58 protein-coding genes, 5 tRNA genes and 1 pseudogene (2 of these 64 cut by a window edge) are annotated in these 57,415 nt (G+C 33.3%); 41 read left to right on the top strand and 23 right to left on the bottom strand.

The window, feature by feature from the left end; genetic code table 11:
* The 4 genes from folK to fmt all read left to right on the top strand — a co-directional run.
* Positions 1–214, top strand: partial view of a 2-amino-4-hydroxy-6-hydroxymethyldihydropteridine diphosphokinase gene (gene folK / locus KKQ79_RS09050; protein ID WP_213189836.1) — the 3' portion only. 212 nt of this gene lie to the left of the window's left edge; only the last 214 of its 426 coding nucleotides appear in the window; its start codon lies beyond the left edge, outside the window; it ends in the stop codon at positions 212–214.
* A 152-nt stretch (positions 215–366) separates the two neighbouring features.
* Positions 367–1,440, top strand: a complete 1,074-nt coding sequence (locus KKQ79_RS09045) for an OmpA family protein (protein ID WP_347813935.1) — start codon at positions 367–369, stop codon at positions 1,438–1,440.
* Between the two features lie 81 nt (positions 1,441–1,521).
* A complete protein-coding gene (locus KKQ79_RS09040; RefSeq protein WP_213189835.1) occupies positions 1,522–3,423 on the top strand; it encodes a RecQ family ATP-dependent DNA helicase in 1,902 nt (633 codons plus the stop codon).
* 80 nt (positions 3,424–3,503) lie between these two features.
* Positions 3,504–4,451: a methionyl-tRNA formyltransferase gene (gene fmt / locus KKQ79_RS09035; protein WP_213189834.1), complete on the top strand. Its 948-nt coding sequence runs from the start codon at positions 3,504–3,506 to the stop codon at positions 4,449–4,451.
* Positions 4,452–4,489: 38 nt separating this feature from the next.
* Here fmt and ribB read toward each other — a convergent pair whose 3' ends face one another.
* From ribB to KKQ79_RS09015, 4 genes are all read right to left on the bottom strand, one after another.
* Positions 4,490–5,611 carry a 3,4-dihydroxy-2-butanone-4-phosphate synthase gene (gene ribB / locus KKQ79_RS09030; RefSeq protein WP_213189833.1) on the bottom strand — a complete coding sequence of 374 codons (1,122 nt, stop codon included), beginning with the start codon at positions 5,609–5,611 and terminating at the stop codon, positions 4,490–4,492.
* Between the two features lie 92 nt (positions 5,612–5,703).
* Complete coding sequence (gene murB, locus KKQ79_RS09025; protein ID WP_213189832.1) at positions 5,704–6,723, bottom strand: UDP-N-acetylmuramate dehydrogenase; 1,020 nt, start codon at positions 6,721–6,723, stop codon at positions 5,704–5,706.
* A 111-nt stretch (positions 6,724–6,834) separates the two neighbouring features.
* Entirely contained in the window at positions 6,835–7,353 is a 519-nt protein-coding gene (locus KKQ79_RS09020; protein WP_213189831.1) for a DUF2199 domain-containing protein, read from the bottom strand.
* Positions 7,354–7,412: 59 nt separating this feature from the next.
* Positions 7,413–8,606, bottom strand: a complete 1,194-nt coding sequence (locus KKQ79_RS09015; RefSeq protein ID WP_213189830.1) for a pyridoxal phosphate-dependent aminotransferase — start codon at positions 8,604–8,606, stop codon at positions 7,413–7,415.
* Between the two features lie 104 nt (positions 8,607–8,710).
* Here KKQ79_RS09015 and KKQ79_RS09010 point away from each other — a divergent pair, with 104 nt between their 5' ends.
* Positions 8,711–9,169: a DUF1801 domain-containing protein gene (locus tag KKQ79_RS09010; RefSeq protein WP_213189829.1), complete on the top strand. Its 459-nt coding sequence runs from the start codon at positions 8,711–8,713 to the stop codon at positions 9,167–9,169.
* Positions 9,170–9,200: 31 nt separating this feature from the next.
* Here KKQ79_RS09010 and murA read toward each other — a convergent pair whose 3' ends face one another.
* Genes murA through KKQ79_RS08990 form a run of 4 tightly spaced genes read right to left on the bottom strand, consistent with a single transcriptional unit; the run spans position 9,201 to position 12,084 of the window.
* Positions 9,201–10,514, bottom strand: coding sequence for a UDP-N-acetylglucosamine 1-carboxyvinyltransferase (murA, locus tag KKQ79_RS09005; protein WP_069797228.1), 1,314 nt, complete (start codon positions 10,512–10,514; stop codon positions 9,201–9,203).
* Positions 10,514–11,140 (bottom strand): DUF4290 domain-containing protein, encoded by a 627-nt coding sequence (locus KKQ79_RS09000; protein ID WP_104794412.1) that lies wholly within the window; start codon positions 11,138–11,140, stop codon positions 10,514–10,516. The genes murA and KKQ79_RS09000 overlap by 1 nt, the downstream gene beginning before the upstream one ends.
* A gap of 46 nt (positions 11,141–11,186) precedes the next feature.
* A complete protein-coding gene (locus KKQ79_RS08995; RefSeq protein WP_213189828.1) occupies positions 11,187–11,591 on the bottom strand; it encodes a thiol-disulfide oxidoreductase DCC family protein in 405 nt (134 codons plus the stop codon).
* 1 nt (position 11,592) lies between these two features.
* On the bottom strand, positions 11,593–12,084 hold the full coding sequence (locus KKQ79_RS08990; protein ID WP_213189827.1) for a heme-binding domain-containing protein: 492 nt from the start codon (positions 12,082–12,084) through the stop codon (positions 11,593–11,595).
* Positions 12,085–12,336: 252 nt separating this feature from the next.
* Here KKQ79_RS08990 and der point away from each other — a divergent pair, with 252 nt between their 5' ends.
* A complete protein-coding gene (der, locus tag KKQ79_RS08985) occupies positions 12,337–13,644 on the top strand; it encodes a ribosome biogenesis GTPase Der (RefSeq protein ID WP_069799639.1) in 1,308 nt (435 codons plus the stop codon).
* A gap of 135 nt (positions 13,645–13,779) precedes the next feature.
* Positions 13,780–14,430: a uracil phosphoribosyltransferase gene (gene upp / locus KKQ79_RS08980; RefSeq protein WP_213189826.1), complete on the top strand. Its 651-nt coding sequence runs from the start codon at positions 13,780–13,782 to the stop codon at positions 14,428–14,430.
* Positions 14,431–14,433: 3 nt separating this feature from the next.
* Here the strand turns inward: upp and KKQ79_RS08975 are convergent, their stop codons facing one another.
* From KKQ79_RS08975 to KKQ79_RS08965, 3 genes and pseudogenes are all read right to left on the bottom strand, one after another.
* Positions 14,434–15,084, bottom strand: a complete 651-nt coding sequence (locus tag KKQ79_RS08975; RefSeq protein ID WP_213189825.1) for a ComF family protein — start codon at positions 15,082–15,084, stop codon at positions 14,434–14,436.
* Between the two features lie 150 nt (positions 15,085–15,234).
* Positions 15,235–15,684 (bottom strand): DUF4442 domain-containing protein, encoded by a 450-nt coding sequence (locus KKQ79_RS08970; protein WP_213189824.1) that lies wholly within the window; start codon positions 15,682–15,684, stop codon positions 15,235–15,237.
* A 129-nt stretch (positions 15,685–15,813) separates the two neighbouring features.
* Positions 15,814–17,932: pseudogene (locus KKQ79_RS08965) on the bottom strand (M3 family metallopeptidase).
* A gap of 126 nt (positions 17,933–18,058) precedes the next feature.
* Here KKQ79_RS08965 and KKQ79_RS08960 point away from each other — a divergent pair.
* Positions 18,059–18,862 carry a head GIN domain-containing protein gene (locus KKQ79_RS08960; RefSeq protein WP_213189823.1) on the top strand — a complete coding sequence of 268 codons (804 nt, stop codon included), beginning with the start codon at positions 18,059–18,061 and terminating at the stop codon, positions 18,860–18,862.
* A gap of 456 nt (positions 18,863–19,318) precedes the next feature.
* Here the strand turns inward: KKQ79_RS08960 and KKQ79_RS08955 are convergent, their stop codons facing one another.
* Genes KKQ79_RS08955 through KKQ79_RS08945 form a run of 3 tightly spaced genes read right to left on the bottom strand, consistent with a single transcriptional unit; the run spans position 19,319 to position 21,130 of the window.
* Positions 19,319–20,113 carry a TPM domain-containing protein gene (locus KKQ79_RS08955; RefSeq protein WP_213190718.1) on the bottom strand — a complete coding sequence of 265 codons (795 nt, stop codon included), beginning with the start codon at positions 20,111–20,113 and terminating at the stop codon, positions 19,319–19,321.
* Positions 20,094–20,522, bottom strand: coding sequence for a TPM domain-containing protein (locus KKQ79_RS08950; RefSeq protein WP_430982095.1), 429 nt, complete (start codon positions 20,520–20,522; stop codon positions 20,094–20,096). The genes KKQ79_RS08955 and KKQ79_RS08950 overlap by 20 nt, the downstream gene beginning before the upstream one ends.
* A complete protein-coding gene (locus KKQ79_RS08945; RefSeq protein ID WP_213189822.1) occupies positions 20,522–21,130 on the bottom strand; it encodes a LemA family protein in 609 nt (202 codons plus the stop codon). The genes KKQ79_RS08950 and KKQ79_RS08945 overlap by 1 nt, the downstream gene beginning before the upstream one ends.
* Before the next feature lie 85 nt (positions 21,131–21,215).
* On the opposite strand from KKQ79_RS08945, the gene KKQ79_RS08940 reads away from it, so the two are divergent.
* Together KKQ79_RS08940 and KKQ79_RS08935 are read left to right on the top strand one after the other, a co-directional pair.
* A complete protein-coding gene (locus tag KKQ79_RS08940; RefSeq protein WP_213189821.1) occupies positions 21,216–21,710 on the top strand; it encodes a dihydrofolate reductase in 495 nt (164 codons plus the stop codon).
* 51 nt (positions 21,711–21,761) lie between these two features.
* A complete protein-coding gene (locus KKQ79_RS08935; RefSeq protein ID WP_213189820.1) occupies positions 21,762–22,328 on the top strand; it encodes a DUF2892 domain-containing protein in 567 nt (188 codons plus the stop codon).
* Between the two features lie 94 nt (positions 22,329–22,422).
* Here KKQ79_RS08935 and KKQ79_RS08930 read toward each other — a convergent pair.
* The 4 genes from KKQ79_RS08930 to KKQ79_RS08915 all read right to left on the bottom strand — a co-directional run bounded on the left by KKQ79_RS08930 (position 22,423) and on the right by KKQ79_RS08915 (position 26,109).
* Positions 22,423–23,777, bottom strand: a protein-coding gene (locus tag KKQ79_RS08930; protein WP_213190656.1) for an IS3 family transposase whose coding sequence is annotated in 2 segments (ribosomal slippage) — positions 22,423–23,303 and positions 23,303–23,777 — 1,356 coding nt in all. Because the reading frame shifts where the segments join, the coding sequence is not laid out codon by codon here.
* Between the two features lie 135 nt (positions 23,778–23,912).
* Positions 23,913–24,545 (bottom strand): trimeric intracellular cation channel family protein, encoded by a 633-nt coding sequence (locus tag KKQ79_RS08925; protein WP_213189819.1) that lies wholly within the window; start codon positions 24,543–24,545, stop codon positions 23,913–23,915.
* Positions 24,546–24,588: 43 nt separating this feature from the next.
* Positions 24,589–25,047: a pantetheine-phosphate adenylyltransferase gene (gene coaD, locus KKQ79_RS08920; protein ID WP_213189818.1), complete on the bottom strand. Its 459-nt coding sequence runs from the start codon at positions 25,045–25,047 to the stop codon at positions 24,589–24,591.
* A 78-nt stretch (positions 25,048–25,125) separates the two neighbouring features.
* Positions 25,126–26,109, bottom strand: a complete 984-nt coding sequence (locus KKQ79_RS08915; RefSeq protein ID WP_213189817.1) for a D-alanine--D-alanine ligase — start codon at positions 26,107–26,109, stop codon at positions 25,126–25,128.
* Between the two features lie 105 nt (positions 26,110–26,214).
* On the opposite strand from KKQ79_RS08915, the gene KKQ79_RS08910 reads away from it, so the two are divergent.
* From KKQ79_RS08910 to murI, 5 genes are all read left to right on the top strand, one after another.
* A complete protein-coding gene (locus KKQ79_RS08910; RefSeq protein ID WP_213189816.1) occupies positions 26,215–27,198 on the top strand; it encodes a PASTA domain-containing protein in 984 nt (327 codons plus the stop codon).
* Positions 27,199–27,266: 68 nt separating this feature from the next.
* A complete protein-coding gene (locus tag KKQ79_RS08905) occupies positions 27,267–28,331 on the top strand; it encodes an RluA family pseudouridine synthase (protein ID WP_213189815.1) in 1,065 nt (354 codons plus the stop codon).
* 56 nt (positions 28,332–28,387) lie between these two features.
* A complete protein-coding gene (locus tag KKQ79_RS08900) occupies positions 28,388–29,338 on the top strand; it encodes a PorP/SprF family type IX secretion system membrane protein (RefSeq protein WP_213189814.1) in 951 nt (316 codons plus the stop codon).
* Positions 29,339–29,412: 74 nt separating this feature from the next.
* On the top strand, positions 29,413–30,537 hold the full coding sequence (gene hemW, locus KKQ79_RS08895) for a radical SAM family heme chaperone HemW (RefSeq protein ID WP_213189813.1): 1,125 nt from the start codon (positions 29,413–29,415) through the stop codon (positions 30,535–30,537).
* A gap of 63 nt (positions 30,538–30,600) precedes the next feature.
* Entirely contained in the window at positions 30,601–31,422 is an 822-nt protein-coding gene (gene murI / locus KKQ79_RS08890; protein ID WP_213189812.1) for a glutamate racemase, read from the top strand.
* 9 nt (positions 31,423–31,431) lie between these two features.
* Here murI and rsmD read toward each other — a convergent pair whose 3' ends face one another.
* From rsmD to KKQ79_RS08875, 3 genes are read right to left on the bottom strand one after another with little or no spacing between them, the layout of a single operon-like run.
* Positions 31,432–32,007: a 16S rRNA (guanine(966)-N(2))-methyltransferase RsmD gene (rsmD, locus tag KKQ79_RS08885; RefSeq protein ID WP_213189811.1), complete on the bottom strand. Its 576-nt coding sequence runs from the start codon at positions 32,005–32,007 to the stop codon at positions 31,432–31,434.
* A 33-nt stretch (positions 32,008–32,040) separates the two neighbouring features.
* Entirely contained in the window at positions 32,041–32,394 is a 354-nt protein-coding gene (locus KKQ79_RS08880; RefSeq protein WP_213189810.1) for a four helix bundle protein, read from the bottom strand.
* An 11-nt stretch (positions 32,395–32,405) separates the two neighbouring features.
* Positions 32,406–33,116, bottom strand: coding sequence for a DUF3822 family protein (locus tag KKQ79_RS08875; RefSeq protein ID WP_213189809.1), 711 nt, complete (start codon positions 33,114–33,116; stop codon positions 32,406–32,408).
* A 66-nt stretch (positions 33,117–33,182) separates the two neighbouring features.
* Here KKQ79_RS08875 and KKQ79_RS08870 point away from each other — a divergent pair, with 66 nt between their 5' ends.
* Positions 33,183–33,500, top strand: coding sequence for a DUF6370 family protein (locus tag KKQ79_RS08870; protein WP_213189808.1), 318 nt, complete (start codon positions 33,183–33,185; stop codon positions 33,498–33,500).
* On the opposite strand, the gene KKQ79_RS08865 is transcribed toward KKQ79_RS08870, so the two are convergent.
* Both KKQ79_RS08865 and KKQ79_RS08860 read right to left on the bottom strand, forming a co-directional pair.
* Positions 33,487–33,990, bottom strand: coding sequence for a Smr/MutS family protein (locus KKQ79_RS08865; protein ID WP_213189807.1), 504 nt, complete (start codon positions 33,988–33,990; stop codon positions 33,487–33,489). The genes KKQ79_RS08870 and KKQ79_RS08865 overlap by 14 nt on opposite strands.
* A gap of 108 nt (positions 33,991–34,098) precedes the next feature.
* Positions 34,099–34,590 (bottom strand): metallophosphoesterase family protein, encoded by a 492-nt coding sequence (locus KKQ79_RS08860; RefSeq protein WP_213189806.1) that lies wholly within the window; start codon positions 34,588–34,590, stop codon positions 34,099–34,101.
* Positions 34,591–35,055: 465 nt separating this feature from the next.
* On the opposite strand from KKQ79_RS08860, the gene truA reads away from it, so the two are divergent.
* From truA to KKQ79_RS08735, 25 genes are all read left to right on the top strand, one after another.
* Positions 35,056–35,787: a tRNA pseudouridine(38-40) synthase TruA gene (gene truA, locus KKQ79_RS08855; RefSeq protein ID WP_213189805.1), complete on the top strand. Its 732-nt coding sequence runs from the start codon at positions 35,056–35,058 to the stop codon at positions 35,785–35,787.
* A 6-nt stretch (positions 35,788–35,793) separates the two neighbouring features.
* Positions 35,794–37,545, top strand: a complete 1,752-nt coding sequence (locus KKQ79_RS08850) for an ABC transporter ATP-binding protein (RefSeq protein ID WP_213189804.1) — start codon at positions 35,794–35,796, stop codon at positions 37,543–37,545.
* 70 nt (positions 37,546–37,615) lie between these two features.
* Complete coding sequence (gene rpsU / locus KKQ79_RS08845; protein WP_069799585.1) at positions 37,616–37,813, top strand: 30S ribosomal protein S21; 198 nt, start codon at positions 37,616–37,618, stop codon at positions 37,811–37,813.
* An 85-nt stretch (positions 37,814–37,898) separates the two neighbouring features.
* Positions 37,899–38,783 (top strand): phage lytic cycle repressor MrpR family protein, encoded by an 885-nt coding sequence (locus KKQ79_RS08840; protein ID WP_213189803.1) that lies wholly within the window; start codon positions 37,899–37,901, stop codon positions 38,781–38,783.
* Between the two features lie 34 nt (positions 38,784–38,817).
* Positions 38,818–39,108, top strand: coding sequence for an HPF/RaiA family ribosome-associated protein (locus tag KKQ79_RS08835; protein WP_069799581.1), 291 nt, complete (start codon positions 38,818–38,820; stop codon positions 39,106–39,108).
* 107 nt (positions 39,109–39,215) lie between these two features.
* Positions 39,216–39,289 (top strand) — tRNA-Thr (locus KKQ79_RS08830).
* Between the two features lie 21 nt (positions 39,290–39,310).
* A tRNA-Tyr gene (locus tag KKQ79_RS08825) sits at positions 39,311–39,393 on the top strand.
* Between the two features lie 85 nt (positions 39,394–39,478).
* Positions 39,479–39,551: transfer RNA gene (locus KKQ79_RS08820), tRNA-Gly, on the top strand.
* A gap of 49 nt (positions 39,552–39,600) precedes the next feature.
* A tRNA-Thr gene (locus tag KKQ79_RS08815) sits at positions 39,601–39,672 on the top strand.
* 212 nt (positions 39,673–39,884) lie between these two features.
* The gene (gene tuf, locus KKQ79_RS08810) at positions 39,885–41,072 is read left to right on the top strand and encodes an elongation factor Tu (protein ID WP_069799579.1); all 1,188 of its coding nucleotides are present in this window, start codon (positions 39,885–39,887) and stop codon (positions 41,070–41,072) included.
* A gap of 53 nt (positions 41,073–41,125) precedes the next feature.
* Positions 41,126–41,196, top strand: a tRNA-Trp gene (locus KKQ79_RS08805).
* 12 nt (positions 41,197–41,208) lie between these two features.
* Entirely contained in the window at positions 41,209–41,415 is a 207-nt protein-coding gene (gene secE / locus KKQ79_RS08800) for a preprotein translocase subunit SecE (RefSeq protein ID WP_069799577.1), read from the top strand.
* Positions 41,416–41,425: 10 nt separating this feature from the next.
* Entirely contained in the window at positions 41,426–41,968 is a 543-nt protein-coding gene (gene nusG / locus KKQ79_RS08795; RefSeq protein ID WP_213189802.1) for a transcription termination/antitermination protein NusG, read from the top strand.
* A 147-nt stretch (positions 41,969–42,115) separates the two neighbouring features.
* Positions 42,116–43,387: a Y-family DNA polymerase gene (locus KKQ79_RS08790; protein ID WP_213189801.1), complete on the top strand. Its 1,272-nt coding sequence runs from the start codon at positions 42,116–42,118 to the stop codon at positions 43,385–43,387.
* 430 nt (positions 43,388–43,817) lie between these two features.
* Complete coding sequence (locus tag KKQ79_RS08785) at positions 43,818–44,495, top strand: hypothetical protein (RefSeq protein WP_213189800.1); 678 nt, start codon at positions 43,818–43,820, stop codon at positions 44,493–44,495.
* A gap of 21 nt (positions 44,496–44,516) precedes the next feature.
* Positions 44,517–45,101 (top strand): hypothetical protein, encoded by a 585-nt coding sequence (locus KKQ79_RS08780; protein WP_213189799.1) that lies wholly within the window; start codon positions 44,517–44,519, stop codon positions 45,099–45,101.
* The gene (locus KKQ79_RS08775) at positions 45,082–45,726 is read left to right on the top strand and encodes a YiiX/YebB-like N1pC/P60 family cysteine hydrolase (RefSeq protein ID WP_213189798.1); all 645 of its coding nucleotides are present in this window, start codon (positions 45,082–45,084) and stop codon (positions 45,724–45,726) included. Before KKQ79_RS08780 ends, KKQ79_RS08775 begins: the two co-directional genes overlap by 20 nt.
* Before the next feature lie 351 nt (positions 45,727–46,077).
* Entirely contained in the window at positions 46,078–46,521 is a 444-nt protein-coding gene (rplK, locus tag KKQ79_RS08770; protein WP_069799571.1) for a 50S ribosomal protein L11, read from the top strand.
* 11 nt (positions 46,522–46,532) lie between these two features.
* Positions 46,533–47,225 carry a 50S ribosomal protein L1 gene (gene rplA, locus KKQ79_RS08765; protein ID WP_069799569.1) on the top strand — a complete coding sequence of 231 codons (693 nt, stop codon included), beginning with the start codon at positions 46,533–46,535 and terminating at the stop codon, positions 47,223–47,225.
* A gap of 13 nt (positions 47,226–47,238) precedes the next feature.
* Positions 47,239–47,799 (top strand): 50S ribosomal protein L10, encoded by a 561-nt coding sequence (gene rplJ / locus KKQ79_RS08760; protein ID WP_213189797.1) that lies wholly within the window; start codon positions 47,239–47,241, stop codon positions 47,797–47,799.
* 66 nt (positions 47,800–47,865) lie between these two features.
* Entirely contained in the window at positions 47,866–48,234 is a 369-nt protein-coding gene (gene rplL, locus KKQ79_RS08755; protein WP_104794381.1) for a 50S ribosomal protein L7/L12, read from the top strand.
* A gap of 267 nt (positions 48,235–48,501) precedes the next feature.
* Positions 48,502–52,329 (top strand): DNA-directed RNA polymerase subunit beta, encoded by a 3,828-nt coding sequence (rpoB, locus tag KKQ79_RS08750; protein WP_213189796.1) that lies wholly within the window; start codon positions 48,502–48,504, stop codon positions 52,327–52,329.
* Between the two features lie 30 nt (positions 52,330–52,359).
* Positions 52,360–56,628 carry a DNA-directed RNA polymerase subunit beta' gene (gene rpoC, locus KKQ79_RS08745; protein WP_104794379.1) on the top strand — a complete coding sequence of 1,423 codons (4,269 nt, stop codon included), beginning with the start codon at positions 52,360–52,362 and terminating at the stop codon, positions 56,626–56,628.
* Positions 56,629–56,716: 88 nt separating this feature from the next.
* Positions 56,717–57,019: a DUF3467 domain-containing protein gene (locus KKQ79_RS08740; RefSeq protein ID WP_069799559.1), complete on the top strand. Its 303-nt coding sequence runs from the start codon at positions 56,717–56,719 to the stop codon at positions 57,017–57,019.
* A gap of 96 nt (positions 57,020–57,115) precedes the next feature.
* Positions 57,116–57,415, top strand: the start of a protein-coding gene (locus KKQ79_RS08735; protein ID WP_213189795.1) for an alkaline phosphatase family protein. 978 nt of this gene lie beyond the right edge of the window; the window shows 300 of its 1,278 coding nt (coding positions 1–300); the start codon lies at positions 57,116–57,118; its stop codon lies off the right edge, out of view.

The following is a 57,415-nucleotide window of genomic DNA, read 5'->3' as shown; positions in this document are numbered from 1 at the left end:
GTTAAAGAAGATAAAAATAATTGAAAAAGATATGGGACGCAATTATGATTCTATGGTTTTAGGGAAATACAAAGATAGAATTATAGATATAGATATTGTAACTTTTAATGGTATAATTTATGATTCTAAGAAGTTGAAAATTCCTCATACAAAGCATTTATTAGAAAGAGAGTTTTCTAGAAAAATATTAGAAAGCTTAAATGTGGAGAAATAAAATAAAAAAAAGCAAAAAAAATATTATTTACATCAAAAAAAATAATAATTTTGATATATTATTCTCAAAAAGAGAAAATGAAAAGCTCAAGTTATTTTTAATAGTTTTCTATGGGTTGAAATCTTTACTTTAAATTTTCTAAAAAAACATTTATGAAATTAAAATTAGTCTTTATAGCTCTAATTGGAGTTCTTCCCATTGCTTTTTTTGGACAGCAGAAGGAAGAGAGTTCTAAGCAGCCTATAGAAAATAAAGAAAAGAAATTTAATGAGTGGGGAATATCCGCAGGATTTGGAGTTCCAGTAATGCATTCAGCAGATTTAAATTCTTTTAATAAAGGAAAAAATTTATTTGGTTATTCTGCATATTTAAGCATAGATAAAGCGATTACACACGCATTTGGTCTTAATTTGCAATATGATTTGGGAGAAACTAACCAAGGTCTATCAAAGATTAATGAAGGCTCAACTGCTAATTCTGTTGGAGCAAAAACAAAATATCAAACCATCAGTTTAATTGGAGATATTAATTTATCAAATTTGTTAAGAAAAATTGACAGTGATTTACCATTTAGATGGGCATTACACGGTTATGCAGGATTTGGAACTATTGCTTATAAAACATACAGACAGGACGAAGGTTCTACTTCTGCACCATTAATCACTGATAAGGATTTTTCAATGAAATCATTATTTGGACAAGCTGGAGCAGGTCTTAAATTTAAAGTTAATAGAAGAATAGATATTGAAGGAAGAGTAATGTATATAATTACTGGAGATGATTCTTTTGATGGAGGAGGTAATTATTTGGGGAATGCAGATTTAGGATACAACGGTTATGATAGTCCTATAAATTCTAGAGATAACCAGACGTCTGATAATTATTTCAATGCTACATTAGGAATTTCTTTAAAGTTAGGAAAGCATCAATCTCATTTGATGTGGCATGATCCACTACAAGAAATGTATTATAAATTAGATGTTCTAGATAACAAGAATGTGGACGTAGAGGTTTGTAAAAAAGGAGATGCAGATAATGATGGAATTTGTGATGATTGGGATAGACAACTAGACACTCCTGTTGGTGCAAGAGTAGATGGAGCGGGTGTAGCTTTAGATACAGATTTAGATGGAGTCATTGATTTACATGATAAGTGTGTAACTGTTCCAGGTCCAGTAGAAAATCAAGGTTGTCCAGTTAGTCCAATAACACCACCAGTTAAATAATTTTTAAAATCAATACTAAAAGCTGCGTTTATCGCAGCTTTTTTTATACAAAATTTTAAACTAAATTCTTAAATTTACCAAATGCAATCTTCTCATCATTTAGCTGAACTCACACAGAAAACCCTTTCTCATTTTTGGGGATATCAAGATTTCAGGGATTCACAACAAGACATCATTCATGCGGTTATTGCAGGTAAAGATACCATTGCACTTTTACCAACTGGTGGTGGTAAATCTCTTTGTTATCAACTTCCAGCTTTGGTTTTAGAAGGCACTTGTTTGGTGATTTCTCCACTTTTGGCTTTAATGAAAGACCAAGTTCAGCAGTTGAAATTAAGAGGGATAGAAGCAGAGTATTTAAGTTCGGAATTAGATGAATTACAACAAGAAGAAATTTATGGGAGGTGTATTGAAGGAATTACCAAATTGCTTTATATTTCTCCAGAAAGGCTTCAGAATCGTCAGTTTTTAGAAAGAATAGAAGAAATTCAGATTTCTTTTATTGCAGTAGACGAAGCACACTGTATTTCTGAATGGGGACAAGATTTCAGACCGAGTTATCAAAATATTAAAAATTTTAGAACACTTTTTAAAAACGTTCCTTGCCTTGCGCTAACAGCTACTGCGACTCCAAAAGTTTTAGAAGACATTAAACTAAAATTAGGATTTACTCAATATCAAATTTTTAGAAAAAGTTTTAAAAGAGAAAATATCAGCATTTTTAATGATGAAGTAGCAGATAAATACCAGAGAGTTTTAGATTTGCTAAAACACAACCAAAATTCAGGGATTATTTACACCAGAACCAGAAAAGAAGCAGAAAATTTAACAGAATTTTTGCAAAAAAATAAACTCAAAAATGTAGATTTTTTTCACGCAGGACTCTCTGTGAAAGAAAAACATCAGAAGCAAGAAAAATGGCTCAAAAGCAACCAGAATGTATTGATTTCTACCAACGCTTTTGGGATGGGAATTGATAAAGAAAACGTGAGATTTGTTATTCATCTTTCACCAGCACCATCCTTAGAAAACTACTATCAGGAAATCGGAAGAGCTGGTAGAGATGGCGAGAAAAGTTATGCTTTTTTACTTTGGAATGAGCAGGAATTACTGAATTTAGATGATGTTTTTTATAATCAAACTCCTTCTAAATCAGAGTTTTTGAAAGTAATTTCTTATCTGTATTCTACTTTCATGATTGCCGAAAATGAATTGCCTGAAAATATTTTTGAACTGAACATTTCTAAAATTCAAAACTTTACTAAAATCTCTCAAGCCAAGATTAGAAATGTACTTAATTTTCTGCATAATCAAGAGTTAATTTATCTCAATACCTCTAAAAATTTATCTACTTTAGAATTGAAATTTGAGGTAAGTGATTTAGAAAATTTGCAGAGAAAAGATAGCTATTTTATAGAATTATTGCTCAGATGTGTTGATGGTTTGTCTACGCACAGAGTTCAGTTTAGCGAATCAAATACATGTAAAAAATTAGGAGTTGGCGCGCAAGAACTCAAAGAAAGGCTGAAAGAAATTCACCAAAAAGGATACCTAGATTATCTAGACGGAAGTTTAGATTCTATCAAATTTTTGAAACCTAGAGAAGACAGAACTTTTTCTGGGAAATGGTGGAATCTTTTTGAACAAATTCAGAAAAATAAATTACAGAAATGGGAAGAAATGAAATTTTACACCAGAAATCATGATTGCTGTAAAATGAAACTTATTCTTACTTATTTCGGGGAAAAAGAGGCGAAAAACTGCGGAAATTGCTATGTTTGCACCGCCAAAAATCCTAAAACCAATGCCATTAGTGCAGAAAGACAAATTCTAGATATTCTACAGCAAAAACCAGCTACTTTAGATGATTTGAATGCAATTTTGTTAGAATATTCCAGAGAAAAAATTCAAGAAGTGCTTATCTTTTTGCTTGATTTAGGAAAAATTAGAATGTTAGATTTTAGAACGTATACTATACGATAATAAGTTTCGCTCCATAGGAGCGAAAGGTTTGTAGAAATTTTTTAAAAAAAGAGAAAAGCTCCGTAGTAGCGATACAAAATATGAAAAATTTAAAAGTTGTTTTTTTCGGGACGCCAGATTTTGCGGCTAAATCTTTAGAAGCGATTCATCAGTCTCATCACGAAATTGTAGGAGTGGTTACCGTTGCAGATAAACCTTCAGGTCGTGGACAAAAACTTACTGAATCTCCTGTTAAAAAATATGCCTTAGAAAATGATTTGCCAGTTTTTCAACCAGAAAAATTGAGAAATCCAGAATTTTTGGAAGAAATGAGAAAATTAGAGGCAGATGTTTTCGTAGTGGTTGCCTTTAGAATGATGCCAAAAGTATTATTTGAAATGCCTAAATTGGGAACTTTCAATCTTCACGCAAGTTTATTACCAGATTATAGAGGTGCAGCTCCAATCAATTTTGCGATTATTAACGGCGAAGAAAAAACGGGCGCTACTACTTTCTTTATCAATGAAAAAATAGATGAAGGAAACATTCTTTTGCAAGAAGAATTGCCTATTTCACCAGATGAAAATGCAGGAAGTTTACATGATAGATTGATGGGAATGGGCGCAAAACTGGTAGTGAAAACATTAGATGGTTTAGCCGAAAATTCAATCATAGAACAACCGCAACCACAAGTTGCAGAGCCAAAAAATGCTTTCAAAATTTTCAAAGAAGATACGAGAATTCATTGGAATCAAGAAACGGTTAAGGTTCACAATTTCATTAGAGGAATGTCGCCTTATCCTTGTGCTTTCACCACTTTAAACATCGGTGAAGAAACTAAAGGTTTGAAGATTTATGCAGGAACTTTTGAAGTTTCAGAGCATCAGAAAACGGTTGGAACTTTAGAAATTTCTAAAAATATTTTTAGAATTTATACCAAAGATGGCTTTTATCAGCCAACAGAAGTTCAGTTAGAAGGAAAAAAACGAATGAATGTGAAAGATTTCTTAAACGGATTTCACAGTTTTGATGATATAAAAATAGCGTAGAAATTTCTACGCTATTTTCGATTAATATTTTTAAGATTTTACATCTGTACCATTTCGGTAATTTCTACACCATAACCAGCAACAAGAGGTTTCTGATTAGGATTTTGAGTAATTACTCTGAATTTAGTAATACCTAATTTTTTAAGAATTTGAGTTCCAATTCCGTATTCTATGAAATTAGCAGTAAGCGTAGGTCTTGCAACTTGTCCGTCTTGATAATTCAGGAATTGTTGTAATTTTCTCATCGTGAGTTCTGCATTAGATACATTATTGATGAAAATAAGCGCTCCTTTTCCTTCCGCATTAATCATATTGGTTACTTTTTCCAGTTGAGGATTTTCACCGTTAATCAATCTGCTTAAAACATCAAAATAAGCGCTAGAAGACTGAACTCTTACCAAAACAGGCTCATCTATTTCCCAATTTCCTTTGGTTAATGCAAAGTGAATTTGGTCTGTATGTTTTTCTTGGAAAGCATGAAAATCAAACTCACCGAAAGCCGTTTTTACTCTTCTAGACTCTATTTCGTTTACCAAATCACCTTTTTTCAATTGGTAATTGATTAAATCTTCAATTGAAATGATTTTAAGGTCTAATTTTTTAGCCAAAACCACCAATTCTGGTAATCTCGCCATGGTTCCATCTTCGTTCATAATTTCGCAGATGACACCACCTTCTTTCAATCCAGCTAATTTGGTTAAATCAATTGCAGCTTCTGTATGACCGGCTCTTTTTAGAACGCCACCCGTTTTTGCACGAAGCGGAAAAATGTGACCAGGTCTCATAAAATCTGTCGGCTTGGTTTTTTCATCCATCAAAGCAAGGATAGTTTTTGCTCTATCACTAGCCGAAATACCTGTAGAAACACCGTCACCTAGTAAATCGATAGAAACCGTAAAAGCAGTTTCTTTCGGGTCTGTACTTCTAGAAACCATGGCTTCAAGACCTAGTTCGTCACATCTTTTTTCAGGAAGTGGAGTACAAATAAGACCACGACCATGAATGGTCATGAAATTGATGATTTCTGGAGTAGTAAGTTCGGCAGCAGAAAGAAAATCGCCTTCATTTTCACGGTTTTCATCATCTACTACGATGATCACTTTACCATTTTTAAGGTCTTCTATTGCTTCAGGAATTGTATTGAGTTTAATTTCAGACATTTTTACTTTTAATTTTGCGCAAATATAAGCATTAGTGATTAGTTTTCTGAGATTCAATGTGACGAATTAATCAATTGATTTTATTGATAATTCTATAAAATATTCACTTCTCTTTCGAGTTCTATTACGTATTTTTCTTTTACAGAGTCAATAATTTGGGTAGAGAAATCATAAATTTCTTTTCCTGATGCGTTTCCAGTGGCGTTAATAATAACTAAGGCTTGTAATTTATGAGAAGCTACATTTCCTAATTGTTTGCCTTTCCAGCCTGCATTTTCTATGAGCCAACCCGCAGGAACTTTTACCCAATCACCATTTGCATATCCTTGAATTTCAGGAAATTTTTCCTTTAAATTTTCAAATTGAGCTAAAGGGATGCTTGGATTTTTGAAGAAACTTCCAGCGTTTCCAATTTCGGCAGGATTTGGCAATTTACTTTGTCTGATATTGATAACCGCTTTAGAAACCTCTTGAATAGTAGGATTTTCAATTCCTAAATTTTTTAATTCTGTAGAAATTGCTCCATATTCTGTTTTGATGTGATGGTTTTGGGTAGTTAGTTTAAACGTGACTTCTACAATTACATATTTTCCTTTGGCAGAAGTTTTAAAGATAGAATCTCTGTAACCGAATTTGCAATCTCCCAATGATAATTCCTCAATTTCTGAAGTTTCTAAATTTAGAGCTTTGCAAGAAACGAAATGGTCTTTGATTTCAGTTCCATAAGCGCCAATATTCTGAATAGGACAAGTTCCCACATTTCCCGGAATGAGCGAAAGATTTTCTAATCCGCCATAATTTTTAGAAAGCGTGTAGAGTACAAATTCATGCCAGTTTTCTCCCGCTTTTGCAGAAACGAGCACGTGATTTTCGTCTAAAATTTCTTCGGAAATGCCTTTTAAATTTAGTTTAATGACTAAGCCATCAAAATCTTGGGTGAAGAGCAAATTGCTGCCGCCACCTAAAAAAAGGATTTTAAAATGATTGATTTTGGCAAATTCTGTGGCATATTTTAGCTCGTGTAAATCATGTACTTCGGCAAAATAATGCGCTTTTGCTTCTACACCAAAAGTATTGTAATTCTTTAAAGAGATATTTTCTTGAATTTTCATTTTTTTTCAAAAGTCTTTTTGACCGCAAAGTATTTGCGAAGCCTTCAATTTCTAATTTTTACAAATTTACTGAAAATAAGTTAGGAGAAATATTTACTATAGCAATAAAACTTACTCTGTCAATTTTGAAAGCATTTCATGTATTCTTTTTTCGGCTTCATCTTTTGTAATTCCATTATAGTAATCACTTACAAACGGATGTTCAAAATCTGAGTGTGGGAAAATTTCAGGACGCTCATTTCCTAATTTTGTAACTACAGTTGTAGGAATACTTTCTTGAAAGTTATAATCAGGTATGTTATTATTTAGCCAGCCAAAGTATTGTGTTTGATGATTTTCATTATTATAGTTCAAAAAATAATCATTATAGCTACTTTCACTCAAAGAAACCCAAAGTCCATATTCTAAAGTAATCTGAGAATTGATGATTTTTTGTTTTAAAACTACTCTAATAAACCTATCTGTTTGGTTTGGGTATTCAATTTTACAAAAATCAGAATCCAAATATGCGTTGTATTTTATCTTTTCATCGTCAGAAAGCCAATAATAAGAGTCTGGACTTGGATATGCTAAAGCAGGATAATCATTGTGAATTTCACCACAAATTCCACATTTATATTCTTGATTCATGTTAAGTTTTTTTCAAATTTAAAAATAAAAAAACGAACCGAAGTTCGTTTTTTAAAATTTTATTTTTTGTAATGCTCTAAAGCGATTTTGATTAATTCTACGCTTCTTCGCAAGTCTTCTTCTTTTAGAACGTAAGCAATTCTTACTTGCTTTTTCCCAAGTTCTGGAACCGAATAAAAACCTGAAGCTGGTGCTATCATTACGGTTTCGCCATTGTCAGAAAAATGTTCGAGCAACCATTGTGCAAAATCATCTGCATCTTCTACTGGTAATTCTGCTACACAGTAAAAAGCACCTTTTGGAGTTGGGCATTTCACACCCGGAATTTCGTTTAATAATTCTACCAAAAGATTTCTACGTTTGGTATATTCTTCGCGAACCGATTGAATGTACTCTGCATCATTATCATGAGCTGCAGTTGCTAAAATCTGACCAATAAGCACTGGAGAAAGTCTTGCTTGTGCAAATTTCATGGCAGCATCATGAAGCGTTTTAGAACGAGTAACTAAACAACCAATTCTTACGCCACACATAGAATAACGCTTAGATTCTGAATCGATGATGATAGAATGTTCAGCAATTTCTGGAAATTCTAGCATAGAAACTTGCTTCTCACCATCATAAACATATTCTCTGTATACTTCGTCTGAAATGATAACGATATCATGTTTCAAAGCAATTTCTGCTAATTTTTGTAATTCTTCTCTGGTATAAAGATAACCAGTAGGATTTCCCGGGTTACAAACGATAATTGCTCTGGTTTTATCTGTAATTTTCTTCTCAAATTCTTCAATAGAAGGTAGAGCAAAACCAGTATCAATAGTAGAAGGAACGGCTACCACTTTTACGCCAATAGCATTGGTAAATCCGTTATAATTTGCATAATAAGGTTCTGGAATAATGATTTCGTCTCCGTCATCACACAATACAGAAAGTGCAAAATTTAGTGCTTCAGAACCACCATTGGTTACAATGAAATTATCCGTAGTTAAATCGGTAAAACCAAGAGAGTGGTAGTATTTTTCTAATTGTTTTCTATACTCTAAATTTCCTTCAGAAAGAGCATATTCTAGAACTTTTAAATCGATATTTTTCAGTGCATCAAGAGCGGTTTTTGGTGTTTCGATGTCTGGTTGACCAATGTTCAGGTGATACACTTTTGTGCCTTTTGCTTTAGCAGCAATTGCATAAGGAACTAACTTTCTAATTGGTGAAGCAGGCATTCTTCCTGCTCTTACTGATGTTTTTGGCATATCTGAAATTTTGTAGCACAAAAGTAATGAAATTTTTTGATGAAGTAGTGGTATCTTGAAGAGGTAATGTATTGATTTATTTTTAAATTTGATAAAAATTGAAAATGAAAATAGAAGCCCAATCTGTTCAAGAATATTTAGAAAATCTTCCCGAAGAGCGAAAAGAACCCATAGAAAAATTAAGAAAAATTATTTCTGAAAATTTACCCAATGGTTTCGAAGAACAGTTGAGCTATGGAATGATTGGTTACGTAGTTCCGAAAAGTATTTATCCTAAAGGTTATCATTGTACTCCAGAATTGCCTTTGCCATTTCTTAGTATAGCTTCGCAGAAAAATTCTATTAATCTTTATCACATGGGAATTTATGCAGACGAAAAACTTCTGCATTGGTTTCAAGAAGAGTTTCCGAAATATTCTAAAAAGAAACTAGACATGGGGAAATCTTGTATGCGTTTTAAAAAACCTGAAGATATTCCTTATGAATTGATTGGTGAATTGGCTCGGAAAATGACTCCACAAGATTGGATTGAAAAGTATGAAAAAACTTTTGTGAAGAAATAAAAAACGCAACTTGAAAAAGTTGCGGTTTGTTTTATAATTGAATTCTTTCGATATCTGCTCCTAGAGCTTTTAGTCTTCCATCGATGTTTTCATAACCTCTGTCAATTTGTTCAATGTTATGAATAATTGATTTTCCTTCTGCAGAAAGTGCCGCGATAAGAAGTGCGTTCCCTGCTCTAATATCAGGCGAAGTCATATTGGTTCCACGCAATGGGAATTCATGATTAAGACCTACTACAGTTGCTCTGTGAGGATCACACAGAATAATCTGAGCGCCCATATCAATTAATTTATCTACAAAGAATAATCTCGATTCAAACATTTTTTGGTGAATCAAAACAGTTCCTTTGGCTTGAGTAGCCACTACCAAAACGATAGATAATAAATCTGGTGTAAATCCTGGCCAGGGTGCGTCTGAAACCGTCAAAATAGAACCGTCTATAAATTTTTGAATTTTATAGTGTTCTTGTTCTGGAATATAGATGTCATCACCGCTTTGTTCCAATTGAATTCCTAATTTTCTGAAAACATTCGGAATAATTCCTAATTGGTTCCAATGTACATTTTTGATGGTCATTTCAGAACGTGTCATTGCTGCAAGACCAATCCAAGAACCAATTTCTACCATATCTGGTAGCATGGTATGCTCTGTTCCATGAAGATGAGAAACGCCTTCGATGGTTAATAAGTTAGAGCCAATTCCTTCAATTTTTGCGCCCATTCTATTGAGCATTCTGCATAATTGTTGAAGGTAAGGTTCGCACGCTGCATTGTAGATTCTGGTTTTTCCTTTGGCTAAAACTGCAGCCATAATAATATTAGCAGTTCCTGTTACAGAAGCTTCTTCTAATAAAATAAATTTGCCACGAAGTTCTTTAGCCTTTAAAGTATAGAAATATTCCGTTTCGTCATAATGAAATTCTGCGCCGAGTTCTACAAATCCTTGAAAGTGAGTATCTAATCTTCTTCTTCCAATTTTGTCACCACCCGGAGTTGGCATATATGCTTCGCCAAATCTAGCAAGCATAGGTCCAAGAATCATAATAGAACCACGTAATTTGGCTCCATCTTTTTTAAATTCTTTAGATTTTATGTAATCAAAGTTAACTTGGTCTGCTTTGAAAGTATAATCACCGTGCGCATTTTTAGTAATCTTCACCCCGAAATCTCCCAGAATTTCGATAAGACGGTTTACGTCATGAATATCTGGAATATTTTTAATTCTCACTTCTTCGTCAGTTAAAAGCACTGCACAAAGAATTTGCAACGCTTCATTTTTTGCACCTTGTGGTGTGATTTCGCCGTGTAATTTTTTTCCTCCTCTTATTTGAAATGCTTCACTCATTATCTTTTTCGGTTTTTATTATGGTTGTTGAAACGTTTTTTAGGGTTGTTTTTTTGGTTTTTATTCTTGTTGGTAGAGTAATAAATTCTGCTTTTTTCGAGAGAATCTATACTGGTAAGGTCTAATCTGTTTTCTGATAGTTCCTTTAAGTGACGGAAGATTACCTCATCTTGTACATGTTCTTTGTTGTACACATTATAAGATTTCTTCATGTTATTGGCAATCACCTCTATCAAAGCTTCTTTTTCTTCTCCATCTTCTAGTTCTATGGCTTTGTCTATCAATTGAAGGATGCTTTTGCCGTAGAATTTATAATCTCCCTGAAGTTTTGGGTACTCCATTTTATTGGGTTTCTGTGCTAATTCTTCTCTGGTAGGGAAAGGATAGGGAGCATCTACATCTAAGTCATACTCTGCTAATATAAAAAGATGATCCCAAAGTTTATGTTTATAATTTTCCTCGTCACGAAGGTGCGGATTTCTCTGCCCCATGAAATCTACAATTGCGGCAGCCATTTCGTTGCGTTCTTCTTTGGTAGGAAGTTCCTTGCAACGTTCTACGAGCTGCTGAATATTTCGACCATATTCTGGTAAATGGAGACGAGTTCTTTGTGTATTGTATTCCATAATTGCAAAGATAGTGATTAGAATGATAAAGCACTAATTTCGGTAATTAGTCTATGAATTTTTTCTGTTGTTCAGGAGTGAGTATTGCGCAAGAATTCTTTATCAATCGATGGCGATTTCTTGCAATAAAATCATAAACCCCATCTCTCAAAAATCTAGGAATGATTCTAAAAATTGATGCTAATGAATATATTCCGCCTAATTTTTCGGCAATGGTGATGGCTGCATTAGATTTGTTGAGATAATATTTTTCTGGCTTCCAGAGATAAATAGTGTTGAGATTTTCTTGTTCTAAACCTCTTTGTTTTAGAAATTCATGTCCAAATTTTCCTTGTAATGAAGCAAATTGGAATTGGTCTTTGGAGTCGTTTTTTAAAATCCAATGTACCCAAAAATTGCAGAAACCACAGTCTCCGTCGTAAAAGAGGTAAAATTTATTTTGGTCTATCAAATTATTCTTCCTTAATTTTTAGTTGTTCATCTGTTAGATTGTTCATCATGGCAGTTACTTCTTTGATAGAAATGAAATACGCCTGTAGTTTTTGTTTCTGTTCAGGAGTAAGTTTTGCATCTTGATGAATGAGAAGGTAAGATTCTAATGGCATTTTGCCTTCCTCTATTTCGTGGGCAGATTTTTTGAGTTTTTTGGCTTGTCTTAATGGTTCGTAAGTGGCAAATGTAGAGAAATTAAGTTCTTTTCTTCCTTCTTCTATGTGGTCTTTTACCAACCAACCGAATGGCTGAATATTGGTGTACCAAGGATATACAGATTCGTTTGAGTGGCAATCATAGCAGCTTGTTTTGATGAGTTGAGCTACGTCTTCAGGTGTTTTTTTAATGGTTAAAAAATCCATGTTTTTGTCTACTGGTGGATTGGTTTTATCAATTTGAAAAAATTGTAATAACGCAAAAGCCAGAACTAAAAGAAAAAATAGTTTTTTCATGATAGGTTTTTATTTGATGTGTGAAGTTACAAAATATATTCATATTTTTCTAAGTTGTCATCCTTTTAGTCAAATTTTATGAATTTCATATCATAAAAATATTTCTTCATAAGAATTGAAAATCATGACCTTATTCAATAAATAAATTTAAAATCTTATCTTTGCAAAAATTTTAAGGCTCCCAAAGTGGGAGATACCTATTAATAACTTAATCCTATTTTATAATTTTTAGGGATTATTAATACAATTTTTATGAGTAATATCGTTGCAATCGTTGGTCGTCCCAACGTAGGAAAATCCACATTATTTAATCGTTTATTAGAAAGAAGAGAAGCCATCGTAGATTCTACGGCTGGTGTAACAAGAGACCGTCATTACGGTAAATCTGACTGGAATGGAGTAGACTTTACGGTAATAGATACTGGTGGTTATGATGTAGGTAGTGATGATATCTTCGAAGAAGAAATCCGTAAACAAGTTCAGTTGGCAGTAGATGAAGCCACTTCTATCATTTTTATGGTAAACGTAGAAGAAGGACTCCAAGATATAGACCACGAAATCTATAATCTTTTAAGAAAAGCCAATAAACCTCTATATTTAGTGGTAAACAAAGTAGATTCTGCTAAAGAAATGCTTGCTGCTACAGAATTTTATCAGTTAGGAGTAGAAAAATATTATACGCTTTCTTCTGCTACAGGTTCTGGAACGGGTGAATTATTAGATGACTTGGTTGCAGATTTCCCAACTACAGAATACAAAGATCCTTTCGAAGGTTTACCTAAAATTACCATTGCAGGAAGACCAAACGTGGGAAAATCTACGCTTACCAATGCACTTTTGGATGATAACAGAAACATTGTTACAGATATCGCAGGTACAACTAGAGATTCCATCGAAACGTTATATAATAAATTCGGACACGAATTTGTGTTGGTAGATACTGCCGGAATGCGTAGAAAATCTAAAGTTTCTGAAGACTTAGAATTCTATTCAGTAATGCGCTCTATTAGAGCCATTGAGCATTCTGATGTGGTGATTATCATGGTAGATGCTACTTTAGGTTGGGAATCTCAGGATATGAATATCTTTTCTTTGGCTCAAAAAAATAGAAAAGGAATCGTAATTGTAGTGAATAAGTGGGATTTGGTAGAAAAAGAAACCAATACCATGAGAGATTTTGAAAATAAAATCAAAGAAAAAATCGCTCAGTTTAATGACGTTCCTATTCTTTTTGTTTCTGCATTAACGAAACAAAGAATCTTAAAAGCGGTAGAAACTGCCATGATGGTTTATGAAAATCGTAAGAAAAGAATCAAAACTTCTAAGCTTAACGAAATTTTATTGCCTATTATTGAGCAAACTCCACCTCCTGCAATCAAAGGAAAATATGTGAAAATTAAATATATTACCCAATTGCCAACTCCAGTTCCGCAATTTGCGTTTTTCTGTAATCTACCACAATATGTGAAAGAACCATACAGAAGATTCATCGAAAACCAATTGCGTAAGCAATTTGATTTTACAGGAGTTCCTATTGATGTTTATTTCAGACAAAAATAAATGATTAAGCCCTTTTAGAATGCTCTATTCTGAAAGGGTTTTTAATTAAAATCGAATTGATGTTCAAAATCATTTTAAACAGACAAAAAATATCAATAAATTTGTAAAATATTCAATTAAACAAATCTGCACAACATGGTTACCGTATTATCAGAAAATTTCTCATTAGTCAATTCTTGGATCAACGAACTAAGAAACGTAGAAACCCAAACCAATAGAGCCAATTTCCGTAAAAGTATGGAAAGAATCGGCGAAATTGCAGCTTTTGAAATTTCTAAAGGTTTAGAATTCAAAGAAATAGAAATTTCTACTCCATTAGACAAAATTATGGTGAAAGAAATTGCAGTTCAACCTGTAATTACGACTATTTTGAGAGCAGGAGTTCCTCTTTTTGAAGGAATTCTTAATTATTTTGACAAAGCAGACTGTGGTTTCGTAGCTGCTTACAGAAAACACGATGCCAATGATTATTTCTCCATAAAACAAGATTATCTTACTTGTCCTAGTGTTGACGGAAGACCATTAATCGTTGCAGATCCCATGTTAGCAACAGGCGCAAGTTTAATAGAAGCGCTGAAAGATTTATTAAACCACGGAACACCTTCTCAATTGCACATTGTAGCCGTTATTGCAAGTAAACAAGGTGTAGAAACACTTTCCAATGCATTTCCAGATGCGCATATTTGGGTAGGAGCCATCGATGAAAATCTTACGTCAAAAGGTTATATTTCTCCGGGATTAGGAGATGCTGGAGATTTGTCTTACGGACAAAAATTACAGAGATAATCACTACGAATCAAAAGCCATCACCAAAACACTCACTTCATTTCTTGGATTTTTTAAAATTTCCCAAGCGATGGCGCTTATCGTATTTCCCGTGGTGAAAACATCGTCTATTAACAAAACATGTTTTCCAGAAATTTCTTCAGTGAGCGAGAAATCATATTTAGTTTCGGCGCGGTGAGATTTGTCTTTTTGGGCTTGTGCTTTTTGGTAAGAATTTCTTTTGAGCGCTTCTTTATGATGAGGAATTTCCCAATTTTTAGATAGAATATCGGCAAAAAGATGCAACTGATTATAACCTCGTTTTTTTAATTTTTTAGGATGAAGTGGAACCGTAATTAAAAAATCTGGTTTTTCTGAAAGGTAAATTCTTTCCAAAGTCCATTCAGCCATGATTTTTCCAACTTTTTCCTGAGAACGATATTTGAGTTGGTGAATAATTTTCTGGCTCAATGCTTCTTCTTGAAATTCCATCACAGCATAAGCATTTTTCACGGGAAATAAAAGCTTACATCTCTGTTTCAGAGGATTTTCTTCGTAGAAATTAAAATGAGAAAACTTAATTTGAGGGAAACATACATGGCAAACCAGTTCGTCTTTTGAAATGATGGTATTACAATGTAGACATCTGTTCGGGAACAGTAAATCCAGCAGCATAGAAAATGGTTTTTAGTTTTAGAAGACTAAAATAGTGAAAAATAATAAACCAACCCGCTTTTTATGAGTGATTTTGATGATGTTTTCTCGCAGATTTGGCTGATTATGCTGATTTTATTTGCTAAATCTGCTTTATCAGCGAGGGTTTCTCTAGTTTTTCACTTTAAAACTCCAGGTAAAAGCAAATTTAGAAACCAAATCGCCTTTTTGGTCTTTACCTTCAGAAAATAGGGTTAATGTTTGACCTTCTCCAGTTTCGATGGCTTTTTGTAAAACGGCATCCAGTTCTTTTCCTTGATGACAAGAAAAAGTAACTCTACCCACTGCTTTTTTGGTAAATTCGGCTTGGTTATGAACCACCAACATGGAGATTTTTTTGCCAGATTTTCTAATTTTTTCAGCACAAAGGAAACCCGTAGAAAATTCTGCAGCCATTCCTTGAACTGCCCAAAACATAGAATTGAAAGGGTTTTGGTTTAGCCAACCGAATTTTACTTTGGTGATGCAGATTTCATCATTCATTTCTTTTAGACGCACTCCTGCAATCCAAGAAATTGGGATTTTTAAAAACAGAAACAGGTGTAGTTGGAATTTGTTCATGTCACAAATCTAAAAATTTTAATCTTTGAAAAAAGAAAATTTACTATTCTTAAAATACAAAAAACCGCAGAAACGACTTCTGCGGTTTTTTATTCACTATTGACTTGCGAAGTAAAATTCACATTTTATCTATTTCACAAATCCTTTGTTTTGTAAAAGTGGTTTAATATCTGGAGTTCTTCCTGTAAAATCTTTGAATGCTTGATTCAAGTCTACAGAATTTCCTACAGATAGAATATATTTTCTGAAACGATCGCCGTTTTCTCTGGTCATTCCACCATTGTCCGTAATCCATTTCCAAGCATCTGCATTTAAAACGTCGCTCCACATATAAGCGTAATAACCTGCAGAATAACCGCCTCCCCAAATGTGAGCAAAGTAAGGAGAATGATATCTTGGCGGAACTTGTGGCAAAGTAAATCCGTATTTAGTTAAGACTTCTTTTTCAAAATCTAAAGTAGGTTTTATTTCGGCATCAGATTTTACAGAATGCCAAGCCATATCTAATGTTGCCGCAGAAACCAATTCTGTAGTGGCATAACCTTGGTTAAAAGTAGCCGCTTTTTTAATTTTATCTACCAAAGTTTGAGGCATTGGTTGTTTGGTTTCATAGTGTAGTGCATAATTTTTAAGAACTGAAGGCTCTAGCGCAAAAAATTCATTGATTTGAGAAGGAAATTCTACAAAATCTCTAGGAACATTGGTTCCAGAAATGGTAATGTATTTTTGGTTGGCAAAAAGTCCGTGTAAAGTATGCCCAAATTCGTGGAACATGGTAGACACATCATCATAAGAAATTAATGATGGTTTTCCTGGAGCGGGTTTTTGGTAGTTGAACACATTTACGATTACAGGCTTAGTTCCTGTCATGAATGATTGTTCTACGAAGTTGCTCATCCAAGCGCCACCATTTTTATTATCTCTGGTATAAAAATCTAAGTAATAAATCGCTAAAGATTTTCCGTCTCTATCAAAAACTTCATAAGCTACTACATCTGGATGATAAACTGGTAAATCTTTTCTTTCTTTGAAGGTAATTCCGTAGAATTTTTCAGCAGCATAGAAAACGCCTTTTTCTAAAACGGTAGACACTTCAAAATAAGGTTTGATTTGGTTTTCGTCTAAATCAAATTTTGCTTTACGCACTTGTTCTGCATAGAAATTCCAATCCCAAGGTGCGAGTTCGAAGCCGCCTTTTTGAGCATCAATTAGCGCTTGAATATCTACAATTTCTCTTTTCGCTTGCTCTACTGCAGGTTTTCCTAATTGGTAAAGTAGGTTCATTGCGTTTTCTGGTTTTTTTGCCATTTGGTCTACCAAATTCAGTTCAGCGTAAGAAGATTTTCCCATAAGATGCGCTTTCTGCATTCTCAGTTTCGCTTGTCTTTCGAGGATCGCTCTTGTATCGTTTTCGTCTCCTTTTTCTGCTCTGTACCAAGAAGCTTTGAATAATTTTTCTCTGGTCGCTCTGTTTTTAAGATTTTGAAGAAGCGGTTGTTGAGTGGTGTTGAGCAAAGTCAAAAGATATTTGCCTTCATAACCAGCATTTTTAGCATCTGTAGCTGCAGCAGCAATTTCATCAGCAGATAATCCGTCTAATTCCTTAACGTCTGAAATTAAAACAGCTCCTTTTTTTCTCGCTTCTAATAATTTACTAGAAAATTGAGTAGAAAGTGTTGCCAATTCTGCGTTTATTTTTTTCATTTGCTCTTTATCAGCATCAGAAAGATTAGCACCAGCCAATTCAAAACGTTGCTTATAAACTTCTAATAATCTTTGATCTTCTGCATCTAAACCATCTGTTTTAATGGCTTTAATTCTATTATAAAGAGCAGAATTTAAATAAATTTTATCTGCATGAGATGCAAAAATAGGAGCGAATTGCTCTTCTATTTTCTGTAGAGTAGGATTGGTATTAGAACCAGTAAGGTTGTAGAAAACAATTTGCGCACGTTTCAATACTTCACCGCTTTTTTCAAGTGCCAAAATGGTATTTTCAAATGTTGCGGCTTCCTTGTTGCTAACGATTACAGCAATTTCTGCTTCGTTTACTTTTAAACCATAATCAAAAGCGGGAGCAAAATGTTCGTCTTTAATTTTGTCAAATTCTGGACAATGTACTTTTCTTATAAAAAGGATTGTTTAAAACAGCAGTATCATCAATTTTTGTGGTATTTTCTTTCATGGTAGAACAAGAAATGCTGAAACCTAATGCAGACATCAGCAAAATTGATGTAATATTTTTCATTTTTAAATTGTTGAGTATTTTATAGGGTTAAAGATACAAAATTTGTAGAAAGCGATTCAGTATTCTGCCAAAAGCAATTTTGTAACAAAAAATAAATCTAAACGTCTAATTATTAAAATATTAATCATGAAAAAAACGATTCCTGTCTTTCTTTTAAGCTTATCATTAGCTTCTTGTATCAATGTAAAATCTGATGATGGAAGCATTGGTGATATCTTTACAGGCAAAAAAGGAAATGGACCTATGACTGAGAAAACATTTTCTGGAGATTTCAATAGCATAGAAGTTTCTACTTCTATTCATGCAGATATTATAAAATCTGATGTAGAAAAAGTAGTTATTTCTGCGCCTTCAGATATTTTAGAATTTGTGAAAGTAGAACAAAACGGACAAAACTTAAGAATTTATGTAGATTCTGATTATAGAAATCCTATTTCTACAGAAAGAGTAAAAGCTGTTGTTTATGCTAAAGATTTTGATGAATTGAAAGCGAATTCTAGTGCTTCTGTAAGAGTGAAAGATACTTTTATGCAAGATAAATTGAAAGTAGATGTTTCCAGCTCTGCAGATGTTGACGGACATTTAGAAGCCAATCAATTAGATATTTCTGTGGGAAGTAGTGGCAGTTTTTCTGGAAAAGTTTGGGCAGATTATGCTCGTTTCGAAGTTTCTTCTAGTGGTGATTTTTCTGTAGATGGAAAAGTACAACATGGTAGCATTCACGCGAGTTCTTCTGGTGATTTTAACGGGAGAAATTTAGAAGTAAAAGAAGGAGAGTTTCACGCTTCGTCTTCAGGAAGTATTTCTGCGATGGTTTCTCAAAAAGCTTCGGCACAAGCTTCTTCTAGTGGAGATGTAAACCTTAAAAAACTAGGAAATCCTGTTATTTCTTCTTCTGAAAGCAGCAGTGGAAGCGTAAATGTAAATTAGTAACTTTATTTTTCTTCATATTCCAATTTTATTAAACCGAAAAAGCAACTCAATTTTGAGTTGCTTTTTATTTGATTTTTAATGTTTTAGAGTCTGTTTAAAATTTTATCAGTTGTCATTTTGAATACAGACGAAAAGTCTGCGAACGAAATTAGAAGTGATTCGAAAAATCTTTAAGAAATAATTTTAAATAGATTCTTCATTTCATAATGCTTCGCAAAATTTCATTCAGAATGACAAAATAAATTTAAATAAATTCTTATTCTTTTTGATTTTTTATAATTAAGTATGAGGCAAGGTTTAACATAAATCCTATTGATAAGAAAAATCCAGAAATCAAGCTAGTTCTATTTGAATTTGGATATTCAATAAGTAAAAAAATAGAAATAGTAATTAATAAAAGACTAGAAATGTACATTAAGTTTTTCATGGTTATTTTTCTTAAATTTTAATATTCTACCAACCTCCAGAAGCACCACCTCCGCCAAAACTTCCGCCACCACCGAAACCTCCAAATCCACCACCTGAACTTCCGCCACCGAAACCACCTCCAAAACTTCCTGGGAAGAAACCACCTGGATAGACTCTTCTTCCTCTTCTGGTAAGAATTACATCTCCATCATCATTGCCAAAACCACCACCATTATTGCTTTTTGATAAAATATAAATAATGAAGAACAGAATAAGTGCGAAAATTAGAACGTGTTTCAGGGAAATATCAATCGGTTGAGGTTCTGATTCAGAAAGCGGTTTAAATTTACCTCTTACTGCATCCATTATTGCAGAAGTTCCAGCATTTATTCCTACAAACCATTGACCTTTTTTGAAATTTGGCGTGACCAAATAATCTAGAATTTGTCCTGCAACAGAAGCGGTAAGATATTGCTCTACACCTCGACCTTGCTGAATAGACATTTTTCTGTCTTCGGTTGCAATAAGGAAAACAACGCCGTTATCTTGTTCTTTTTCTCCGATTTTCCATTTTTCTCCCCATTGTGTCGCTACAAAATTTACATCTTCTCCATTCGTCGTAGGAATGATGACTACCAGAATTTCTGTAGAAGAAGAATCTGCAAATTTGATGAGTTTTTGATTAATTTCTTCTGTTTCCGTAGCATTCAGTAATCCTACTTCGTCATAGACAGGATAAATTTTACTGGGAGGCTCTGGAACGTTATATTGTGCTGAAATAAAAATATAACAGCTCAGTAAAACTAAAACGAAGAAATTTTTAAGAGAAGGTAATTTCATTAGGTAATTCATTGTGATTTTCTCCGTCAATAGGGAAGGATTTTTTCAATTCTAATCCGGTTTCTAAAATAGCATCTCGCAAACCTTCGAAATATTGACCTTGAGAGAAAGCTGAGGTTATTTTGTCATGCAAATCATTCCAAAATTTTTGATGCACTTTTTCATGTATGCCTTTATCGCCAATAATGGTTAAGTATTTTTGTTCAAAATTTACATGAAAAAGTACGCCATTTCTTTCTTTGGTTTTGTCCATTCCCAGAGATTTAAAAACGTCAAAAGCAATTTTGGCATTATTATCATCTGAGTTTTGGTCTATATGCACACGGATTTCTCCGGTAGAATGGTCTTCCGCTTGTTGAATGGCTTCCACAAGGGAAGCCATTTGAATATTATTTAAAAAATTACTCATTATTCAGTGAAAACTTCAGGAGCTTTTTCAGCACCTGCATCTGCTTTAAATAAAGGTTTTTCTTTGAAATTAGAGAAATTTGCGATGATGTTATTCGGGAAAACTTTAATAGAAGTATTGTATTCTTTCACCGCTGCGTTATAGTTTACGGTTTCCGCTCTTATGCTGTTTTCAATCGCAGTATATTCTCTTTGGAAATCGATAAATTGTTGGTCAGCTTTTAGATTAGGATATTGTTCTACCACTGCCATTAATCTGCTCAAAGCACCAGATAATTCACCTTGTGCAGCTTGGAATTTTGCCAAATCTGCTTCAGTCATATTAGTTGGGTCGATGGTTACTTGAGTTGCTTTAGAACGTGCTTCGATTACTTTGGTTAAAGTTTCTTGCTCGAATTTAGCATAAGATTTTACGGTTCTTTCTAAGTTAGGAATAAGGTTTGCTCTTTTTTGGTAAACGGTTTCTACATTTGCCCATTTTTCGTTTACGTTTTGTTCGCTTCCTACAAAACCATTTCTAATGCCAATTCCCCAAAATATTACCAATGCAATTGCGCCAATTAGCACCAAACCTACAGTTCCAATGCCAAAACATCCTTTGTTGTTCATAGTTTATTTTTTTTAATTGTGTATTAAGTGATTCAGTAAACCAAATATACAAATATTATGCTAATTTTGTAAAATATAACTTAAAATGATTACAATAGTAGTAGCAATGGGAAAAAACAGAGAAATTGGTGTTGATAACCAGTTGCTTTGGCATTTACCTAAAGATTTAAAACATTTTAAAGAACTTACGAGTGGTTACCCTATTATTATGGGCAGAAAAACATACGAAAGTATTGGCAAACCACTTCCTAATCGTACCAATATTGTGATTAGTAGAAAAAATGATTGGTTTGAAGAAGGAATTCTTATCGTAGGAAGTATCAAAGAAGCACTGAAATTTGCCAAAAAAATAGGCGAAAATGTTTTTGTGATTGGTGGAGGTACTATTTATGAACAAACGATAGATTTGGCAGACCAATTAGAGATTACTTTAGTAGATGCTACGCTAAATGCGGATACTTATTTCCCGAAAATTGACGAGAAAATTTGGCAGAAAACTCAAGAAACTTGCCATGAAAAAGACGAAAAGAATCAATATGATTTTTGTTTTCAAACTTTTACAAAAAAGACTAGCGTCTAATGTCTGAAATCTAACATCTAATTTTTATATTTGCACACTTAATTTTAAGAGATGAATAAGTACATAAAATTTTTAATTGCTGGCTTAATGATTGCTGCGGGAGTTTACCTGATGATGAACCGTCAAATAGGATGGGGAATTGTAGTCGTATTCTTTTCGCTGAGTCCTATTTTATTATTTTTCAAAAATGAATACATCTTATTGGCTTTTTGGCAAATGAGAAAACAGAATTTTGTAAAAGCTGCACATTGGTTAACTTACATTAAAAACTACCAATCTCAGTTGCACAAATCACAATATGGCTATTTTCATTATTTACAAGGTCTAACTCTTGCGCAAGAACATCCTGCAAAAGTAGAACCATTGATGAAAAAAGCTTTAGAATATGGCTTAAATATGAAGCACGATAGAGCAATGGCTACCTTAAATATAGCTGCAGCAGCACTTTCTAAAGGAAGAAAAGCAGAAGCTCAAAAATTATTAGAAGAAGCCAAAAGATTAGACGATCAAGGAATGATGGCGGATCAAATAAAAATGATGAAAGACCAATTGAAAATGCCTTCTATGCAGAAACACATGCATAATCCACAAATGAGACACAGAGGAAAATTTTTCTAAAGAGCCAAGTTAAAAGTAAAAAGAGCCAAGAAATTGGCATATTATAAATAAAACTTCTGAGAAATCTAGACTGCACCCAAAAGTTTAGACAAAATTAAACAATATTTTCAAAGGAAAGAGTTCGGTACTGTACCGGACTCTTTCCTTTGAGATTGAGTCTTATTCTATCATTGTTGTAATAGTGAATGTACTTCACTATTTCCATCTTAAGTTCCTGAATGGAACCAAACTTTCTGGCATAAAACATTTCTGATTTTATCGTTCCAAAAAAGTTTTCTATCACCGCATTGTCCAAACAGTTTCCTTTTCGGGACATACTTTGAATAATACCTTTTTCTTTTAACAAGTTTTGGTAATGTTTCATTTGATATTGCCAACCTTGATCAGAATGTAGAATGATGTTTTGTGTAGATTTTACTTTTCTGAATGATTTCTTTAGCATTCTGATGATTTGGCTAAACACAGGTCTTTCAGATAAGTCAAAACTGACAATTTCACCATTAAATAAATCGATGATTGGAGATAGATAAAGTTTATTACCCGATACATTAAACTCTGTAACATCGGTTGCCCATTTCTGATTAGGAGTGTCCGATTTGAAATTCCTCTGTAGAACATTGGGCGCAATTTTCCCTTGCTCTCCCTTGTAAGATTTATATTTCTTCACTCGGATAATACTCTTTAAACCTAATATTTTCATAAGTCGTAAAACAGTTTTGTGATTAATCAAAATTCCTTTTTCTTTCAAAAGCAAAGTAATTCTTCTATAGCCCAACCTTCCTTTGTGACGATGATAAATCTGCTTAATCATTTCTTTTATTTCCGCATATTTATCTTTCATTTGAAAGCGTTTTTGATAGTAATAAAAACTGCTTCTTGCCATCGATGTACAATGCAGTAGTACTGCTAAATCAAAGTCCTGCCTTAACTCTTCGATGGCTTTGGATTTTTCCTTTCCTGAATTAAGGCGTCTAACTTTTTTAAAATGGCGTTCTCGGCTTCTAAATAATAAATCCTCTCCAACAGTTCTTCCTCCCTTGTTAAGGGTTTGCCTGTTTTCTTTTTTTTTCGCGTGTAATTACTCATGGTTTTAGGTCTTCCTCTGGGTATGTTTTCTAAACCTAAAATACCATTTTTTTTGTAATTACGCTGCCAACTAAGAATACTGGACTCCGCAGGAATATTAAACCTTCTCGACGCTTCTTTTAAACTTAAATTCTCTTTCTCAATTACTGATAAAATCTTTAATTTAAAATCTTTTGTGTAATGCGTATTGGAAAGCCGAACAAGTCCTGAAACTCCATAAAGTTCATAAAATTTTATCCATTTACGAACCAAGGAACCACAAACTCCAATGCGTTTTCCTAAATCGTCTGTTCCAATATCCCCTTTGTGATATCTCTTTATAGCTTTTAATTTAAAGTCTAATGAATATTTACTTTTCCCCATAAAAAATGCCCCTAAAAAGTGTCTAACTTTTTGGGGGCAGTCCAATCTTTCAGGAGTTTTTTTTATGGTTTGTATTGTCCTTCAAAGAGTTGCGAGATATGAATTTTTATTTCCGACTTCGGACTTCCAAACTTCCTACATTTCTGCATCATTGAAATTTCCGTAGAATTTTGGCATTTGCCAATGGTATTTTACAGCAAGAGTTCTAATGCTTACAATAAGAAGAATGGTTAAGATTTGATTGATTTCTTCAGACAAACCACTGAAATTTCTCAGAAGGATGTAGACTATTCCACCTACAATTGCTGCAGTAGCATAAATTTCTTTTCTGAAAATCAAAGGAATTCTGTTCAGTAAAATATCTCTGATGATTCCACCAAAACAACCAGTAATTGTGCCTAAAACCACTCCAATAACGGGATGTAAGTCTGCGTTTAGTCCTTTTTGAACCCCAATAATTGTAAAAAGTCCCAATCCAAGACTGTCAAAAATAAAAAGCGTTACCTGAAATTTTCTCTCAATTAATTTGAATATCATCGTAAAAATAGCAGTGAAAAAAATCAAACTCACAGCCAATAAATCGTGCATCCAAAAAACAGGGACATCTAATAATAGGTCTCTTACGGTTCCACCACCTACAGAAGTTACAAATGCAATAATAAGAACGCCAAAAGGATCAAAACGCTTTTGCATAGCCGCAAAACTTCCAGACATCGCAAAAGATATCGTACCAAGGACTTCTATTAAAAAGGTAAAATCTGGAAGCATGGGTTAAAAAAGGTTTAAAAAATCGAGTGAAAATTAAAAAAATCTAAACTCTCACTGCATCAGGAACAAATAATTGATATTCTCCTTTGTTTGAAATAATTTCTCTTACAATGCTGCTGCTGATGAATGATTTTCCAGAAGAGGTAAGTAAGAAAACGGTTTCTAATTTTCTTCTGGCCAAAGTTCTGTTGGTATGAGCAATCGCTTTTTCAAATTCAAAATCGGCAGGATTTCTGAGACCTCTCAGAATAAATTGAGCTTCTTTTTTGATACAATAATCGATGGTTAATCCTTCAAAATAATCAACTTCTACATTGGGGAAATGCGCTACAGATTTTCGAATAAATTCCATGCGTTTTTCTAGCGGAAACATATATTTTTTCTGAGAATTCTGTCCGATAGCGATGATGAGTTTATCAAACAGAGGAACAGCTCTTTCAATAATGTCAAGATGTCCTAAAGTAATCGGGTCAAAAGATCCTGGAAATACAGCGATTTTCATAGAAATTCTAGATTTTTGATTTTAGATTTTAAATTTTTTGGAAACATCATTTAAAATCTAAAATTTATCATTTAATAATTATTTGTTAAGCGCTTTTTCTACTTCGTTTCCACAAAGATCTTTGATGGAAATTCCGTAAATTTTTGCTTGTTGAGGTAAGATTGAAGCTGGTGAAAATCCAGGATTGGTATTCATTTCTAGCATGTAAGGCGTTCCATCCATAATGATGTATTCACTTCTAGAAAAACCGCTCATTCCCAAAGATTCATACGCATGTTTTGCGATTTTTTCTACTTTGTATCTGGTTTCTTCGTCTAATCTAGCGGGTGTAATTTCTTCGGAAGCACCTTCATATTTTGCTTCGTAATCGAAAAATTCTTTGTGCGGAACAATTTCTGTAATTCCCAAAACAATGGTTTCTCCTTTGTAATCGATTACACCTACAGAAACCTCCATTCCGTTTAAGAAAGATTCTATTAAAATTTCATCATCTTCTTTGAAGGCAAATTCTATCGCTGCCGCCAATTCAGATTTGGCTTTAACTTTAGAAATCCCAAGTGAAGAGCCACTTTGATTGGGTTTTACAAATAATGGAAGACCTAATTCTTCTACAATTTTTTCTTCATTGATATTTTCTCCTTTTCTCAGGTAAAAACTTTTTGCAGAAGGAATTCCGTATTTTGCTAAAACGGCAAGAGTATCTTTTTTGTTGAAAGTAAGAGCGCTTTTATAGAAATCACAGCCTGTATATTTTTGACCAATAGCGTTCCAATAGCCTTGTAATTCACCATTTTCTCCAGGAGCACCGTGAATAATGTTGAAACAAACGTCAAATTTTAAAATTGCTCCGTCTGAAAGCGTTACCGAAAAATCTCCTTTGTTAATGGGAAGTTTTTCTTTATTTTCGTTTAAAAAGTACCATTCTTCTTTTAGAATTACTACTTTATAAACATTGTATAAATCTCTGTCTAGAGAATCATAAATTAATTGGCCACTTTTCAGAGAAACCTTGTATTCATCAGAGAAGCCACCCATTACTACGGCTACATTTTTCTTGCTCATACTTTTTAAAAAACTAATAAACGCAAATGTAATTATTTTTCAACTTAAATATTTCATAATTTTATATTTATATTTGCGTTTATATTTCGAATAAATAAAAAATTTATGCTTCGATCTTTTTTCCACTGGAAAGTTTTTGTAAACTTAATAGTAGCACTTGTAATTTTTGTAGGAGTAGTTTGGCTTACCTTTCGATGGCTAGAGTTTCACACCAATCATGGTGAAGAAATTCAGGTTCCGAATGTTGTCAATATGAAGGTACAACAAGCAATAGAGGTTTTAGATGACCAAGGCTTAGAATATGAAGTAGATAGTTTTAAATACGATCCAAAATTTAAGCCATTACAAGTTCTTAAAATCTATCCAAATCCAGGTTCTAGAGTAAAAGATGGTAGAGCCATTCTTTTAAAAGTAAATCCTAAAACTTATGCACCAGTTGCGGTTCCAGATGTTTTAGATAGATATAAGTATTTGGCTTTCAGAAAGTTTGACTTATTAGGTTTGAAAGTAGGAGATACTATTTATGAGCCTAATATTCAGAAAGATGCGGTTATTAGAATGATGTTTAATGGCAGAGTAATCAAACCGGGAGAAAAAGTGCCGATGTATTCTACGCTTGATTTAGTCATTGGTTCTGGACCGATGAGAAATGTAATGATTCCTAATTTGGTGGGAAGAACTGTGGCTGAAGCGAAAGCAATAATTACCCAAAACTATTTTGAATTAGGGCTTGTAGAACATGATGATGGATCAAGTGATGATTCCGATATTATTTACTATCAAGATCCTGCAAGTGGTTCTGTAAGAGACCAAGGAATGCAAATAGATTTATGGGCGAGTAAAAAAACACCTGCCGAAATGCAGTCTCAAATTCAAAAACTAAATAGTATTTATAGAACTACAGATATTAATACCATGCCGGAATCTTCTGACAATGAGTTTATCCCAGTTCCAAGTGAAGAACCAGTAAATACTACACCAAAACCACCGGTAGAAAAACCTAAAACCACTACCAATACAAATAGCACAAAACCTACAGAAACAAAACCTGCAGAAGAAAAACCTGCTAAAAAGGTAATTGTAGAGTAGTTTTTTAGAAATTAAAATAATTTATAGAACTTTGCCGAAAATTTTTTGGCAAAGTTTTTTTGAATAATATGAGCGAAAAAGAAGATTTTTTAGAAGAAGAGCTATTGTTAGAAGACGAAAATTCTAATGACGAAGAAAACTCAGGGTTGTTTGAACATCTCAATATTACTGTTGATAAAAAACAAGAACCTTTGAGAATCGATAAATTTCTTTTGATTTATCGCCAAAATTCTTCTAGAAATAAAATTTCGCAAACATGTAGAGCCGGAAACGTCATCGTAAATGGTAATTCTGTAAAACAAAATTATCGTGTAAAGCCAGGAGATGAAATTTCGGTTTTATTAACGCATCCTCCGCGTGAAAATGTTATTATTCCTGAAGATATTCCTTTTAAAATTGTCTATGAAGATGATGATGTTTTGGTAGTAGACAAAGAACCGGGAATGGTAGTTCATCCCGGTTTTGGGAATTGGCAAGGAACATTGGTGAATGCAGTTGCGTTTCATTTTCAGAAAAATGGATTTACCTCAGATTTAGATAGAGTAGGCTTGGTTCATAGAATTGATAAAGACACTTCTGGATTAATCGTTTTAGCCAAAAATGAATATGCATTGAGCTTTTTGGCAAAGCAATTTTTTGACCGAAAAACCAAACGTTTGTATTGGGCTTTTGTTTGGGGAAATTTAGAAAATGACGAAGGAACAATCAGAGGACACATCGGAAGACATCAGAAAAACCGAATGCAAATGGCAGTTTATGAAGATGGAAGCCAAGGAAAACATGCCGTAACACATTACAAAGTTCTAGAAAGATTCAAATACATGACTTGGGTAGAATGTAAACTGGAAACGGGAAGAACTCACCAAATTAGAGCGCATTTTAAACATATTGGTCATACACTTTTTAACGACGAAAGATATGAAGGTCATCAGATTTTGCGTGGTGTAAACTTACCAAAATATAAACAATTTGTAAAAAATGTCTTCGAAGTTTTACCTAGACACGCTTTACATGCTCATACTTTAGGCTTCATTCATCCTACGACAAAAAAAGAAATGTATTTTGAATCACCGATGCCAAAAGATATGCAAGATGCGGTAGAAAAATGGAGAAATTACTTGCAAAATTCTTAAAATTTTGGTATCATAAAACAATTTTACTTAAATTTGACTTTTAGAAATTCACGACCATGAAAAAAATATTATTCACATTTTTTGCTGCTTTTTCAGGATTAAGCTATGCTCAAGAAACTATTCCTATGTATCAGCAGTATTTATTTGATAGTGAATTTCTCTTTAATCCTGCGCATATTGGTAAAACAGATGATGTAAATTTGGTTGCCAATTATCAAAAACAATTTTCAAAATTTGATGAATCTCCCAATGTGCAATCGGTAGGAATTCATGCTAATGCTTTTGATAGAGTAGGAATAGGCGCTTATTTTTTTCATGACCAAAACGGACCAATTTCTGCAAACGGAATTGCAATTGGCGCTTCTTACTTTGTTCCACTCAGTGATGAAGATGGCAGGAAAGACCAATTTTCTTTCGGAACTTCAGTAAATTTTTACAATCAGAACTTTGATGTTTCTAAAGTAAATGCGCAAGATCCAAACGATCCTTTGCTTTACGAAAATAACAACAGTATTTTCATTGCTTATGCTAATTTAGGATTACAAGCTACTTATAGCAGGGCTTTTGCTGGGATTTCTGTTGCAGATATTCCATTGAGTAACAATACACCAGTGGTAAATGGTATAGAACCGTCGCCAACCAGATTTTACCTCAATGCAGGGTATGACTGGGAAATTACCGAAGGATTTTCGGTAGAACCTTCTGTGATGATGAATTTGAATACCAATTCATCTAGAATGTTTGACATCAATGTTCTCATGAAATTGTATGGTGAAAGTGATTATTTTGCTGCGGGAATCAATTACAGAACGGCAAAAAGTTCTGTGGGAAGCCAACAGTTAAGCATGTCACCTATTATTAAATTTAAACTCAATAAACTCCATTTCGGAGCTTCTTATAATTTAGGATTGTCTGATATTCAAGAATACGGCGGAAATTCATTCATGCTGAGTTTAGGTTATGATATTCCTAATTTTATCAATCAAAGAGGATTTAGATATCGTTAAAGAATTTTAGAGTTACGGTTTCAACTTACGATTTATCAGTAAATCATCTATCAAACATCTAACATCCAACAGAATTGATTTACCTCCACATTCCTTTTTGCAAGCAGAAATGCAGTTATTGCAATTTTCATTTTTCTACTTCATTGAAGCAGAAAGACGAAATGATTTCGGCAATAAAAAAAGAAATTTTTCTAAGAAAAGAGGAGCTGGAAAATAAAACACTTTCGTCGCTTTATTTTGGTGGTGGAACTCCATCCATTCTTTCTGTGGACGAAATCAAATCTTTAATAGATGTGGTTTTGAAGTACTTTGACTTTGAAAAAAATATTGAAATCACGCTAGAAGCTAATCCTGATGATTTGGATAAAAATTTTCTGAAAGATTTAGCCAAAACCGAAATCAATCGACTTTCTATAGGGACTCAAAGTTTTTTTGAAGAAGATTTAAAGCTCATGAATCGTGCTCATAATGCTTCTGAAGCCGAAAGTTCTATCAAAAGAGCACAAGATTTTGGCTTCGAAAATTTAAGTATTGATTTAATTTATGGTTCGCCGACTTCTAATTTTGAAATATGGAAAGAAAATCTTAAGAAAACTATAGAATTGCAAGTTCCTCACGTTTCTTCTTACGCATTGACCATCGAGCCCAAAACAGCTTTGAATGCTTGGATTAAGAAAAATAAAATCGCAGAACCGAAAGAAACAGAGCAAAATAAAGAGTTCTATTACATGTCTGATTTTCTAAAAGACAACGGTTTCATACACTACGAAATTTCTAATTTTGCTAAAAAAGATTTTGAATCAAAGCACAATTCCGCGTATTGGAAATACAAAGAATACCTTGGAATCGGACCTTCCGCACATTCCTATAACGGTAGAAACGAGCGCAGTTGGAATGTTGCGAATAACGCCATTTACATTAAAAATTTAGCAGAAAATATTCTTCCAAAAGAAACCGAAAAACTTTCTGAAAAAGACCAGTATAATGAAATGCTTATGATTGGACTCAGAACAATTTGGGGCGTAGATTTAGGAAAGCTCAACGAAAAATTTTCTGATGAAATTTTAGAAATTTTTAAAAATAGCATTCAGCCAAAATTAGAAGAAGGAATTCTTGTGATAGAAGAAAATCACTTGAAAATTCCAGAAAAACATTGGTTTTTAGCCGATGGAATTGCTTCAGACCTGTTTATTCTTTAAAAAATCTAAAATCTAAAATCTAAAATCTAAAATCTTTAGTATTTTTGTAAAAATTTCAAGCCTTTGAAACCAGATTATTCTCATCTTTCATCATCACAACCGATAGGGATTTTTGATTCCGGTGTTGGTGGACTTACCGTAGCCAAAGAAATAAAACGATTAATGCCGCATGAAAATTTTATTTATTTCGGTGACACAGCACATTTACCTTACGGCGAAAAATCTAGAGAAGCGATTATCGGTTTTTCTTTAAAGATTACCCAATTTTTATTAGAAAATAACTGTAAAGCCATCGTTATTGCGTGTAATACGGCTACTGCAAATGCTTTGCAAGAGGTAAAAGAATTAGTGGGAAATCAGGCTTTGGTTTTTGATGTGATTAACCCAGTTGCAGAAAAAGTAGCTTTTGAAATTCACCAAAATGTAGGAGTTATTGCCACTAAAGCAACGGTAAATTCTGGTTTGTACAGAAAATCCATCCGAAAACTGAATAAATATATTCAAGTAGATGAATTGGCAACGCCTTTATTGGTTCCTGCCATCGAAGAAGGTTTTGTAAATCACCCAATTACACACGCGATTATTTATAACTATTTGAGCGACAAAAAGTTAAAAAATATAGAAACACTTATCTTGGGTTGTACCCATTATCCGCTTCTGATTGAAGAAATTAAAAAATATTACGGAACCAGAGTAAGAGTCATTGATTCTCCTAAAATTGTAGCGAGTTATGTAAGAGATATTTTGAGCAAAAATGACCTGCTTAATCCTCAACACGATGAAGGAAATACCGATTTCTACCTTTCGGATATCACGAAAAACTTCGAGAAAATTTCGAAAAAATTCTTTGGAAATAAAATTAGTCTAGAGCTTAAAAAACTTTAGAATCTAAAATTAAGCTTCAGAGGTTTCCTCAATTTGATTTGCATCAAAGAAAGAAAAACTCACATTTCCGTATTTTCTGGTTTCGATTAATTGAGGATGCTCTAATTTCATTTTAGACTGATGTTCTAAAACAAAAGTTCCGTTTTCTTTTAAGAAATTATTATTGAGAACCAAAGAAATCAGTTCATTGTATTTTTTTTCTTCTAATTCAAAAGGTGGATCTGCAAAAACAATGTCAAAAGTTTTCTTGGTTCTGTTTTTCTTTAACCATTCAAAAACATCACCACGCTGTACATTAATTTGAAGCGCCATTTCTAGTTCTGCAGCAGTAGAATTAATGAAAGCAGCATGTTTAGGATTCATTTCTACAGCGGTAACGTCTTTACAATCTCTAGAAGCAAATTCTAAACTGATAGAGCCAATTCCTGCAAAAAGGTCTAAAACTGAGCAAAATTCTACTTCGTGACGATTCGCCAAAATGCTGAAAAGTGCTTCTTTAGCAAAGTCTGTGGTAGGTCTTACATCGAAATTTTTAGGCGCAGCAATTCTTTTTGCTTTCCATTTGCCAGAGATTATTCTATACATTTTTGTTGGGTGTTAGATGTTAGATGATGGGTGTTAATCAAGTTTGCTTCTAAAAGCAATCATTGAGTTCATTAGCTTGTATGATTCTTTATAAAATTCGCTGAAATTTTGTTCATCAATATAATTTCTATTTTTTGCTTTATAAAGACAAGTAACAACTTCAGCCAACGAACGAATTGAAAAACCTAAAAATCTTTTGAATTCTAAATTACTTTGTAAAATACTTCCTTCAGAAATGTTTAGCGCAATAGAATCAGATGCTCTTCTAATTTGAGATGTTAGATTGAATGTTTCTTCTTTTGGAAAATTGATTGAAATTTTAAAAATTTTTTCACCAAAATCCATAGAATCCTGCCATATTGTTAACTTTTCAAATTTAAAACTCATAATTACGTTTCTTATTTTACATCCAGCATCCAACATCCAGCATCCTTCAATTTAATGTTCTTCACAAATTTCTTTAACTCCGAAATAAAGGTTTCGTTTTCGTGAGTTTCTCCATAAATATGAAAATACGTTTCTGCGGTTCCAAAATTTATTTTGCTCAAAGAAAACATGATGAAATACAAGAAATCTACTTCAGAATCAGCATCTAAGTTATTGTAAAGTACCACTTTTTTATTTTCAAAAGCGAAAAACTCTACTTGATGATGATATAAATTGATGTGAATTTCTTTGTGGTTTTTAACAGTTAAAGCATTTAAAAATTTTTCGCCAGAGAAATTAAATTTCGCAGGTAATTTTTTTGCTTTAATTTTTTGGTAAAAATGCTTTGGAAAAGTGTAGTAAAATTGCACCGCAAATTTTTTGTTCACAGAAAGCATCAATTCTTCGTTGGCTTCGTCTACAGGAGCGTTATAAGAAATCAGTTTATAGCCTAATTCGTGCTCTGCAAAAGTATCTGGAGTAAGCGAAAAATGATTGAGTGCAGAAATTACTTCTATTTCTTTGTAGTCATCAAATTTTAAAACATCATCTAGTTTTTCTTCTACTAAATGAGGCGAAGTTTCTTCTGTCACGAAATGAAACGCTTCTTCTAGCACTGTTTTTCCTTTAGAAATGTGCCATTGTAAACCATCTTTGGTGAAAAGTAAAGAAAGTTTTTTCATAGTTTTTTACCAATAAATGCAAAGGTATTGATTTTTAAACTATTTTTGAAAGATAGTTAAGGTAATATGAAAAATCTCGTTTTATTTATTGCACTTTTGAGTTTTACTTTTGGATTTTCTCAAGAGAAAAAGAAGCAAGTTGTAGAAGCAGCTTGCGGACAATGTCAGTTCAAAATGAAAGACAAAAAAGGTTGTGATTTAGCGGTAAGAATTGACGGGAAAAGTTATTTCGTAGAAGGTACTAAAATAGATGACCACGGAGATGCACATGCTGATGACGGTTTTTGCAATGCAATCAAAAAAGCAGAAGTCATAGGTGAAGTGAAGGATGGAAAATTCGTGGTAAGTTATTTCAAATTGCTGCCTAATTCTACAAAAAAGTAACCAAGACATTTCCCGTGCTGTGATAGAAAAAATCATGGTCTTCGTATTCTATTCCCGCGAAACCTTGTAAAACTTCGTGCACCATATTTTGCAAAACGCCATCTCCAATTCCGTGGATGATGTTCAGCTTTTTCATGTTATTGCTTCTGCAATATTCTAATTTTTCAATGAGTTTTTCACGCTGAATCATCAATCTTTCCCAAGATTCAAAATCTTGAGGATTATTGACCAACTTTTCGAAATGTAAATCGATGGACTGCGGTTGAGTTTGATTTTTTTTAGAAATTTTGGTAGACATTTCCTTTTTTGCAGTGATAGAAATATCGTCATAAATATTATGATTGTGGAGTACGACTTTGTTTTTTTCAATGTCATAATGAAAACCATGTTCGTCTTCTATTTGTACCAAATTCCCTTTGAAAGCAGAAATTTTCCCTTTCAAATCATCATCTATCACCGAAACTAAATCACCTATTTTCACAATTTTCATTTTTTAAACATTAAGACTTTCATTGAGATATTAAGTTTTATTAAGTTTTTGAAAATTTGAAGAATTATCATCTTAAATTTCTTAATTTCTTAATTGAAACTTAATGGTTTATTTTAATCCCAATTCCACCACTTCTAAATTTTCAATTTTCTCACCAATGATTTCAAATCTCAGCATGGTTCTCATTTTATGCCAACCATGTTTTCCGGCAGCACCAGGATTGAGATGCAGAATTTCCAACTCTTTGTCATACATCACTTTTAATATGTGAGAATGGCCCGAAATAAAAATTTGAGGTTTTTCTTCCTTTAATATTTGCTTTACTCGTGGTGCATATTTATTTGGATATCCGCCAATGTGAATCATCACTACTTTTACTTTTTCGCATTCGAAAATATTTATTTCTGGGAATTCAGCTCTTATTTTTGCCTCATCGATGTTCCCGAAAACACCTCGTAATGTTCCTGCTTTTTTCAGTTCGTCTATCACTTCTAAATTTCCAAAATCACCAGCATGCCAAATTTCATCAGCATTTTTGGCATATTCTAAAATTCTATCGTCTATATAAGAATGGGTGTCGGAAAGTAGAAGGATTTTCATTTTGCTAATTTCTTTAAATTTCTTTAATTAAAATAATATTTATAAGATTTTCATTGTAATTTGACATTGCGTTCCTACGGAACGCTATTTGTTTTTTGTAGCATTATTACACACATTTCGTTCCTACGGAACGGTTTTAAATTTTATGAGTTTATATTATATTTTTAAAGTTCCGTTCCGTAGGAACGACAGGTTTGTAGGAAAATGTAAATTGTTTTTAATAAGTTCCGTAGGAACGACACGAAAAAAATATTCTGGCGCGAGCGAAGCGAGCGTAGAAGTTTCCGAATTGCGCATACTTGAATGAAAAACTGCCCGTGAAATTAGCCACGATGGAAATGAAAATCCCGCAACAAGCATTGGTAGTAGCTTTGGCGTGAGGAATTGTAATGGACAGCGTGACAGATAATGAAAAGAAACAAAATCTTCTTGCTCCTAAAAATTTCATTAAATTTGCCGAAAATTATGCGCTACTTTATTGAGTTTTCCTACAATGGTTCTACGTTTTTTGGCTATCAAATTCAGCCAAATGAGATTTCTGTGCAAGAAGAATTAGAAAAAGCACTTTCTGCGATTTTACGAACTGAAATTAAAACTACGGGAGCAGGAAGAACTGATACTGGAGTTCACGCCAAGAAAATGTTTGCACATTTTGATTTTGATGGAGAAATTTCTGAGAAATTAGTGCATCAACTGAATTCTTTCCTTCCACCAAGTATTGCGATAAAGAGTATTTTTGAGGTGAAAGAAGATTTTCACGCGAGATTTTCAGCAAAATACAGAACGTATGAATATTATATTTCGCTGGAGAAAAATCCTTTTTCTGAAAAATTTGCGTGGCAACACTGGAGAAAATCTCTGGATGTGGAAAAAATGAATGAAGCGTGCAAAATTCTCTTTGAGTACGAAGATTTCGGGAGTTTTGCAAAAGTGGGAGCGGATAATAAAACCAATATTTGTAAAATCTATCACGCAAATTGGGAACAAAACGGAAATGAACTTAAATTTACCATCTCAGCAGATAGATTTCTCAGAAATATGGTTCGTGCGATTGTAGGAACTATGGTAGAAATAGGCAGCGGAAAACTAAAACCTGCCGATTTAAGGAATGTGATAGAAGCTAAAAATAGAGGTGTTGCAGGAACTTCTGCACCAGCTCATGCATTATTTTTAGTAGATGTAGGATACGATTTTTAAAAAATTATGAACAAAAAACCAACCACCAGCAATATCATTCAGCGTCTTTTTTTCATAGGAATGAAATTTAGAACGTGGTTTATTTTAGCCCTAATTATTTCTATTATTTTAGCGATAGTTTCGGTGTATAGACCTATTCTTACTCAGCAAATTGTAGATATTGATATCTTGAAACTGAAAGACAATAGCGTCTTGATGAAAGATATTTATTTCTTAATTGGTTTGGTAGTAGCAGAAACTATTTTGAATTTCTTTCTTGTTTTTCTTTCTAATTATATCGCTCAAAATGTAATTAGAGACATTAGAGAAAGACTGTATCATAAACTAATCTATTTCAAAACATCTTTTTTTGATAAAACTGCTATCGGAAATTTGGTGACCAGAGCAGTAGGAGATGTAGAGACCATTGCTACGGTTTATACGGATGGATTCTTGATGGTTTTCGGAGATATTTTGAAAGTGGTTTTCGTTTTGGTAGCGATGTTTCAGGTAAATACCGAGCTAAGTTATATTTCGCTTACCATTTTACCTATCATGTTGTTGATTACAAGGTTTTTCCAGAAAAAATTAAGAAAAGCATTTGGTGACGAAAGAGCTTGGACTTCTACTCAAAACAGTTTCGTGCAAGAAAGACTTTCGGGAATGTCACTCATTCAAGTTTTTAATAGACAAGAAGCAGAATTTAAGAAATTTGATGATATTAATGTCAATTTAAAGGCAGCTTTACTGAAAACGGTTTTCTATTTTTCATTGTTTTTTCCTGTGGTGGAACTGATTTCTTCTGTTTTCATTGGACTGATTCTTTTTGTGGCAGGATATAATGCATTGACGGCGAGAGATATTTCTCCGGGACAAGTGATTGCGTTTATTTCTTATATTAATATGTTGATTCGTCCGCTTCGTCAGATTGCAGATAGATTTAATAATATTCAGCGTGGTTTGGTAGGTGCAGAAAGAGTTTTAGGAATTATGGACGAAGAAAACTCAATGCCGAATCTCGGAACCATCAAAAAAGATCATATCGAAGGAAAAATAGAATTCCAAAATGTGAGATTTTCTTATGATGAAAAGCAAGAAGTTCTGAAAGGAGTCGATTTCAAAGTGAATCCGGGCGAAACAGTGGCGATAGTTGGAGCAACAGGTGCTGGGAAATCTACCATTATTCAGTTGATTACAAGATTTTATGATATTAACTCAGGTAAAATTTTACTGGATGATATTGATATCAGAGATTATGAGTTGTACGATTTGCGAAGCAAAGTAGGTGTAGTTCTACAAGATGTTTTCCTTTTTCATGGGAGTATTTATGAAAATCTTACTTTGGGGGACACTATTCCGCTTGAAAAAATTAAAAAAGTTGCTCAAGATATTGAAGTAGATGAATTTATTGAGCGATTACCGGGAGGTTATGACTTTGTTGTAAGCGAGAGAGGAAGTAGTATTTCTCTTGGTCAGCGACAGTTGTTATCTTTCTTAAGAGCTTATCTTTCTGATCCTAAGATTTTGATTTTAGACGAAGCAACTTCTTCTATAGACCCAGAAAGTGAAAAATTGATACAGAAAGCTACTGAGAAAATTACTCAAAACAGAACTTCAATTATCATTGCGCATAGATTGTCAACCATAGAAAAAGCCGATAAAATTCTCGTGATGGATTCTGGTAAATTAGTAGAAGAAGGCAAACACGAAGAGTTGCTTGCGAAAAATGGATATTATGCAAATCTGTATAAAGCACAACTTCACAAAGAAATTTTTTAATTTTTGTAATTAAATTTTGTGGAGTTTAAAAATTTTTATACTTTTGCAACCACAAAATGAGATGTAATATATGTTAATAATTCCAGTAAAAGACGGAGAGTCTATCGACAGAGCACTTAAGAAGTATAAAAGAAAATTTGATAAAACTGGTGTTGTAAGAGCGTTAAGATCTAGACAACAGTTCACAAAACCTTCTGTGACTTTAAGACAATCAAAACTTAAAGCAGCTCATAAGCAAAGAGAATTAAGCAAAGAAGAACAAGCTTAATTAGTTTTTCTTTAAAAAATATCGAAATCACTTTTCAAATTCTTATATTTGAGAAGTGATTTTTGTTTTATATACCTATTAATTCATGATTAACAAGTTTCTAGATTATATTTCAGTAGAGAAGCGCTATTCTCAGAATACGCTGGTGAGTTATAAAAAAGATTTAGAAGACTTGCTACTGTTCATTTCGGAAACAGAAGGAACGGAAGATTTAAAAAAGGTAGATAAAAAAATCATTCGTAATTTCATCGTCTCACTTTCTCAGAAAAAAATCCAAAAAAGAAGCATTAACCGTAAACTTTCTAGCTTAAGGAGTTTTTATTTATATCTTCTGAAAATAGGTGAAATTCAAGTCTCTCCTTTAGAAACGATACCTTCTCTTAAATTTTATGCCGAAAAACAAATTCCTATTTCTGAAGAGGAGATGGAAAATTTAGGAGAGATTTTAGAAAGTGAATCAGAGAATTCTTTAGAAAAGCTTATTATAGAAACGCTTTACCAAACTGGAATGAGAAAATCGGAACTCTGCAATATATTATTAGAGCAAGTAGATTTTTCAAAATCTGAAATCTTTGTCAAAGGGAAAGGAAATAAGCAAAGAGTAGTTCCTGTTTCTGAAAATCTACTAAAAAGGATGCAGGAATATGTAGCAATTAGAAAGCCTAATGAAGATTCTGGTATTTATTTTTTCGTTCGTGAAAATGGAAAAAAACTATCCGAAAAATTTGTGTATTCAGTGGTAAATCGCTACCTTAGTCTTATAACTTTAAAGAAAAAAAAGAGCCCACATATTTTAAGGCATAGCTTTGCTACTCATGTTTTGAATAATGGCGCGGAAATTTCTAAAGTTAAAAAAATATTAGGTCATTCTAGTTTAGCTTCTACACAAGTTTACACGAATGGCAATATAGAGCAATTAAAAAGAGTGTTTAATCAGGCTCATCCCAGAGCCTATAAAAAAGAAGATTAGTTTTTCTTTTTTAATTAAAAAAAATGTTAGCGTTATGAAAATTACAGTACAATCAATCGGTTTAACACCACATGCACCACTAGAAGAGTATTTAGACAAAAAATTAAATAAGTTAGAAACCTTTTATGATAAAATTATCGAGTGCGAAGTTTTCTTAAAAGTAGAGAATTCTTCTGAAAAAGAAAATAAGACTGCTGAGATTAGATTACATGTTCCAGGTGATGATATTGTGGTAAAGAAGACAAGTGCTAGTTTTGAAGAAAGTTTAGACCAGTGTTATGATACTGCTAAGAAACTGTTAATCAAGAAAAAAGAAATGGCATAGAAAAATAATTAAAAATTTTTTAAAAAATATTTGTGGATTTCAAAAAAACTGTATTATATTTGCACTCGCAAAAAGGGAATAACAGTTCTTTTGAAATCTCAAATTTTGCCTCCATAGCTCAGTTGGCCAGAGCACGTGATTTGTAATCTCGGGGTCGTGGGTTCGAATCCCTCTGGAGGCTCATAATTTATAAAAAACAAGCGGGGAGATTCCAGAGTGGCCAAATGGATCAGACTGTAACTCTGCTGTCTTACGACTTCGCAGGTTCGAATCCTGCTCTCCCCACTTTTTTATAAATTTAATTTGCAGGTTTAGAAAAATTTTATAAATTTGCACACCGTTTACCAACAATAATTTGTAAACACAAATTGCGGAAGTAGCTCAGTTGGTAGAGCGTCAGCCTTCCAAGCTGAATGTCGCGGGTTCGACCCCCGTCTTCCGCTCTAAAAAAAATCACATTCCAAATAAGCGGTATGTGATTTTTTTTTCCAAGCCGACTTAGCTCAGGGGTAGAGCGCTTCCTTGGTAAGGAAGAGGTCGTGAGTTCAAATCTCATAGTTGGCTCAAAATAAAAGTCTCTCAAAATATTTTGAGAGACTTTTTTATTTAAAATATATTCTTAAATTTGTACCCTCAAAAATAAGATAATATCATAGCGTCAAACGTATTGAAACTGAATGTTGAAATTTTTTTTAATAAAAAGATTTTGATATTCAAAAAATCACTATATTTGCGCACTGAAAATTTCAATAGTTAATAAATTAAATATTAAAATCATGGCAAAGGAAACGTTTAATCGTAACAAACCACACTTAAACATTGGTACTATTGGTCACGTTGACCATGGTAAAACTACCCTTACTGCTGCTATTACTAAAGTATTAGCTGAGAAAGGATTAGCTGAAATGAAAGACTTCTCTTCAATTGACTCTGCTCCAGAAGAAAAAGAAAGAGGTATTACTATTAATACTGCTCACGTAGAGTATGAAACTGTAAATAGACACTATGCTCACGTAGACTGTCCAGGTCACGCCGATTATGTTAAAAACATGGTTACTGGTGCTGCTCAAATGGATGGAGCTATCTTAGTAGTTGCTGCTACTGATGGTCCAATGCCACAAACTAGAGAGCACATCTTACTTTGCCGTCAGGTAAACGTACCAAGAATCGTTGTTTTCATGAACAAAGTTGACATGGTAGACGATGCTGAATTATTAGAATTAGTAGAATTAGAAGTAAGAGATTTATTATCTTCTTACGAATATGATGGTGATAACTCTCCAGTAATTCAAGGTTCTGCTCTAGGTGCACTTAACGGTGAACCAAAATGGGTTGAAACTGTAGAAGCTCTTATGGATGCTGTTGATAACTGGATTGAATTACCAGTTAGAGATCAAGATAAGCCATTCTTAATGCCAATCGAAGACGTATTCTCTATTACAGGTAGAGGTACTGTAGCAACTGGTAGAATTGAATCAGGTGTTATCAATACAGGTGATCCAGTAGACATCGTAGGTATGGGTGATGAGAAGTTAACTTCTACTATCACTGGTGTTGAGATGTTTAGAAAAATCTTAGATAGAGGTGAAGCTGGTGATAACGTAGGTCTATTATTAAGAGGTATCGAGAAAACTGATATCAAGAGAGGTATGGTAATCGCTAAGAAAGATTCTGTGAAACCACACAAGAAATTCAAAGCTGAGGTTTACGTTCTTTCTAAAGAAGAAGGTGGTAGACACACTCCATTCCACAACAAATATCGTCCTCAGTTCTATGTAAGAACTACTGACGTAACAGGTGAAATCTTCTTACCAGAAGGTGTAGAGATGGTAATGCCTGGTGATAACTTAACGATCACTGTAGAATTGTTACAACCAATCGCTCTTAACGTAGGTCTTAGATTTGCGATCAGAGAAGGTGGTAGAACAGTAGGTGCTGGTCAGGTTACTGAAATCTTAGATTAATCATCTTAAATAAATAAAGCTTCCGTAAGGAAACTTACGGAGCTTTTTTAACTACGGGCATCGTCCAATGGTAGGATACCGGTCTCCAAAACCGTTGATCAGGGTTCGAATCCTTGTGCCCGTGCAAATATAAATTATGAACTCACTTATCAATTTTTTAAAAGATTCTTATTCAGAATTTAGATATAAAGTAGAATGGCCAAAGTGGGCTGATTTACAATCTTCTACAATAGTAGTGGCTGTAGCTACTGTTATATTAGCATTGTTTACTTTCGGAGTAGATTCATTATTTAGCACAGCTATTAAAAATATATTAGCAATTTTCATAGGTTTCTTTAATTAAAAATTTTTCCATGAGCGATTTAAAATGGTATGTATTAAAAGCTATTAGTGGCCAGGAAAATAAAGTTAAGGCCTATATTGAGAGCGAAGTTAAAAGATTAAATCTTGAAGATTACGTTACTCAAGTAGTTATTCCTATGGAAAAAGTAATCCAAGTAAGAAATGGTAAAAAAGTGCCTAAAGAAAAGCCTTTTTACCCTGGTTACTTAATGGTAGAAGCTAATCTGATAGGAGAAATCCCACATATTATTAAAAATTTACCTGGTGTAATTTCTTTTTTAAGTCTTACAAAAGGTGGTGATCCTGTTCCGATGCGTAAATCTGAAGTAAACAGAATGCTTGGTAAAATGGATGAACTCTCTGAATTTGCTACAGAAATGGAAATTCCTTTCGTAGTAGGAGAAAGCGTAAAAGTAATCGATGGTCCTTTCAATGGATTCAATGGTACTGTAGAAAAAATCTTAGAAGACAAGAAGAAATTAGAAGTTTCTGTAATGATTTTCGGTAGAAAAACTCCTATGGAACTTTCTTACATGCAAGTAGAAAAATTGTAAAATTTATTATACAATATAATGAGCCACTCTAAACAGAGTGGCTTTTTTTGTGGATAAGTCTTTCTGAAAACGCCCTCTTTTGTCGTGCAATCTTTCTAATTTTACGTTCTCATTTTTAGCGTTTAATTCTTCTAAATTTCTTCTATTATGTTTGCGCTATTAGACTGTAATAATTTTTTTGTGAGTTGCGAAAGAGTTTTAGACCCTTCTTTACAGGAGGTTCCAGTGGTGGTTTTGTCTAATAATGACGGATGTGTAGTTTCTAGAAGTAACGAGGCAAAAGCTTTAGGGATTCCTATGGGAGCGCCAGTCTTTAAATATAGAGACTTATTTGAACAACATGGAGTGAAATGCTTCTCCGCTAAATTTGAATATTATAATTTCAAAAGTCAACAAGTTTCTGCGATTGCCAGTGAGTTTTCTCCCAATTTTGAAATTTACAGTATAGATGAACTATTTCTAGATTTTCATGGCTTCAAATATTTTAATTTGGAAGAGTACTCTCAAAATATCAAAGACCTTATTTTACAGAAAACAAAAATTCCCGTGAGTATAGGAATTGCGCCTACCAAAACATTGGCAAAAGTAGCCAATAGAATTGCCAAGAAATATCCAGATAAGTTTCAAGGAGTTTGCACACTTGATACTCCAGAAAAAATAGAAAAAGCACTTCAGTGGTTAGAGATTGGTGATGTTTGGGGGATTGGTAGAAGATTGGGAAACAAGATGAAAGACGCTGGCGTTTATAAAGCGGCAGATTTGCTCAAAAAACCAGAAATTTGGGTTAGAAAATTGATGGGAATTCACGGCGTGAGAATGATTAATGAATTAAAAGGAATTAAACAATTAGAATTAGAACAACCTTCCCCTAAACAATCTATTGCAACTACCAGAAGTTTTATGGAGATGATATCTGATAAAGAAATGCTGAGAGAACGCGTAGAAACCTTTGCTTTCTCTTGTGCCGAAAAGTTAAGGAAACAAAACAGTTGCTGTAAAGTAATCTCCGTATTTCTACAAACGAATAGATTTAGAAAAGATTTGCCAGAATATAAAAACGGATTTTCTGTGGTTTTGCCTAACCCAAGTAGTTCTTCCATTGTTTTGTCTAAAGCAGCAAATGCTATTTTTGAAGCCATTTATAAAGATGGTTTTTTGTATAAAAAGGCTGGTGTAATGGTATCTGATTTTGTGCCAGAAAATCAAAGACTGATTAATATTTTTGAAGAAGATGTGGAAAATAAACACCTTCCGATTATGAAAGCCATGGATTCTCTGAACAAGAAATATGGCAAAAATAAAATAAGATTGGCCTCACAAAACGGAAAGCCTACCTACGAAAGAAAATTGCTTTCGCCAGAATATGAAGAATTTCTGAAAAGCAATACTTTACCCGAAGCTAATTTTAGGTTTCATTAGAAACATCTTTTGTAGTTTTATAGTGGGAAAATAGTCACGGATTGCAAATCCGCGACATCCTTTAGATTTGCATAACAAATAAAATACTTAGTTTTAATAAAAACAACTAGATCAACGGGTTTTCTACAGCGAGTTTCACAAATTTTTGGTGACATTTTTTTATTTTTTGAATGTCCGTTTAGTGTCATAAAGCACTAAATTTTATGGTTTAGAAAAATTTGACAAAAGTAACTGATTGATTTTCAATAATATTTAATTTTTATAAATCTTCAAAATTGTTTCAAAATTACAATTATGCTTTAAAACGGACATTCAAATTTTATTTAGAAGATTTCTAAATTTTAATGTTTTTGCGATTTTTTTTTAAAAAAAAGTTGCATAGTTTTAGTTTTAGTTTTAGTTTAGTCGCACTAATTTAAAATTATATGCCATGAAAAAATTATTATTAGGAGTGATGTTATTTAGTTCATTAATTGTGAATAACTCTTGTGATTCTTCTGAAATTGTTGAAAATAAAACAATTAAAAGTTCGAATAGTAAACAAATAAAGAAACTTATGAAAAGTGCTTTTTTAATTCAGAAAGAATTGAAAAGTAATGATAAATTATTAAGTAGAATTAGAAATAATGCAAAGATTAATGGAAGAAGTGTACAATATATTGATCAAGAAACATTAGATTATATTAAAGATATAGGAGGGATAAGTGATGTTGATATAAATTTAGAACAAGTAAATTTGATTATTGCAGAGAATCTAGAAGCCAGAGAAATTGGATATGGAGATTATATTGATAATATGAATTATTCAGAAACAACAAAATCTTATTTACAAAGTTTTATTAATGAAACAGAACCTATAGAGGATTTAACAAGTCAGCCAGAATTTTTGAGTTTAACGAGCAATGATCAAAATATGTTAATAAATGTCAATGAAACAATGGATATTTACAATAATCAAATAGCACAAACTTATCGAATAGAATTTATGTCTGAAGGTTTTTGCGTTGGTTCGTCTGTAGGAAATGCAATTGGAAATGTTCTTTGCGGTCCACCATGTGGAATAGCTGGCTGGATTATTGGTGGAATATTAGGTGATGCATTGAAATAATTATTAAATAAAATTTAAAATATGAAAAAACTATTATTGTTATTAATTTTAATTAATTATGATGATGTCTATAGCCAAAAAATAAATCAAAATTTTTTTCAGTTTTCTAATCATCTTGGTTTTTCTGAATTTGAAGTAGAAAATAATTTTAAGGTTAATGCATTAAACTATACAGTTTATCTTGGGAAAGAGTTTAGTTTTGAAAAATCCGCAGTTATCATAAATGTTGGTTATGGAAATTATTTTTATGATTATAATAATTTGCATGACAAATCATCTTTTATAGATATTCCTATTGGTTATAGATTATATGTATCTAGAAACAATCCATCAAGTTTTTATTCGGGATTGGGCATTAACAATAAGATTATGGTAAATAATGAAATATATAATAGTAGCCAAAATTCTACAATAAAAGGAGATAAGGGCTATAATATGGGGTCTTATGCGGAATTTGGTTTTAATACTGAGATTAGTTCTAATTTAAAATTTTTTATTGGGCTTAACTACTATAGTGATTTATTACAATCAGGGTATACAAATAAAACAAAAATTAATAATCAAATTAATTTAACCTTAGGTTTGAATGTTTTTAAAAAGCAATAAAATATATTTTTACATAATTTTATTATTTAGTTTTTCATGTAAAAAAGAACCATTAATTGAAAAATATAAAGATGTAAGTTTAAAAGATAAAAAAGTTTATATTCTATATAGAGAAACTGATTCTAAAATGGGAAAATTTATACAACCATATAATATAAATGGTTCAAAATTTTCTCATGTTGGAGTTGGTTTTTTTTATGAAAAAAAATTTAAAGTTTTTCATGTTCTACCTAATAGTACATCTTTAAAAAATTGTTTATTAGAGCAATCTGTAAAAGAATTCTATAATCCTATTAATGATGAAATCAAATCTGGAGAAATATTAATTGTTAAAAATATGAATAATAATGATTTTGTTAAAATTCAGAATAAAATTATTAGTATGAAAAACAAAAATATTGTTTTTGATAATAATTTTTACACAATAAAAGATAATATGTATTATTGCTCAGAGTTTGTTTGTGAAATCTTAAATTCTACTAAAAAATTTAATTTTATAATAACAAAGAAAAAATTATCTGGTCTTGATTCTATTTATCTTAAAAGAGATACTTTAAAATATATTCCCGTTGATATTTTTTTAAATAGATCACCATTTGAGCTAATTAAAAAGTGGGAAAATTAATCCCGATTACTATGACATAACCAAATGAAATTTGCAAAACTTTGTGGGGTTTTCTTAGGCATATAAAACCACTGAATAATAAAGATAAAAGGAAGGAATATGCTCCCACTCTCCTAAGTTTGCAACTTCGGAGCAGATAAATATAACAATAACCAACTTTTAATAAGTTAGCTTTTTATTTTAAAGAAAAATCAAATTCTTTCTAAAAATCAGTACATTAAGTATTGCAGATTCCAAAAAAAATCTTAATTTTGCACCCACAAAAAGTAAGTTAGGAAGGTGAGATAATCTAACTTGCTGATTTATAAATGCTTCCACATTCATAAATTAAAAATTTTTAAAAATTAAAAAATGGCTAAAAAAGTCTTTAAAATGGTGAAACTCCAAGTGAAAGGTGGCGCTGCTAACCCTTCACCACCAGTTGGTCCTGCTTTAGGTTCTGCTGGGGTAAACATTATGGAGTTTTGTAAACAATTTAATGGAAGAACACAAGACAAGCCAGGGCAAGTTTTACCGGTTCTAATTACTGTTTATGAAGATAAGTCTTTCGAATTCGTAATTAAAACTCCACCAGCTGCAATCCAATTAATGGAAGCTGCTAAGGTAAAAGGAGGTTCTGGAGAACCAAACAGAGTAAAAGTAGGTTCTGTAACTTGGGAACAAGTGAAAAAAATCGCTGAAGATAAAATGGCTGATTTGAACTGCTTTACAATGGATTCTGCATTATCAATGGTTGCAGGAACTGCAAGATCTATGGGATTGAGAGTAACTGGAACTAAACCGTCTAACGCTTAAAACTTATTGAAATGGCAAAATTAACGAAAAAGCAAAAAGAAGTTGCGAGCAAAGTAGAGAAAAACAAGGTATATAACCTTGATGAAGCTTCTGCATTAGTAAAAGAATTAAACTATGCTAAGTTTGATGCTTCTGTTGACCTTGCAGTTAGATTAGGGGTAGATCCTAGAAAAGCAAACCAAATGGTAAGAGGTGTAGTATCTCTTCCTCACGGAACTGGTAAAGATGTTAAAGTATTAGCATTAGTAACTCCAGATAAAGAAGCAGAAGCTAAAGAAGCTGGTGCTGATTATGTAGGTCTTGATGAGTATTTACAAAAAATCAAAGACGGTTGGACAGATGTAGACGTAATCGTTACTATGCCTGCTGTAATGGGTAAATTAGGTCCATTAGGAAGAATTTTAGGTCCTAGAGGTTTAATGCCAAACCCTAAATCAGGTACTGTAACTATGGAAGTAGGTAAAGCTGTTGCAGAAGTAAAAGCTGGTAAAATTGATTTCAAAGTAGATAAATACGGTATTGTACACGCTGGTATTGGTAAAGTTTCTTTCTCTCCAGAACAATTGAAAGAAAACGCTGCTGAATTAATTCATACATTAATTAAGCTTAAGCCTACCGCTGCTAAAGGTACTTACGTAAAATCTATCTATCTTTCTTCTACAATGAGTCCGGGGATTGCAATTGATACTAAATCTGTTAACTAAAATCTGAAAGACAATGACAAAAGAAGAAAAAGTATTAGTAATACAAGAGATTAAAGATATGTTACAAGACGCTAAAGTAGTGTATGTAGCAAATCTTGAAGGATTGAATGCTGCTCAGACTTCAGATTTTAGAAGACAAGCATTTAAAAATAATATTAAGCTTAAAGTAGTAAAGAATACTTTATTACAAAAAGCTATGGAGCAAATTGAAGGTGTAGATTATTCAGAAATGTTCCCAACTTTCAAAGGGAATACTGCTGTAATGATTGCAGAAACTGCTAATGCTCCTGCTAAATTAATTCAAGGATTCAGAAAGAAAGAAGCTTTCCCAGCTCTTAAGTCTGCTTATTTACAAGAAACGTTCTACGTTGGAGATAACAACCTAGATACTCTTGCAAATATCAAGTCTAGAGAAGAAATGATTGGTGAAATCATCGGATTACTTCAATCTCCTATCCAAAGATTAATTTCTGCTTTACAAAATAAAGAAGAAGCAAAAGGTGCTAAAACTGAAGAAGCTGCTCCAGAAGTAGAAGCTCCTGCAGCTGAAGGTGAAGCTCCTGCTGCTGAATAATTAAACCGTCTCAATAGACACTCAAAAAAATAACATAAATCGTTCAACAATTTAAACATTAATACAATGTCAGATTTAAAAAATTTAGCTGAAACGCTAGTAAACTTAACTGTAAAAGACGTAAACGAACTTGCTGCTATCCTTAAGGATGAGTACGGAATTGAGCCTGCTGCTGCTGCTGTAGTTGTAGCTGCTGGTGGAGCTGCTGATGCTGCTGAAGAAAAAACTGAATTCGACGTAATCCTTAAATCAGCTGGTGCTTCTAAATTAGCTATCGTTAAATTAGTAAAAGATTTAACTGGTGCTGGTCTTAAAGAAGCTAAAGATATGGTAGATGGTGCTCCAACTGCTATTAAAGAAGGTGCATCTAAAGATGAAGCTGAAGCTCTTAAGAAGCAATTAGAAGAAGCTGGTGCAGAAGTAGAATTAAAATAATCTATTTACACCGTATAAGACTTAGACCTTCCCAGAATTGGGTAGGTCTATGTCTATTTTAAGAGTTAAATTGTTTTAAAATTATAACTCATTGATTTTCAATTATTTGAAAATTTTAAATTCTAAAGAAAAAATATTTTGCACTACACTGTGAAAAGATATACCAGTGTTGCAGTTAGTTAAGAGCCAAGACCTTAGTCTTTAATCTTGCTGATATTTTTCAAAATAAAGTAAAATATTTTTTAACCCAACTTTTCTTACCATTTTATGAGTAAATCAAAAGCTATCACAAGCACTCAGGAAAATCAAAGAATTAACTTTTCTTCTGCGAAAGGAAACGTTGTGACTCCGGATTTCTTAGATATCCAGTTGCAATCTTTCAAAGAGTTTTTCCAGTTAGATACACTTCCTGAGGACAGAGTGAATGAGGGTCTTTACAAGACTTTTCAAGAAAACTTTCCTATTACAGATTCTAGAAATCAATTCGTATTAGAATTTCTAGATTATTTGGTAGATTCTCCTCGTTATTCTATTGACGAATGCGTGGAAAGAGGTCTTACTTACAGTGTGCCTCTTAAAGCAAGACTTAAACTATACTGTACTGACCCGGAACATGAAGATTTCCAGACAGTAATTCAAGATGTATATTTAGGTCCAGTTCCTTACATGACTCCTTCTGGTTCATTCATCATCAATGGTGCAGAACGTGTAATTGTAACACAGTTACACAGATCTCCAGGTGTATTCTTTGGACAGACGTATCACGCAAACGGAACTAAATTATACTATTCAAGAATTATCCCTTTCAAAGGTTCTTGGATGGAATTTACTACGGATATCAATAACGTAATGTATGCGTATATTGACCGTAAAAAGAAATTACCTTTAACTACATTACTTAGAGCAATCGGTTATGAGTCTGATAAAGAAATTCTTCAGATCTTTGACCTTGCAGAAGAAGTAAAAGTATCTAAAGCGAATCTTAAAAAAGTTCAAGGTAGAACTTTAGCAGCTAGAGTATTGAATACTTGGTTCGAAGATTTCGTAGACGAAGATACAGGTGAAGTAGTTTCTATCGAAAGAAATGAAATTATCCTTGACAGAGAAACTGTTCTTGAAAAAGAACACTTAGACCTTATTTTAGATGCTGGTGTTAAGTCTATCTTAATTCACAACGAAAATAGCGGTGAATTCTCTATCATTCAAAATACATTACAAAAAGACCCTACCAACTCAGAAAAAGAAGCGGTAGAATACATTTATCGTCAGTTACGTAACGCAGATCCACCAGATGAAGAAACAGCAAGAGGAATTATTGAAAAATTATTCTTCTCTGAACAAAGATATTCATTAGGTGAAGTTGGTCGTTACAGATTGAACAAAAAACTAGGTCTTAACATCCCTACTACTACAGAAGTTCTTACTAAAGAAGATATTATCTCTATCGTAAGACACTTAATAGAGCTTGCAAACTCTAAAACTGAAGTAGATGATATCGACCACTTATCAAACAGAAGAATTAAAACTGTTGGTGAGCAATTAGCTGGTCAGTTTGGTGTAGGTCTTTCTAGAATTGCGAGAACAATTAAAGAAAGAATGAACGTAAGAGATAACGAAATCTTTACGCCGCTAGACTTAGTAAATGCAAAAACATTAACATCAGTTATCAACTCATTCTTTGGTACCAACCAGCTTTCTCAGTTCATGGACCAAACCAACCCACTATCTGAAATCACTCACAAGAGAAGACTTTCAGCTTTAGGACCTGGTGGTTTATCAAGAGAAAGAGCGGGTTTCGAGGTGCGTGACGTTCACCATACTCACTACGGAAGAATTTGCCCGATTGAAACTCCAGAAGGACCAAACATTGGTTTGATTTCTTCACTAGGATGTTATGCTAAAATCAATAATTTAGGTTTCATCGAAACTCCATATAGAAAAGTAGAAAATGGTAAAGTAGATTTCTCTGCAGCACCAATCTATTTAAATGCAGAAGATGAAGAATCTAAAATCATTGCTCAGGCAAACGTAGATTTAGCAGAAGATGGAAGTTTCAATACAGAAAGAGTTATTGCTCGTCTTGATGGTGACTATCCAGTAGTAGAGCCTAGTCAAGTAGACTTATTAGATATTGCACCTAACCAGATTGCTGGTATTTCTGCATCTTTAATTCCTTTCTTGGAGCATGATGATGCGAACCGTGCATTGATGGGATCTAACATGATGCGTCAGGCTGTTCCATTGTTAAAACCAGAAGCTCCAATTGTAGGTACAGGTTTAGAAAAACAAGTGGCTACAGATTCTAGAATCTTAATTAATGCTGAAGGAAATGGGGTAGTAGAATATGTAGATGCAGACAAAATCGTTATAAAATACGAAAGAAGCGAAGATGAGGATTTAGTACAATTCGAATCTGCTACTAAAACATATAACTTAACTAAGTTCAGAAAAACCAACCAATCTACTACCATTACTCTTAGACCAAACGTAAGAGTGGGTGATGCCGTAGTAAAAGGACAAGTGCTTTGTGATGGTTACGCTACCGAAAAAGGAGAATTAGCTATTGGTAGAAACCTTACTGTAGCCTTCATGCCTTGGAAAGGGTATAACTTCGAGGATGCGATTGTAATCAACGAGAAAGTAGTAAGAGAAGACTGGTTTACTTCTATTCACGTAGATGAGTATTCACTAGAGGTAAGAGATACCAAACTAGGTATGGAAGAACTAACTGCAGATATTCCTAACGTTTCAGAAGAGGCTACTAAAGACCTTGATGAAAACGGTATGATTAGAATTGGTGCAGAAGTGAAACCTGGTGATATCTTAATCGGTAAAATTACCCCAAAAGGTGAATCTGATCCTACTCCAGAAGAAAAACTATTGAGAGCAATCTTTGGTGACAAAGCTGGTGATGTAAAAGATGCTTCATTAAAAGCAGACTCTTCACTAAGAGGTGTTGTTATCAACAAAAAATTATTCTCAAGAAACATCAAAGACAAGAAGAAAAGAACTGAAGAGAAGTTAAAACTTGAAGAAATCGAAAACAGATACAAAGCTCAATTCGATGAATTAAGAAATACCCTTCTTGAAAAATTAAATACTCTTGTTAATGGTAAAACTTCTCAAGGTGTTAATAACGACTTAGAAGAAGAAATCATTCCAAAAGGAGCTAAGTTTACGCTAAAACTTCTTCAATCTGTAGAAGATTATGTAAACGTAAGTGGTGCAGATTGGACTGTAGATGCTGATAAAAATGATTTAATTAAACAGTTAATTCATAATTATAAAATTAAATATAATGATATTCAAGGAGTTAAAAACCGTGAGAAATATGCTATTTCTATCGGAGACGAACTTCCAGCAGGTATCATTAAACTAGCTAAAGTATACATCGCTAAAAAACGTAAATTAAACGTAGGTGATAAAATGGCAGGTCGTCACGGTAACAAAGGTATCGTGTCTAGAATTGTAAGAGAAGAAGATATGCCATTCTTAGAAGACGGAACTCCTGTAGATATCGTATTGAATCCACTAGGTGTACCTTCTCGTATGAACATCGGTCAGATTTACGAAACCGTTTTAGGATGGGCTGGTAAAAAATTAGGATTAAAATTTGCTACTCCTATCTTTGATGGTGCAAGCTTAGAACAAATCACAGAATACACCGAAAAAGCAGGTCTTCCTATCTACGGAAGTACTTATTTATATGATGGTGGTACTGGTGAGAGATTTACTCAGCCTGCTACAGTTGGGGTAATTTATATGTTGAAACTAGGACACATGGTAGATGATAAGATGCACGCACGTTCTATCGGTCCTTATTCATTAATTACTCAGCAACCATTAGGAGGTAAAGCACAATTCGGTGGACAGAGATTCGGAGAGATGGAGGTTTGGGCTCTAGAAGCATTCGGAGCGTCTAACATCTTGAGAGAAATCTTAACCGTGAAATCAGACGACGTAATCGGTAGAGCGAAAACGTATGAAGCAATCGCAAAAGGTGAGGCTATGCCAGAACCTGGTATTCCAGAATCTTTCAACGTATTGTTACACGAATTACAAGGTCTAGGTCTTGATATAAGATTGGAAGAGTAATCCTCATTTTTTTAATTTTTATTTGAACAGATTATGTCAAAAAATAAAACAAGTAGATTTAGTAAAATCACCATCGGTTTAGCTTCTCCTGAAATTATTCTTCAAGAGTCAAAAGGAGAGGTGCTAAAACCAGAAACGATTAACTATAGAACTCACAAACCAGAAAGAGATGGTTTATTCTGCGAGAAAATCTTCGGTCCTGTAAAGGATTACGAATGTGCTTGTGGAAAATATAAGAGAATTCGATACAAAGGCATCGTTTGTGACCGTTGTGGTGTAGAAGTTACCGAGAAAAAAGTACGTAGAGAGAGAATTGGACACATTAATTTAGTGGTTCCAGTAGCTCACATCTGGTATTTCCGCTCACTTCCAAACAAAATTGGTTACCTTTTAGGATTACCTTCTAAGAAATTAGATATGATTATCTACTACGAAAGATATGTAGTAATCCAACAAGGTATCGCTAAAAAAGCAGACGGTTCTGATTTCGAAGACAAAGAATTCTTAACAGAAGAAGAATATCTAGATGTTTTAGAAACCCTTCCTATTGAAAACCAATATTTAGAAGATACAGACCCTAACAAATTTGTTGCTAAAATGGGTGCTGAAGCAGTGGAAGAATTGTTAAAGAGAATTGATTTAGATGCTCTTTCTTACGATCTTCGTCACAAAGCTCACAATGAATCTTCTAAACAAAGAAGAACTGAAGCATTAAAAAGATTATCTGTAGTAGAAGCTCTTAGAGGTGCTAATACTAGAATGATTAACCGCCCAGAATGGATGGTAATGCGTGTTCTTCCTGTAATTCCACCAGAATTAAGACCACTAGTTCCACTAGATGGTGGTAGATTCGCTACATCAGATTTAAATGATTTATACAGAAGAGTTATCATTAGAAACAACCGTCTAAAGAGACTTTTAGAGATTAAAGCTCCAGAAGTTATCTTGAGAAATGAGAAGCGTATGCTTCAGGAAGCGGTAGATTCATTATTTGATAACACTAGAAAATCATCTGCTGTAAAATCAGAATCTAACAGACCATTGAAATCGCTTTCTGATTCATTGAAAGGAAAACAAGGTCGTTTCCGTCAGAACTTATTAGGGAAAAGGGTAGACTACTCTGCACGTTCGGTTATTGTTGTAGGTCCTAACTTACAATTACACGAGTGTGGTATTCCTAAAGATATGGCAGCAGAACTTTACAAACCATTTATCATTAGAAAGTTAATTGAAAGAGGTATTGTAAAAACAGTAAAATCTGCTAAAAGAATTATCGATAGAAAAGAACCAGTAGTTTATGATATTCTAGAAAACGTGATGAAAGGTCACCCAGTTCTATTGAACCGTGCACCTACCCTTCACAGATTGGGTATCCAAGCATTTCAGCCTAAAATGATTGAAGGTAAAGCTATCCAACTTCACCCGTTAGTAACTACGGCATTCAACGCCGACTTCGATGGTGACCAGATGGCGGTACACTTACCTTTAGGCCCAGAAGCGATTCTAGAAGCTCAGTTATTAATGCTAGGTTCTCAGAATATCTTGAACCCTGCAAATGGTTCTCCTATTACCGTACCTTCTCAGGACATGGTTCTTGGTCTATATTTCATGACCAAAGAAGCGCATTCTACAGAAACGCACAAGGTAAAAGGTGAAGGTTTAGTATTCTATTCTCCAGAAGAAGTAGAAATTGCTTACTCTGAAGGTCAAGTTTCTCTTAACGCTAAAGTAAGATGTAGACTTCCATTTAAAACAGAAGAAGGAGAAATCGTAACTAAACTTCAAGATACTACAGTTGGTAGAATTTTATTTAACCAAATTGTTCCTAAACAAGTAGGTTATATTGATGAATTATTGACTAAAAAATCATTAAGAAACGTAATTGGTAAAATCTTAGCAGATACAGATTTCCCAACTACTGTTAAGTTCCTTGATGATATGAAAAATCTTGGTTATATGAACGCTTTCAAAGGCGGTCTATCTTTCTCACTGGCTGATATTGTAGTACCAGCAGAAAAGAAAACCATGATTGCTCAAGCAATTGAAACAGTAGACGAGATTAAAGGGAACTATAACATGGGTCTTATCACAGATACAGAACGTTATAACCAAGTAATCGACGTTTGGACCAATACCAATGCTGGTCTTACTGAGATGATTATGAGCAGAATGAAATCTGACCAAGGTGGATTTAACTCTGTATATATGATGCTAGATTCTGGAGCGAGGGGTTCTAAAGAACAGATTCGTCAGTTATCTGGTATGAGAGGTTTGATGGCAAAACCACAAAAAGCTGGTGCAGTAGGAGCAGAGATCATCGAAAACCCAATTATTGCGAACTTTAAAGAAGGTTTATCAATTTTGGAATACTTTATCTCTACCCACGGTGCTCGTAAAGGTCTTGCGGATACCGCTCTTAAAACTGCGGATGCTGGTTACTTAACAAGAAGATTAGTAGACGTAGCTCAAGACGTAATCATTACAGAAGATGATTGTGGTACATTAAGAGGTACAGAAGTAGCTGCATTGAAGAAAAATGATGAAATAGTAGAAAAACTATCAGAAAGAATTCTTGGTAGAGTTTCTCTTCACGACATCTATAATCCAGAAAACGACGAAATTTTAGTTCACGCAGATGAGTTGATTAACGAAGAGCTTGCTAAAAAAGTAGAAGAAGCGGGTATAGAAACTGTAGAAGTTCGTTCACCATTAACTTGTGAAGCTAAAAAAGGTATCTGTGCGAAATGTTACGGACGTAACCTAGCTACAGGTAAGATGATTCACATGGGAGAAGCTGTAGGTGTAATTGCAGCACAATCAATTGGGGAACCAGGTACTCAGCTTACACTGAGAACTTTCCACCAAGGGGGAACTGCAGGAAACGTTTCAGAAAATCCTACTATCGTTGCTAAGAGAGATGGTATCGTAGAATTTGACGAATTAAGAACCATTATTTCTGAAGATGAAAATGGTAATGAAGCAGATATCGTAATTTCTCGTTCTACAGAATTCCGTTTAGTAGCAGATAATGCAGCGAGAACTCCATTAATGGTAGCAAACGTACCTTATGGTTCTGCACTTTCTGTAAAACCTGGTGATAAAGTGAAAAAAGGAGACCTTATTGCAAAATGGGATCCATATAACGCGGTTATCATTGCAGAAACTGCTGGTAAAGTAGAATACGAAGATATTATTCAAGGGGTTTCTTTCCAATTGGAAATCGACGAACAAACAGGTTTCGAAGAAAAAGTAATCTCAGAATCTAGAAATAAGAAAGCCATTCCTACCTTGAAAGTGGTAGATTCTAAAGGAGTTGAGCAAAAAGCATACAACTTACCAGTAGGAGCTCACTTAATGGTAAATGATGGTGAAAAAATTAAGGCGGGTAAAGTCTTAATCAAAATTCCTAGAAAATCTGCAAAAGCAGGGGATATCACAGGAGGTTTACCAAGAGTAACCGAATTATTCGAAGCGAGAAATCCTTCTAATCCTGCTGTAGTTACAGAAATTGACGGGGTAGTTTCTTATGGTAAAATTAAGAGAGGTAACCGTGAATTAATCGTAGAATCTAAAACAGGTGAGATTAAGAAATATTTAGTAAAACTTTCTAATCAAATCTTAGTTCAAGAAAACGACTTCGTGAGAGCTGGTTCGCCACTTTCTGACGGTTCTGTAACACCAGATGATATCTTAAGAATCAAAGGTCCAACAGCTGTTCAAGAGTACTTAGTAAACGAAATTCAAGAAGTTTACCGTTTACAAGGGGTAAAAATTGACGATAAGCATTTCGAAATCATCGTAAGACAGATGATGACTAAAGTAGAAATCGTAGACGGAGGTGATACCCAATTCCTTGAAAACAGTCTAGAACATAAATATGATTTCCTTGAAGAAAACAACAGAGTTTTCGGATTGAAAGTTGTAACTGAACCAGGAGATTCTAAAATTTTCAAAGCTGGTCAAATGATTACCGCTAGAGAATTGAGAGACGAAAATTCTAAACTGAAGAGAGAAGATCTTCAATTAGTAGAAGTTCGTGAAGCACTTACCGCAACTGCAACACCTGTTTTACAAGGTATTACCAGAGCAGCTTTACAGACTAAGTCTTTCATGTCTGCAGCATCATTCCAAGAGACTACAAAAGTTCTAAACGAAGCAGCAGTGTCTGGTAAAGTAGACGAACTAAACGGTCTTAAAGAAAATGTAATCGTAGGTCACAGAATTCCTGCTGGTACAGGTCTTAAAGATTATCAAAGTGTAATCGTGGGTTCTAAAAAAGAATTCGAGGATTTAAATTAATATGAATGTAAGGTTTAAAGACAGTTTTACTGTTCTTTAAACCTTCTTTTTTTGAATGTAAAATATTAACTTATTAAAACTTATACAAATGGATAACAACCAAAACCAAGATCAAAACATCAATATTCAATTAAACGAAATGGTAGCAGCTGGTGCTTATTGCAATCTTGCATTAGTAAACCACTCTCCATCTGAGTTTGTATTAGATTTCATTCAATTAATGCCAGGAGTTCAACAAGCTCAAGTAAGAAGCAGAGTAATCCTTGCTCCTCTTCATGCAAAAAGAGTTTTAGCTGCTCTTCAACAAAATATCCAAAACTATGAAGCTCAATTCGGAGAAATCAAAGAAGTTGAACCTTTCGTAGTAGGTGCTGGTAATGCTCAAGCATAATCAAAACTTAATAAAATATTCTAAATCCTAGCCATTTTAAAATGGCTAGGATTTTTTTTTGCAAAAAACGTGTATTTTTGTAGCAAATCATCTGCAATGAAAAAAATATTTTCGGGTTTCAGTATTTTTCTGTTTTCTCTCTTTTTTGCTCAACATAATCTCGCGGTTGATACAGCCCAAGTTATTACTCCTAATAGATTTAATTCAACAGAAGCACTAGAAAAGCCATACCTTATTTTTATTTCTGCAGACGGTTACAGATATGATTATACCGAAAAATATAATGCTCAAAATCTTCAAAAATTTTCAAATGAAGGTGTAAAAGCAAAAGCCATGTTGCCAAGTTACCCCAGCATCACTTTCCCGAATCATTGGTCTATTATTACAGGTTTATAT

It is taken from the genome of Cloacibacterium caeni (assembly GCF_907163125.1).
GTDB lineage: Bacteria > Bacteroidota > Bacteroidia > Flavobacteriales > Weeksellaceae > Cloacibacterium > Cloacibacterium caeni_B.
The sequence above is the reverse complement of the archived record's forward strand: the minus strand, read 5'-3'. Positions and strand labels throughout refer to the sequence as shown.

Excerpts from the sequence above, each read along its gene's own strand:
- KKQ79_RS09045 (WP_347813935.1), top strand. The coding sequence starts at position 367 with ATGAAATTAAAATTAGTCTTTATAGCTCTAATTGGAGTTCTTCCCATT.
- rpoB (WP_213189796.1), top strand. The coding sequence starts at position 48,502 with ATGAGTAAATCAAAAGCTATCACAAGCACTCAGGAAAATCAAAGAATT.
- KKQ79_RS08955 (WP_213190718.1), bottom strand. The coding sequence starts at position 20,113 with ATGAAATTACCTTCTCTTAAAAATTTCTTCGTTTTAGTTTTACTGAGC.
- KKQ79_RS08790 (WP_213189801.1), top strand. The coding sequence starts at position 42,116 with ATGTTTGCGCTATTAGACTGTAATAATTTTTTTGTGAGTTGCGAAAGA.
- fmt (WP_213189834.1), top strand. The coding sequence starts at position 3,504 with ATGAAAAATTTAAAAGTTGTTTTTTTCGGGACGCCAGATTTTGCGGCT.
- KKQ79_RS09015 (WP_213189830.1), bottom strand. The coding sequence starts at position 8,606 with ATGCCAAAAACATCAGTAAGAGCAGGAAGAATGCCTGCTTCACCAATT.
- rplL (WP_104794381.1), top strand. The coding sequence starts at position 47,866 with ATGTCAGATTTAAAAAATTTAGCTGAAACGCTAGTAAACTTAACTGTA.
- secE (WP_069799577.1), top strand. The coding sequence starts at position 41,209 with ATGAACTCACTTATCAATTTTTTAAAAGATTCTTATTCAGAATTTAGA.
- KKQ79_RS08950 (WP_430982095.1), bottom strand. The coding sequence starts at position 20,522 with ATGAGTAATTTTTTAAATAATATTCAAATGGCTTCCCTTGTGGAAGCC.
- rplA (WP_069799569.1), top strand. The coding sequence starts at position 46,533 with ATGGCAAAATTAACGAAAAAGCAAAAAGAAGTTGCGAGCAAAGTAGAG.
- rplJ (WP_213189797.1), top strand. The coding sequence starts at position 47,239 with ATGACAAAAGAAGAAAAAGTATTAGTAATACAAGAGATTAAAGATATG.
- KKQ79_RS08875 (WP_213189809.1), bottom strand. The coding sequence starts at position 33,116 with ATGAAAAAACTTTCTTTACTTTTCACCAAAGATGGTTTACAATGGCAC.
- rplK (WP_069799571.1), top strand. The coding sequence starts at position 46,078 with ATGGCTAAAAAAGTCTTTAAAATGGTGAAACTCCAAGTGAAAGGTGGC.
- nusG (WP_213189802.1), top strand. The coding sequence starts at position 41,426 with ATGAGCGATTTAAAATGGTATGTATTAAAAGCTATTAGTGGCCAGGAA.
- KKQ79_RS08775 (WP_213189798.1), top strand. The coding sequence starts at position 45,082 with ATGTTTTTAAAAAGCAATAAAATATATTTTTACATAATTTTATTATTT.
- tuf (WP_069799579.1), top strand. The coding sequence starts at position 39,885 with ATGGCAAAGGAAACGTTTAATCGTAACAAACCACACTTAAACATTGGT.
- KKQ79_RS08850 (WP_213189804.1), top strand. The coding sequence starts at position 35,794 with ATGAACAAAAAACCAACCACCAGCAATATCATTCAGCGTCTTTTTTTC.
- KKQ79_RS08975 (WP_213189825.1), bottom strand. The coding sequence starts at position 15,084 with ATGCTGCTGGATTTACTGTTCCCGAACAGATGTCTACATTGTAATACC.
- murA (WP_069797228.1), bottom strand. The coding sequence starts at position 10,514 with ATGAGTGAAGCATTTCAAATAAGAGGAGGAAAAAAATTACACGGCGAA.
- KKQ79_RS08960 (WP_213189823.1), top strand. The coding sequence starts at position 18,059 with ATGAAAAAAACGATTCCTGTCTTTCTTTTAAGCTTATCATTAGCTTCT.
- upp (WP_213189826.1), top strand. The coding sequence starts at position 13,780 with ATGGTTACCGTATTATCAGAAAATTTCTCATTAGTCAATTCTTGGATC.
- KKQ79_RS08910 (WP_213189816.1), top strand. The coding sequence starts at position 26,215 with ATGCTTCGATCTTTTTTCCACTGGAAAGTTTTTGTAAACTTAATAGTA.
- KKQ79_RS08870 (WP_213189808.1), top strand. The coding sequence starts at position 33,183 with ATGAAAAATCTCGTTTTATTTATTGCACTTTTGAGTTTTACTTTTGGA.
- KKQ79_RS08925 (WP_213189819.1), bottom strand. The coding sequence starts at position 24,545 with ATGCTTCCAGATTTTACCTTTTTAATAGAAGTCCTTGGTACGATATCT.
- KKQ79_RS08945 (WP_213189822.1), bottom strand. The coding sequence starts at position 21,130 with ATGAACAACAAAGGATGTTTTGGCATTGGAACTGTAGGTTTGGTGCTA.
- murB (WP_213189832.1), bottom strand. The coding sequence starts at position 6,723 with ATGAAAATTCAAGAAAATATCTCTTTAAAGAATTACAATACTTTTGGT.
- KKQ79_RS08900 (WP_213189814.1), top strand. The coding sequence starts at position 28,388 with ATGAAAAAAATATTATTCACATTTTTTGCTGCTTTTTCAGGATTAAGC.
- KKQ79_RS08970 (WP_213189824.1), bottom strand. The coding sequence starts at position 15,684 with ATGAACAAATTCCAACTACACCTGTTTCTGTTTTTAAAAATCCCAATT.
- KKQ79_RS08905 (WP_213189815.1), top strand. The coding sequence starts at position 27,267 with ATGAGCGAAAAAGAAGATTTTTTAGAAGAAGAGCTATTGTTAGAAGAC.
- KKQ79_RS08780 (WP_213189799.1), top strand. The coding sequence starts at position 44,517 with ATGAAAAAACTATTATTGTTATTAATTTTAATTAATTATGATGATGTC.
- ribB (WP_213189833.1), bottom strand. The coding sequence starts at position 5,611 with ATGTCTGAAATTAAACTCAATACAATTCCTGAAGCAATAGAAGACCTT.
- KKQ79_RS08880 (WP_213189810.1), bottom strand. The coding sequence starts at position 32,394 with ATGAGTTTTAAATTTGAAAAGTTAACAATATGGCAGGATTCTATGGAT.
- KKQ79_RS08840 (WP_213189803.1), top strand. The coding sequence starts at position 37,899 with ATGATTAACAAGTTTCTAGATTATATTTCAGTAGAGAAGCGCTATTCT.
- KKQ79_RS08860 (WP_213189806.1), bottom strand. The coding sequence starts at position 34,590 with ATGAAAATCCTTCTACTTTCCGACACCCATTCTTATATAGACGATAGA.
- der (WP_069799639.1), top strand. The coding sequence starts at position 12,337 with ATGAGTAATATCGTTGCAATCGTTGGTCGTCCCAACGTAGGAAAATCC.
- coaD (WP_213189818.1), bottom strand. The coding sequence starts at position 25,047 with ATGAAAATCGCTGTATTTCCAGGATCTTTTGACCCGATTACTTTAGGA.
- KKQ79_RS08915 (WP_213189817.1), bottom strand. The coding sequence starts at position 26,109 with ATGAGCAAGAAAAATGTAGCCGTAGTAATGGGTGGCTTCTCTGATGAA.
- KKQ79_RS08865 (WP_213189807.1), bottom strand. The coding sequence starts at position 33,990 with ATGAAAATTGTGAAAATAGGTGATTTAGTTTCGGTGATAGATGATGAT.
- KKQ79_RS08785 (WP_213189800.1), top strand. The coding sequence starts at position 43,818 with ATGAAAAAATTATTATTAGGAGTGATGTTATTTAGTTCATTAATTGTG.
- rpsU (WP_069799585.1), top strand. The coding sequence starts at position 37,616 with ATGTTAATAATTCCAGTAAAAGACGGAGAGTCTATCGACAGAGCACTT.
- KKQ79_RS09010 (WP_213189829.1), top strand. The coding sequence starts at position 8,711 with ATGAAAATAGAAGCCCAATCTGTTCAAGAATATTTAGAAAATCTTCCC.
- KKQ79_RS09020 (WP_213189831.1), bottom strand. The coding sequence starts at position 7,353 with ATGAATCAAGAATATAAATGTGGAATTTGTGGTGAAATTCACAATGAT.
- KKQ79_RS08940 (WP_213189821.1), top strand. The coding sequence starts at position 21,216 with ATGATTACAATAGTAGTAGCAATGGGAAAAAACAGAGAAATTGGTGTT.
- truA (WP_213189805.1), top strand. The coding sequence starts at position 35,056 with ATGCGCTACTTTATTGAGTTTTCCTACAATGGTTCTACGTTTTTTGGC.
- rsmD (WP_213189811.1), bottom strand. The coding sequence starts at position 32,007 with ATGTATAGAATAATCTCTGGCAAATGGAAAGCAAAAAGAATTGCTGCG.
- KKQ79_RS08740 (WP_069799559.1), top strand. The coding sequence starts at position 56,717 with ATGGATAACAACCAAAACCAAGATCAAAACATCAATATTCAATTAAAC.
- KKQ79_RS08990 (WP_213189827.1), bottom strand. The coding sequence starts at position 12,084 with ATGAAAAAACTATTTTTTCTTTTAGTTCTGGCTTTTGCGTTATTACAA.
- KKQ79_RS08835 (WP_069799581.1), top strand. The coding sequence starts at position 38,818 with ATGAAAATTACAGTACAATCAATCGGTTTAACACCACATGCACCACTA.
- KKQ79_RS08935 (WP_213189820.1), top strand. The coding sequence starts at position 21,762 with ATGAATAAGTACATAAAATTTTTAATTGCTGGCTTAATGATTGCTGCG.
- KKQ79_RS09000 (WP_104794412.1), bottom strand. The coding sequence starts at position 11,140 with ATGGAATACAATACACAAAGAACTCGTCTCCATTTACCAGAATATGGT.
- KKQ79_RS09040 (WP_213189835.1), top strand. The coding sequence starts at position 1,522 with ATGCAATCTTCTCATCATTTAGCTGAACTCACACAGAAAACCCTTTCT.